The 55,328-nt window shown below is 55.4% G+C and carries 68 protein-coding genes and 3 pseudogenes (1 of these 71 running past the window's edge); 65 read left to right on the top strand and 6 right to left on the bottom strand.

Features of this window, described 5'->3' with window-relative positions; genetic code table 11:
* From chrA to K2184_RS26060, 5 genes and pseudogenes are all read left to right on the top strand, one after another.
* Positions 1-29, top strand: the 3' portion of a protein-coding gene (gene chrA, locus K2184_RS26080; RefSeq protein WP_040110297.1) for a chromate efflux transporter. Its footprint begins 1,177 nt before the window's first position; only the last 29 of its 1,206 coding nucleotides appear in the window; the start codon falls outside the window, past its left edge; it ends in the stop codon at positions 27-29.
* A gap of 10 nt (positions 30-39) precedes the next feature.
* Positions 40-345 carry a PadR family transcriptional regulator gene (locus K2184_RS26075; protein ID WP_040110298.1) on the top strand — a complete coding sequence of 102 codons (306 nt, stop codon included), beginning with the start codon at positions 40-42 and terminating at the stop codon, positions 343-345.
* Between the two features lie 541 nt (positions 346-886).
* Positions 887-1,173: pseudogene (locus K2184_RS26070) on the top strand (phage integrase family protein); the annotation flags it as partial.
* A 224-nt stretch (positions 1,174-1,397) separates the two neighbouring features.
* Positions 1,398-2,039 (top strand): ParA family protein, encoded by a 642-nt coding sequence (locus K2184_RS26065; protein WP_020804882.1) that lies wholly within the window; start codon positions 1,398-1,400, stop codon positions 2,037-2,039.
* A 95-nt stretch (positions 2,040-2,134) separates the two neighbouring features.
* Positions 2,135-2,458, top strand: coding sequence for a hypothetical protein (locus K2184_RS26060; RefSeq protein WP_032426086.1), 324 nt, complete (start codon positions 2,135-2,137; stop codon positions 2,456-2,458).
* 218 nt (positions 2,459-2,676) lie between these two features.
* Here the strand turns inward: K2184_RS26060 and K2184_RS26055 are convergent, their stop codons facing one another.
* On the bottom strand, positions 2,677-3,948 hold the full coding sequence (locus K2184_RS26055) for a Y-family DNA polymerase (RefSeq protein WP_020804877.1): 1,272 nt from the start codon (positions 3,946-3,948) through the stop codon (positions 2,677-2,679).
* Positions 3,948-4,373 (bottom strand): translesion error-prone DNA polymerase V autoproteolytic subunit, encoded by a 426-nt coding sequence (umuD, locus tag K2184_RS26050; RefSeq protein ID WP_020804879.1) that lies wholly within the window; start codon positions 4,371-4,373, stop codon positions 3,948-3,950. The genes K2184_RS26055 and umuD overlap by 1 nt, the downstream gene beginning before the upstream one ends.
* Positions 4,374-4,580: 207 nt before the next feature.
* On the opposite strand from umuD, the gene K2184_RS26045 reads away from it, so the two are divergent.
* The 16 genes from K2184_RS26045 (at position 4,581) to K2184_RS25970 (ending at position 15,189) form a co-directional block, all read left to right on the top strand.
* Complete coding sequence (locus K2184_RS26045) at positions 4,581-4,811, top strand: hypothetical protein (RefSeq protein WP_020804878.1); 231 nt, start codon at positions 4,581-4,583, stop codon at positions 4,809-4,811.
* Between the two features lie 436 nt (positions 4,812-5,247).
* Positions 5,248-5,949 carry a DNA methylase gene (locus K2184_RS26040; RefSeq protein WP_373639617.1) on the top strand — a complete coding sequence of 234 codons (702 nt, stop codon included), beginning with the start codon at positions 5,248-5,250 and terminating at the stop codon, positions 5,947-5,949.
* Positions 5,949-6,170, top strand: coding sequence for a hypothetical protein (locus tag K2184_RS26035; RefSeq protein WP_020804418.1), 222 nt, complete (start codon positions 5,949-5,951; stop codon positions 6,168-6,170). Before K2184_RS26040 ends, K2184_RS26035 begins: the two co-directional genes overlap by 1 nt.
* A 45-nt stretch (positions 6,171-6,215) precedes the next feature.
* Entirely contained in the window at positions 6,216-6,626 is a 411-nt protein-coding gene (locus K2184_RS26030; RefSeq protein WP_020804419.1) for a DUF1380 family protein, read from the top strand.
* 46 nt (positions 6,627-6,672) lie between these two features.
* Positions 6,673-7,437, top strand: a complete 765-nt coding sequence (locus K2184_RS26025) for a hypothetical protein (RefSeq protein WP_020804421.1) — start codon at positions 6,673-6,675, stop codon at positions 7,435-7,437.
* 431 nt (positions 7,438-7,868) lie between these two features.
* Positions 7,869-8,297: an antirestriction protein gene (locus tag K2184_RS26020; RefSeq protein ID WP_064181679.1), complete on the top strand. Its 429-nt coding sequence runs from the start codon at positions 7,869-7,871 to the stop codon at positions 8,295-8,297.
* A 44-nt stretch (positions 8,298-8,341) separates the two neighbouring features.
* Positions 8,342-8,848 carry an antirestriction protein ArdA gene (locus tag K2184_RS26015; protein WP_020803879.1) on the top strand — a complete coding sequence of 169 codons (507 nt, stop codon included), beginning with the start codon at positions 8,342-8,344 and terminating at the stop codon, positions 8,846-8,848.
* Between the two features lie 40 nt (positions 8,849-8,888).
* Entirely contained in the window at positions 8,889-9,080 is a 192-nt protein-coding gene (locus tag K2184_RS26010) for a hypothetical protein (RefSeq protein ID WP_020803881.1), read from the top strand.
* Positions 9,081-9,280: 200 nt separating this feature from the next.
* Positions 9,281-9,544: a DNA polymerase III subunit theta gene (locus K2184_RS26005; RefSeq protein ID WP_039698518.1), complete on the top strand. Its 264-nt coding sequence runs from the start codon at positions 9,281-9,283 to the stop codon at positions 9,542-9,544.
* A gap of 24 nt (positions 9,545-9,568) precedes the next feature.
* Entirely contained in the window at positions 9,569-9,889 is a 321-nt protein-coding gene (locus tag K2184_RS26000; RefSeq protein ID WP_064174028.1) for a hypothetical protein, read from the top strand.
* A gap of 853 nt (positions 9,890-10,742) precedes the next feature.
* Positions 10,743-11,300 carry a single-stranded DNA-binding protein gene (gene ssb, locus K2184_RS25995; protein WP_039698514.1) on the top strand — a complete coding sequence of 186 codons (558 nt, stop codon included), beginning with the start codon at positions 10,743-10,745 and terminating at the stop codon, positions 11,298-11,300.
* Positions 11,301-11,349: 49 nt separating this feature from the next.
* The gene (locus tag K2184_RS25990; RefSeq protein ID WP_020804458.1) at positions 11,350-11,598 is read left to right on the top strand and encodes a DUF905 domain-containing protein; all 249 of its coding nucleotides are present in this window, start codon (positions 11,350-11,352) and stop codon (positions 11,596-11,598) included.
* 70 nt (positions 11,599-11,668) lie between these two features.
* Positions 11,669-13,669, top strand: coding sequence for a ParB/RepB/Spo0J family partition protein (locus K2184_RS25985; RefSeq protein WP_039698513.1), 2,001 nt, complete (start codon positions 11,669-11,671; stop codon positions 13,667-13,669).
* Between the two features lie 40 nt (positions 13,670-13,709).
* Positions 13,710-14,144: a conjugation system SOS inhibitor PsiB gene (gene psiB, locus K2184_RS25980; protein WP_086619021.1), complete on the top strand. Its 435-nt coding sequence runs from the start codon at positions 13,710-13,712 to the stop codon at positions 14,142-14,144.
* Entirely contained in the window at positions 14,141-14,869 is a 729-nt protein-coding gene (locus K2184_RS25975) for a plasmid SOS inhibition protein A (RefSeq protein WP_020804460.1), read from the top strand. Before psiB ends, K2184_RS25975 begins: the two co-directional genes overlap by 4 nt.
* Positions 14,866-15,189 (top strand): hypothetical protein, encoded by a 324-nt coding sequence (locus tag K2184_RS25970; protein WP_020314937.1) that lies wholly within the window; start codon positions 14,866-14,868, stop codon positions 15,187-15,189. The genes K2184_RS25975 and K2184_RS25970 overlap by 4 nt, the downstream gene beginning before the upstream one ends.
* Positions 15,190-15,578: 389 nt before the next feature.
* On the opposite strand, the pseudogene K2184_RS25965 reads toward K2184_RS25970, so the two are convergent.
* Positions 15,579-15,746 (bottom strand): annotated as a pseudogene (locus K2184_RS25965) (hypothetical protein); the annotation flags it as partial.
* Between the two features lie 257 nt (positions 15,747-16,003).
* Between K2184_RS25965 and K2184_RS25960 the strand changes: the two are divergent.
* The 3 genes from K2184_RS25960 to K2184_RS25950 all read left to right on the top strand — a co-directional run bounded on the left by K2184_RS25960 (position 16,004) and on the right by K2184_RS25950 (position 17,478).
* The gene (locus tag K2184_RS25960; RefSeq protein WP_022644716.1) at positions 16,004-16,231 is read left to right on the top strand and encodes a hypothetical protein; all 228 of its coding nucleotides are present in this window, start codon (positions 16,004-16,006) and stop codon (positions 16,229-16,231) included.
* A gap of 92 nt (positions 16,232-16,323) precedes the next feature.
* Positions 16,324-16,554, top strand: coding sequence for a hypothetical protein (locus K2184_RS25955; RefSeq protein ID WP_020804025.1), 231 nt, complete (start codon positions 16,324-16,326; stop codon positions 16,552-16,554).
* Between the two features lie 48 nt (positions 16,555-16,602).
* Complete coding sequence (locus K2184_RS25950) at positions 16,603-17,478, top strand: DUF4942 domain-containing protein (RefSeq protein WP_020804024.1); 876 nt, start codon at positions 16,603-16,605, stop codon at positions 17,476-17,478.
* A gap of 376 nt (positions 17,479-17,854) precedes the next feature.
* On the opposite strand, the pseudogene K2184_RS25945 reads toward K2184_RS25950, so the two are convergent.
* Positions 17,855-17,973, bottom strand: a pseudogene (locus K2184_RS25945) (hypothetical protein); the annotation flags it as partial.
* Positions 17,974-18,299: 326 nt separating this feature from the next.
* Between K2184_RS25945 and K2184_RS25940 the strand changes: the two are divergent.
* The 4 genes from K2184_RS25940 to K2184_RS25925 all read left to right on the top strand — a co-directional run bounded on the left by K2184_RS25940 (position 18,300) and on the right by K2184_RS25925 (position 20,242).
* Positions 18,300-18,638, top strand: coding sequence for a hypothetical protein (locus K2184_RS25940; protein WP_020804855.1), 339 nt, complete (start codon positions 18,300-18,302; stop codon positions 18,636-18,638).
* Positions 18,639-18,693: 55 nt separating this feature from the next.
* The gene (locus tag K2184_RS25935) at positions 18,694-19,041 is read left to right on the top strand and encodes a hypothetical protein (RefSeq protein ID WP_020804856.1); all 348 of its coding nucleotides are present in this window, start codon (positions 18,694-18,696) and stop codon (positions 19,039-19,041) included.
* 90 nt (positions 19,042-19,131) lie between these two features.
* Positions 19,132-19,362 (top strand): hypothetical protein, encoded by a 231-nt coding sequence (locus K2184_RS25930; RefSeq protein WP_032744242.1) that lies wholly within the window; start codon positions 19,132-19,134, stop codon positions 19,360-19,362.
* Positions 19,363-19,408: 46 nt separating this feature from the next.
* Complete coding sequence (locus K2184_RS25925) at positions 19,409-20,242, top strand: N-6 DNA methylase (protein WP_032744240.1); 834 nt, start codon at positions 19,409-19,411, stop codon at positions 20,240-20,242.
* 169 nt (positions 20,243-20,411) lie between these two features.
* Here K2184_RS25925 and K2184_RS25920 read toward each other — a convergent pair whose 3' ends face one another.
* The gene (locus K2184_RS25920) at positions 20,412-20,873 is read right to left on the bottom strand and encodes a hypothetical protein (RefSeq protein ID WP_373639624.1); all 462 of its coding nucleotides are present in this window, start codon (positions 20,871-20,873) and stop codon (positions 20,412-20,414) included.
* Here K2184_RS25920 and K2184_RS25915 point away from each other — a divergent pair.
* A complete protein-coding gene (locus tag K2184_RS25915; RefSeq protein ID WP_020804853.1) occupies positions 20,868-21,410 on the top strand; it encodes an antirestriction protein in 543 nt (180 codons plus the stop codon). The genes K2184_RS25920 and K2184_RS25915 overlap by 6 nt on opposite strands.
* A 22-nt stretch (positions 21,411-21,432) precedes the next feature.
* Here K2184_RS25915 and K2184_RS25910 read toward each other — a convergent pair whose 3' ends face one another.
* On the bottom strand, positions 21,433-21,927 hold the full coding sequence (locus K2184_RS25910) for a transglycosylase SLT domain-containing protein (protein ID WP_020314755.1): 495 nt from the start codon (positions 21,925-21,927) through the stop codon (positions 21,433-21,435).
* Positions 21,928-22,361: 434 nt separating this feature from the next.
* On the opposite strand from K2184_RS25910, the gene traM reads away from it, so the two are divergent.
* From traM to K2184_RS25730, 36 genes are all read left to right on the top strand, one after another.
* Positions 22,362-22,754, top strand: a complete 393-nt coding sequence (gene traM / locus K2184_RS25905) for a conjugal transfer relaxosome DNA-binding protein TraM (protein ID WP_032426796.1) — start codon at positions 22,362-22,364, stop codon at positions 22,752-22,754.
* A gap of 237 nt (positions 22,755-22,991) precedes the next feature.
* On the top strand, positions 22,992-23,684 hold the full coding sequence (locus K2184_RS25900) for a hypothetical protein (protein WP_064381358.1): 693 nt from the start codon (positions 22,992-22,994) through the stop codon (positions 23,682-23,684).
* 175 nt (positions 23,685-23,859) lie between these two features.
* Positions 23,860-24,024, top strand: coding sequence for a TraY domain-containing protein (locus K2184_RS25895; protein WP_032426810.1), 165 nt, complete (start codon positions 23,860-23,862; stop codon positions 24,022-24,024).
* 63 nt (positions 24,025-24,087) lie between these two features.
* Positions 24,088-24,453, top strand: a complete 366-nt coding sequence (gene traA, locus K2184_RS25890) for a type IV conjugative transfer system pilin TraA (RefSeq protein ID WP_064381359.1) — start codon at positions 24,088-24,090, stop codon at positions 24,451-24,453.
* Between the two features lie 13 nt (positions 24,454-24,466).
* A complete protein-coding gene (gene traL / locus K2184_RS25885) occupies positions 24,467-24,772 on the top strand; it encodes a type IV conjugative transfer system protein TraL (protein ID WP_020323523.1) in 306 nt (101 codons plus the stop codon).
* 19 nt (positions 24,773-24,791) lie between these two features.
* A complete protein-coding gene (gene traE / locus K2184_RS25880; protein WP_020323527.1) occupies positions 24,792-25,358 on the top strand; it encodes a type IV conjugative transfer system protein TraE in 567 nt (188 codons plus the stop codon).
* Positions 25,345-26,085: a type-F conjugative transfer system secretin TraK gene (gene traK, locus K2184_RS25875; protein WP_064381362.1), complete on the top strand. Its 741-nt coding sequence runs from the start codon at positions 25,345-25,347 to the stop codon at positions 26,083-26,085. The genes traE and traK overlap by 14 nt, the downstream gene beginning before the upstream one ends.
* Complete coding sequence (traB, locus tag K2184_RS25870; protein ID WP_064381364.1) at positions 26,085-27,500, top strand: F-type conjugal transfer pilus assembly protein TraB; 1,416 nt, start codon at positions 26,085-26,087, stop codon at positions 27,498-27,500. Before traK ends, traB begins: the two co-directional genes overlap by 1 nt.
* A complete protein-coding gene (locus K2184_RS25865; protein WP_136404571.1) occupies positions 27,493-28,089 on the top strand; it encodes a conjugal transfer protein TraP in 597 nt (198 codons plus the stop codon). The genes traB and K2184_RS25865 overlap by 8 nt, the downstream gene beginning before the upstream one ends.
* On the top strand, positions 28,070-28,294 hold the full coding sequence (locus K2184_RS25860; RefSeq protein ID WP_064381366.1) for a hypothetical protein: 225 nt from the start codon (positions 28,070-28,072) through the stop codon (positions 28,292-28,294). The genes K2184_RS25865 and K2184_RS25860 overlap by 20 nt, the downstream gene beginning before the upstream one ends.
* Positions 28,295-28,316: 22 nt before the next feature.
* Positions 28,317-28,898, top strand: coding sequence for a type IV conjugative transfer system lipoprotein TraV (traV, locus tag K2184_RS25855; RefSeq protein WP_064381368.1), 582 nt, complete (start codon positions 28,317-28,319; stop codon positions 28,896-28,898).
* A gap of 116 nt (positions 28,899-29,014) precedes the next feature.
* A complete protein-coding gene (locus K2184_RS25850) occupies positions 29,015-29,419 on the top strand; it encodes a hypothetical protein (protein ID WP_064381370.1) in 405 nt (134 codons plus the stop codon).
* 28 nt (positions 29,420-29,447) lie between these two features.
* Complete coding sequence (locus tag K2184_RS25845; protein ID WP_049071697.1) at positions 29,448-29,741, top strand: hypothetical protein; 294 nt, start codon at positions 29,448-29,450, stop codon at positions 29,739-29,741.
* A 23-nt stretch (positions 29,742-29,764) separates the two neighbouring features.
* Positions 29,765-29,989 carry a hypothetical protein gene (locus tag K2184_RS25840; RefSeq protein ID WP_064381372.1) on the top strand — a complete coding sequence of 75 codons (225 nt, stop codon included), beginning with the start codon at positions 29,765-29,767 and terminating at the stop codon, positions 29,987-29,989.
* Positions 29,986-30,390, top strand: coding sequence for a hypothetical protein (locus K2184_RS25835; protein ID WP_064174410.1), 405 nt, complete (start codon positions 29,986-29,988; stop codon positions 30,388-30,390). Before K2184_RS25840 ends, K2184_RS25835 begins: the two co-directional genes overlap by 4 nt.
* Before the next feature lie 130 nt (positions 30,391-30,520).
* Entirely contained in the window at positions 30,521-33,160 is a 2,640-nt protein-coding gene (gene traC / locus K2184_RS25830; protein WP_064381374.1) for a type IV secretion system protein TraC, read from the top strand.
* Positions 33,161-33,192: 32 nt separating this feature from the next.
* A complete protein-coding gene (trbI, locus tag K2184_RS25825) occupies positions 33,193-33,594 on the top strand; it encodes a type-F conjugative transfer system protein TrbI (protein WP_064381408.1) in 402 nt (133 codons plus the stop codon).
* On the top strand, positions 33,591-34,217 hold the full coding sequence (traW, locus tag K2184_RS25820) for a type-F conjugative transfer system protein TraW (protein WP_439237803.1): 627 nt from the start codon (positions 33,591-33,593) through the stop codon (positions 34,215-34,217). Before trbI ends, traW begins: the two co-directional genes overlap by 4 nt.
* A gap of 19 nt (positions 34,218-34,236) precedes the next feature.
* Entirely contained in the window at positions 34,237-35,220 is a 984-nt protein-coding gene (gene traU, locus K2184_RS25815) for a conjugal transfer pilus assembly protein TraU (protein ID WP_177342975.1), read from the top strand.
* Positions 35,221-35,232: 12 nt separating this feature from the next.
* Positions 35,233-35,850 carry a type-F conjugative transfer system pilin assembly protein TrbC gene (trbC, locus tag K2184_RS25810; RefSeq protein WP_064381378.1) on the top strand — a complete coding sequence of 206 codons (618 nt, stop codon included), beginning with the start codon at positions 35,233-35,235 and terminating at the stop codon, positions 35,848-35,850.
* Positions 35,847-37,727: a type-F conjugative transfer system mating-pair stabilization protein TraN gene (gene traN / locus K2184_RS25805; RefSeq protein WP_064381379.1), complete on the top strand. Its 1,881-nt coding sequence runs from the start codon at positions 35,847-35,849 to the stop codon at positions 37,725-37,727. The genes trbC and traN overlap by 4 nt, the downstream gene beginning before the upstream one ends.
* 37 nt (positions 37,728-37,764) lie before the next feature.
* A complete protein-coding gene (locus K2184_RS25800) occupies positions 37,765-38,046 on the top strand; it encodes a hypothetical protein (protein ID WP_064381381.1) in 282 nt (93 codons plus the stop codon).
* Positions 38,036-38,290: a conjugal transfer protein TrbE gene (locus tag K2184_RS25795; protein WP_439237802.1), complete on the top strand. Its 255-nt coding sequence runs from the start codon at positions 38,036-38,038 to the stop codon at positions 38,288-38,290. The genes K2184_RS25800 and K2184_RS25795 overlap by 11 nt, the downstream gene beginning before the upstream one ends.
* Positions 38,268-38,516 (top strand): hypothetical protein, encoded by a 249-nt coding sequence (locus K2184_RS25790; RefSeq protein ID WP_004152675.1) that lies wholly within the window; start codon positions 38,268-38,270, stop codon positions 38,514-38,516. The genes K2184_RS25795 and K2184_RS25790 overlap by 23 nt, the downstream gene beginning before the upstream one ends.
* 12 nt (positions 38,517-38,528) lie before the next feature.
* Positions 38,529-38,855 carry a hypothetical protein gene (locus K2184_RS25785; RefSeq protein WP_103468650.1) on the top strand — a complete coding sequence of 109 codons (327 nt, stop codon included), beginning with the start codon at positions 38,529-38,531 and terminating at the stop codon, positions 38,853-38,855.
* A gap of 20 nt (positions 38,856-38,875) precedes the next feature.
* On the top strand, positions 38,876-39,628 hold the full coding sequence (gene traF / locus K2184_RS25780; protein WP_064174011.1) for a type-F conjugative transfer system pilin assembly protein TraF: 753 nt from the start codon (positions 38,876-38,878) through the stop codon (positions 39,626-39,628).
* Positions 39,629-39,638: 10 nt separating this feature from the next.
* Positions 39,639-39,878, top strand: a complete 240-nt coding sequence (gene traQ, locus K2184_RS25775) for a type-F conjugative transfer system pilin chaperone TraQ (protein WP_020315123.1) — start codon at positions 39,639-39,641, stop codon at positions 39,876-39,878.
* Positions 39,850-40,425, top strand: coding sequence for a type-F conjugative transfer system pilin assembly thiol-disulfide isomerase TrbB (gene trbB / locus K2184_RS25770; RefSeq protein WP_020315129.1), 576 nt, complete (start codon positions 39,850-39,852; stop codon positions 40,423-40,425). Before traQ ends, trbB begins: the two co-directional genes overlap by 29 nt.
* Complete coding sequence (traH, locus tag K2184_RS25765) at positions 40,412-41,782, top strand: conjugal transfer pilus assembly protein TraH (protein ID WP_020315127.1); 1,371 nt, start codon at positions 40,412-40,414, stop codon at positions 41,780-41,782. Before trbB ends, traH begins: the two co-directional genes overlap by 14 nt.
* Positions 41,782-44,631 carry a conjugal transfer mating-pair stabilization protein TraG gene (gene traG / locus K2184_RS25760; protein ID WP_064174012.1) on the top strand — a complete coding sequence of 950 codons (2,850 nt, stop codon included), beginning with the start codon at positions 41,782-41,784 and terminating at the stop codon, positions 44,629-44,631. The genes traH and traG overlap by 1 nt, the downstream gene beginning before the upstream one ends.
* A 5-nt stretch (positions 44,632-44,636) precedes the next feature.
* Positions 44,637-45,164: a hypothetical protein gene (locus tag K2184_RS25755; RefSeq protein WP_020315130.1), complete on the top strand. Its 528-nt coding sequence runs from the start codon at positions 44,637-44,639 to the stop codon at positions 45,162-45,164.
* A 236-nt stretch (positions 45,165-45,400) separates the two neighbouring features.
* Complete coding sequence (gene traD / locus K2184_RS25750; RefSeq protein WP_064174013.1) at positions 45,401-47,701, top strand: type IV conjugative transfer system coupling protein TraD; 2,301 nt, start codon at positions 45,401-45,403, stop codon at positions 47,699-47,701.
* The gene (gene traI / locus K2184_RS25745; RefSeq protein WP_064174014.1) at positions 47,701-52,962 is read left to right on the top strand and encodes a conjugative transfer relaxase/helicase TraI; all 5,262 of its coding nucleotides are present in this window, start codon (positions 47,701-47,703) and stop codon (positions 52,960-52,962) included. The genes traD and traI overlap by 1 nt, the downstream gene beginning before the upstream one ends.
* 55 nt (positions 52,963-53,017) lie before the next feature.
* Complete coding sequence (gene traX, locus K2184_RS25740) at positions 53,018-53,743, top strand: type-F conjugative transfer system pilin acetylase TraX (RefSeq protein WP_064174015.1); 726 nt, start codon at positions 53,018-53,020, stop codon at positions 53,741-53,743.
* 148 nt (positions 53,744-53,891) lie between these two features.
* Complete coding sequence (locus K2184_RS25735) at positions 53,892-54,485, top strand: fertility inhibition protein FinO (RefSeq protein WP_020315131.1); 594 nt, start codon at positions 53,892-53,894, stop codon at positions 54,483-54,485.
* Positions 54,486-54,504: 19 nt separating this feature from the next.
* Positions 54,505-54,852, top strand: coding sequence for a DUF6404 family protein (locus K2184_RS25730; RefSeq protein ID WP_020315124.1), 348 nt, complete (start codon positions 54,505-54,507; stop codon positions 54,850-54,852).
* Positions 54,853-55,328: the final 476 nt, after the last annotated feature.

The following is a 55,328-nucleotide window of genomic DNA, read 5'->3' as shown; positions in this document are numbered from 1 at the left end:
CGGGCTGGTTGTTGAGCGTGACCCTGTGAGGTTCCGAGCGTGACCGACAAAGACCTTTACGGTGGATTGATCCGTTTGCACATCCTGCATCACGCAGCCGAAGAACCCATCTTCGGCCTCGGCATCATCGAGGAATTGCGACACCACGGTTACGAGATCAGCGCAGGCACCTTGTATCCGATGCTGCACGGATTGGAAAAGAAGGGCTATCTCACTTCACGGCATGAGCGCACCGGTCGACGGGATCGGCGGGTGTATGAGATCACCGAGCAAGGCCGCGTGGCGCTGACCGATGCCAAAGCCAAGGTCAAGGAGCTGTTTGGCGAACTGATTGAAGGCAAATGATTTGCTTATGGTTGTAGTGCAGTTGACTTCTGATAGTCCGTGCAGTCGCCTTCTGAAAGTGACAACTTAAGTAGTCACAATAAAATTACCCGGTATCTTTTTGGGTGGTACATATAAAGTATACCCCAATGTGACATTGGCTGACGCGCCCGCCGGGCTTGTCCAACCCTTCGCCTGCTCAGATGCAAGATCTGAACCGACTCACGGTATGCGCTGTTGGGTAACAAAATAAAAGCCGAGAGCGTGGCTTTTTTCATCGAAGTGACGAGCTAACTGAGGGGCCTGGGCAAAACAGCACGGCGAGTGAATTTTGAAACGGTAAATCACTTAGCTGAAGTAATGGACGGCTTTGCACAGTGCATACTGCAGTCCTGTGCCTTTGCTGCCTCTCTTGATTCGCTTCAGGCCCCCCCCCCAGCCCCGACTGGCCGACGTCGGCCGCAGGCTCGAAGATCAGGGGCGGCTACAGGCTGAAGTCGGCGATAACTACGCCCTGGCCGTGATGGCATGCCTGGCGGGGACGGGTTCCGCGTTATGACCGTACCTGCTGGCCCCCGAAATCAGTGCCCTGCTCCACTACGTTCCGAATCTTTAACGTAAAACGATGTTTGCGAGTATTAGGAACACAGGCGCGCGTATCAATGAAGTGCTGGCCTCGCCCGCAATGATTTTTTGCTGCAGCAGCTCTACCCGTTTGTGCAGCTGGCCACGCTGAAACAGCGCTAGTAAAAGGCCGCCCGCAGCGCCGGAACGGTGCCGCATCGCCTGGTGCCGTTGTCCGAGCAATTGTATCTTTCGCAGCTACAGATGATGGTGCCCACGCTGAAGAAAGTTTAAATCCCTAGCTCTATTCAAGAGAATGCACTTATTCAAAATGGGGTGTCTATGGGATACCCTTTGGATGTTTTAAATACGTCCGATAGATACATTTTTATACTTGACTTCATCTTCTCCTTTAAGTTAAAAATACACTAATTGAACATCCTTAAGGTATCCCTAGTGTGTCTAATGGATGTTATTTGAATATCTATCGTGGATAAAAGGAATATCTAATGCCTGTGATTGCAAATGCTCATCCTAAAGGTGGAGTAGGTAAGACCACTACATCGGTTAATTTGATTGGTGAAATGGAGTCCGATGCTGTTGACCTTGATACTCATACGGGTCTTTCAATCATCCTTGGTCTGCGTCCGGACGGTAAGCCGATTTCCGTTAAGGTACCCAATACAGTTGATGAGCTAATTGAAATAATGACGCCATATAAGAATAGCGATAAGACGCTGTTTATAGATTGTGGTGGCTTTGACTCCGATCTCACTCGTACAGCCGTTGCGTTTGCCGACTGTGTTATCGTCCCTTCAAAAGACTCTCTGACCGAACGGATTGGTTTGATGCACTTTGATGGGGTTCTTGAGGAGATTAGTACCATCATGGGCACAAACATCACTGCTCATCTTTATCTTTGCAAGGTAAATCCAAACAAAAAGAACTTTCCAAAGCTGGAGGCGATCCTCCCTTCATTCAAGCATCTGAAATTGATGAATAGCCGAATTTCAGCGCGAGCCGAGTTTGAAGAAGTCATCGAGAATGGAATGGGGGTCACCGAAACACTGCATGGGCGTACCACTTCAGGAGGTAAGGAAATTATGGCCCTGGTCGATGAAATTCAGCAAATCATAGCCATGAGCGCTTAATGTCTTAGGGGTATCCCATGGGTGTCTTATGGGGATTTATTGTGTATATTATGGGCATTCGGTGAATGTCTTACGAACATCTTATGGAAATGACTATGAGCAAGAAAAATTTTAACGAGCAGGCAGAGAAACTTAAAAGTTTAGTGGGATCAGCCCGACTGCAGACGTCTTCACCGGCGCTTGTTTCGACGGCCGAGGCAACAGAGCAGAATGGAGATATGCCTTCAGAAGCTCATGCTGCTGAGGTTCGAGTTGAACCCCCTAAGACCAAGGCGAAAAACCTGAAAGCGATTCCACTGTCGTACTTTGAGGCCCATGCTGAGTTAAAATTTTCAAGCAAGACCTCTCTAGATTTCAGTTCTTATATCATTGAGGCTATCAGGGAAAAACTGGAGCGTGACGGCGCTATCGGTAAATAGTTATGGATGTATGTTAGGTATCCATCGGGTGTCTTTGGGGTGGGCATCCCTTAGGTGTCTTAAGTGTGTCACTCAGATATTTTTTCTAATGCCTGCCAGACTCAGTATTGGCCTCCCGCATGAAATTGAAGAATGCTGGGTGCGGGTATACGTAGTGTATCTAATGGATGTTTTTTGAATACCTTTAGGGTGTTTTTAGTGTGTCTCATAGGGATTACTTAGATATGAGCTACGGGGATGTCTGACCAGCGGGTTGTATAGGCTGGAGAGAGCATTTCCCTCTTCATTTGCCACTCAGGCGCAATGCCTCGCCCCGCAAACCATACTTTCCCCAGGCCGGAATGGTTGATGCCGTCGAGCACCTTCATCAGCTCATCACTGTGTGCTCTGGGCTGTACGTCATCAAAAAGATTCAGCTGAGAGATGCCGGTCGGGGAGAAATCGTTCAGCATGATGCCGGCTTTGGCATAGCGATGGCCGGAGACCCAAATCCTGTCCAGCGCTCTGACTGCAGCAGTAATAATGTCCCGGGTGTCCCGCGTGGGAGTCATCAGTTTCTCTGTTGCCAGATTGCCATAGTAGGGCTCGTTGATGGCGAACGGCGACGTTTTAATGAAGGCCGAGATATGCCTGCAGTACTGATGCTCGCCGCGCAGCTTCTCCGCTGCGCGTTCTGCATGCTGGCAGACGGCCTGACGCATCGCCTCGTAAGTCGTGACGCGTTCTCCGAAAGAACGGCTGCAGACAATCTGCTGTTTGGGCGGGGGGGCTTCCTCCAGCGAGATGCACGGCTCTCCGTTCAGTTCACGAACCGTTCTCTCCAGTACCACGTTGAAGTTTTTCCTGATGAAGGTCGGATTCGCGCGCGCCAGCTGCAGCGCAGTGGTGATACCCATTGTCCCCAGCGTCTTCGAAATTCTCCGGCCCACTCCCCAGATTTCTTCCACCGGCTGCAGTGAGAGCAGTTTCTCCGTCCGGCGGGGATTGCCCGGGGTCAGAGCCAGAACACCGCCAAATTGTGGCCATTCTTTTGAAGCCCACTGGGCTGACTTCGCCAGCGTTTTGGTGGGGCCCATACCGACACCGATGGTGAGTCCCGTACCGTTACCAACATGGACACGAAGTTGCCGACCGAAGTCTTCAAAGTCAATGCAGCTGTTGATGCCCCGGATATCAAGGAACATCTCGTCAATGGAATACTGTTCCACGCGCGGCGCCAGCTCTTCCAGATGTGTCATCACCCGGGCGGACATCGAGGCGTACAGCTCATAGTTGCTGGAGAACACGTGCAGCTTCTCGGGAAACTGTGCGTCCTTCAGCCGGAACCACGGTACGCCCATTTTGATACCAAGAAGTTTTGCTTCTTTTGAGCGGGCGATAACGCAGCCGTCGTTGTTGCTCAGCACGACAACCGGTTTACCCCGCAGGTCAGGGCGAAACACCTTCTCGCAGCTGGCATAGAATGAGTTGACGTCGGCCAGGGCAAACATCAGTCCGCTCCGCGCGTCTTATGGATAAACGCGGTCACCACACCAAAAATCTGCAGCGTCTCCGGGTCAGGGTGAAGGGCAGGGTAGGCCGGGTTCATGGGCTGCAGTACAGGACGGGGCGTCAGCAGAAGCCGTTTGACGGTAAATTCCCCCTCCATTTCGGCGATGACAATGTCCCCGTGCACCGGTTTCTCTGCCTTGTCGACGACCATCAGGTCGCCTGAATTCAGGCCAATATCGGTCATCGAGTTGCCGATAGCCCGGACAAAATAGGTGGAGGCCCGGTGCCGGATGCAGTACTCGTTCAGGTCCAGCTCCGCTTCCGTGTAATCTGCCGCCGGTGAAGGAAAACCGGCGGCGCAACGCTCGGTAAAAAGGGGGAGGGTCATGACCCCGGGTTCGGGGGAGGCAGCAATAAACTTCATCTTTAGCGTCTCATTAACTGTATTTATATACAGTAATTATTTTGCCGCCTTCATTTTTTTGCAAGCCTCTTTACGCAGCTCCGGGCTAAAACATTGCTGTGGTTACGAAAAAAAACGACTGACTGTAAAAACGTACGTCGGGGCTACACCGGTAGCGGTATCCTGTAATATACAGATAACCAATGAATTTCTATCTAGGAGGTCTTTATGTCACCCGGCTTCAGAAACGTTCTTCGCTTTGCCGGCGTCCCCGTCGACAGCAGCGAGCCGGTACGCAGGCAGTACGGCAGCCGCATGATTGGTATCGTCACGGTATGCCTGCTCCCGCTCCTGGTGTTCGACGTTCCGCTGTGGGTTTTCGTGCTCTCCCAGGTCATCTGGGGCGCGGGCGTTTATATCGGCCTCTCTGTGGCCGGAGATAAATCCCGGAATCGCTGATGCTTTGCCGCTGATTGTACGAAAAAAGCACAGGCGTGATGACGCCTGTCCTCCCGCGCTTCTCCGCTGTCTGCCTTCAGGTTATCCACAATCTTAAACCCCGCGTTTGTGGACAGGTATGCCGATACTCCTCTTTCCCCTGATGTCGCTGAAGGCCTGCCACCCGCTGCCAGTGTCTCGCGTCCGGTCGGGTACGGGACGGGCGGCTTTTCCGCTCAGGCCCGTCGTCGTTGAGAGTGTACGCCAGTCCCTCGCCCTTTTAAGGAACGCCCTTCAAGCCGCTTTCGCGGCATATTCTCGCCGCCATAAAAAACTGGCGGCTGCGATATTCCACGGTCGGCCTGACCCGTGACCGGACGCGATGAACAGGCAGCGTGCGGCAGGGAACGGTATCGCGGTGATACCTCCTGTCCCCTCTGACTACAGGAGTGCTGCCATGTCCAGATTCATTCTCGGGAACTGTATTGATGTGATGCGCGGATTCCCCGACCGTGCCGTGGACCTTATCGTGACCGACCCGCCCTATTTAGTGGGCTTTAAGGACCGTCAGGGCAGACAGATTGCCGGGGATGTGACGGACGAATGGCTGCAACCGGCCACGCTGGAGATGTACCGCGTCCTTAAAAAAGACGCACTGATGGTGAGCTTCTACAGCTGGAACCGTGTGGACCGCTTTATGGCCGCGTGGAAGGCGGCAGGATTCTATGCCGTGGGCCAGCTTGTGTTCACCAAAAACTATGCCTCCAACCGTCGTAACGCCAGGGCCCGACGCGGATTTGTGGACTACTGCCATGAAGGGGCTTATGTCCTTGCCAAAGGCCGCCCCGTGCCGCCCCTTAAACCGCTGCCGGATGTGCTGCCCTTCCCGTATACCGGTAATACCCTGCATCCGACGCAGAAACCGGTGGAGGCGCTACAGCCGCTGATTGAGTCATTCAGCGCCCCGGGCGCGATTGTTCTCGACCCGTTTGCCGGAAGCGGTTCGACCTGCGTCGCTGCATACCGTGCCGGACGCCGCTATATCGGCATCGAAATGCTGGCGCAGTACCACCGGGCCGGAACCGAACGACTGGACGCCATGCACCGGGCCGTCAACACCCCGGCGGCGAACGATGAATGGCTCCCGGAGGTGGCGTAATGAACTACAACGGACACGAAGCCCTGCGCCGCGATATGGCCGGGCTGGCCAACAACATCTGCGACCTGAAAACCACCCTGAAAGTGCTGGAAGACAAATACCACTACCAGCACGACGGACTGCCGGAACGGCTGGCTGGCGTGAGCCTGCGACGCCTCAACGTCCTGATGGACGAGGCATTCAATATCGCCCTGTTACTCGATGAATCTTTCAGAGACTGAACCCCGGGCGGCGAAGCCGCCCCACTGAATCACGGAGACAACACCATGCTGTATGGCACCCGTAAAGAACTGAACAAAAAACTTAAACGCATGTTTGGGAACGAAGAACGCTACGCCCTGCTGGTCTGGACGAAAGAAGACGTGATGGCCCTGGCCGGGAACATGACGGAGGCCGAGGCTCACACCCTGCTTGAGCTTATCGGCCGCACGGGAACGGGGGAGCACACCGAAGAAGGCGTGTCATTCCGCACCGTGCAGGCGATGTACGCCGGGATTCGCCCGGGCATTCCCCGCGTGAGCGTCCCCGTCGATACGCTGTATCGCATCACGGACATTGCCGCACAGGCGATTAACGGAGAAGACGAGCATTCGCCGTCGCTGACGGTCGATCACTACCCGAGTGTCGCTGACGCTCAGGCAGAAATCGCCTGGCTGAAACGTGAACTGGCCGCCTGACCCGTCCGCCCCGCTGAACGGCGGGGCATTCACCGAAGGAAAAAACATGAGAAACGACACACTCAACGCGCTGATACTCCGCCACGGCGACCGGATGCTAAAGGATGCGGGCTGGCCGCCTTGCGTGGATATGATGCAAATCGCGCCTGGAACCATGCCCGGCTGGTCAGTCGCCACCGGCTCGCTCGATGCCGCGCACATTCTGGCGCTGGTCACGCACCTTTGCCAGCCGCTGACCTATGGCCGGGCCGGGTTGCTGACAGCCAGCGCCCGGCGGCTGGCGGGAACCCCGGCGCGGCTGTATCTGTACCCGGCAAAGGGCTTTATGCCGCCGGAAAAACTGGCGGACGTCCAGACACTTCATCTGCCTTATGCACAGGAATGGCTGACGGCGGCAGAATGTGACGATCTGCTGGCTTTCCTGAAAGCCTCCCTCACGCAGATAGCGGAAATCGTCAGGCTGGATGCGCACCGCCTTGCCGCTGCGCTGAAACCGTCCGTCACGCCGCGACTGATGGACAGGCGGTTTGGTGACTGGCGCGTACTGGCTGACGAGTACGAGCATGAAAACTGGCTCGATGAAAACGACACTGACGTACTGGATGCCGTCCTTGACGCTGTTCTGGTGCGCGGGGCGTCGTTCTGCCCCATCCTGTTGACCGTGGTTAATGAACGACGGGAGGAAATCGAAGCCGCTGGCGTTATCACCGATATGCTGCGTTTTCCGGGCGATCCGGTTCGCCGCTGGCTTGATCGCCGCGTATTGCGGGACGTGGTGAGAGAGGCCCGCTGCGTTAACGCTCAGGTGTGACAGGCCGTTTCTGTGGGGGAGGGGAAACTCCCCCTTTTTCTGCCTGGCGGCGCAGGACGCCCCGTGCGATAAGGATGTCACCGTGCCGGCTCCGCGTTTACCCGGCCCGGCCTCCGGGCCTTTGGGATGAAAACCAGCCTCTGTTATCCCTGTATCGTGTGCGGGCGGTGCCGTGCCTCCATCTTAGCCGGGCTGTCGCGAATGCAAGGGTAAAGTGAACGCGGCGGTCACCCGGTCCTTCCTTCCCGTCAGCCGGGATTTTCCGGTCGTTCGACCGCTCAGGATTCACGGCCTCACCCTCCAACTCCCGTCTGCCGTGTGCGTCAGGCTGCGGCTTCCCTTGCGCCCCTGCATTCCCGACTGGTCGCCCGTCTGTTATGGAGGCACGGCACCGCCCGGTGTCGCAGTCCATGTGATTACGGAGGTTTACCATGCAGTATGTGACAACACGCCCCGTCCTGAATGTTGAAGAGTGTGACCGCCTGTCTTTTATGCCCTGGATGTTCGGCGCTGATTTTATGCTCGCAGAATCGCAGGTGTATGCGCTGGCGAAACAATGGATGCCTGAATACAGCAGTGAGTTCTGGCACTTTATCCGGCTGCCAGAGGGCGGCGGTTACATGATGCCGGATTGTGGCCGGGTTCATCTGGTCAACAGTGAAAACGGGTTCGACCGCATTGTGAGCGCCGACGCGGCGGGCATTATTCTGACATCGCTGGCCGTTAACCGTCGTCTGGCGGCAAATCATGACAGCGGCAACCCGGCCCTGACTCACCTTTACATGCTGCGTGATGCCCAGCTCTGGAATCACATCACCCTTCACCCGGAATGCAACGCCATTTACGCCGCGCTGGACTGATTAACGACCGGGGCGGCCATGCCGCCCCGAAGGGAGACGAAAAAATGCATTCATCCATCACCACTCCGGCGGTCTACGTGGGCACGTATCACCAGTACAACTGCGGCAGCATTTTTGGCAAATGGTTTGATTTAACCGATTTTGACGACGAAGACGCGTTTTATGACGCCTGCCGGACGCTGCACGCCGGCGAGGAAGATCCCGAACTGATGTTCCAGGACTGGGAAGGTATTCCTTCACCGTTTGCCTCTGAATCCTCTGTTAAGTGGGCGTTTATTGAGGCTTTCCGGCAGGCACAGGATGACGGGCGCGCCGCCGCCTTTGTGGCCTGGGCGGAATATACCGGCGAGTGCGACTATGACGCCTTTGATGACGCATATTACGGCGAAGCGGAAAGTGAGGAAGATTTTGCTTATGGCTTTGTGGAGGACAACGGCCTGTTAAACGAGGTGCCCGAATCATTGCGCGTCTATTTCGATTATGAGGCGTACGCGCGGGATTTATTCAGCGACGGGTATGTGTTCCATGACGGTTATGTCTTCAGAAACTGAATAATGTCCGGCGGGGAAACCCGCCGGTTAAGGGGGAAAAATGAAACTTGCACCACAAAGCCGCGATATCCTGCGCCAGTACAAAGCCCTGATTAACGCACGCCGCCGGGATGCCGGGCAGCGGGAACTGACCACCGCGCAGGTGATGGACGAAATCTGCTATTACATGACCTGTCAGTGTGCCGTCTACATTGGCGGACACTTCATCTTACAGGGCGGCAAGGGCCAGTAAGCAGTAAGCGTGATGGCAGGCGTCCGGGCCGGAGGGCGCCTGTCAGCCCGCGCGCAAAACCCTGGCAGGCTGCGCCTGCCGGAGAAAAACATCGCCGCTCCTTCGGCGCCGCTCGCTCTCTTCTCCGTTCTCAGTCGCTGAAGCCAGATAATGGGCGTATTATCCACAGTATCTTTCTGGAAAACGTTGCAGGTGCAGATTTGTCAAAATGGAATATCGCCTCATTCTCAAAAGACGAGCAGGATAAAGTCTCTGTCGATAAAGCGGCCGCCGCTGTTGCATGGCAGGAACGCATGAACAAGCCTGTTGTGCAGGAACTCGTTGAACGGGAGCAGCCTGAACATCTGCGGGAATATTTTCGTGAACGGCTCCGCGTACATCGACTGAACAGTCAGCAGCTGCCGCGCGCAAATGCGCCCGAATACCAGAAGCCGGAAGACGGTGGCAGTGAGAGTAAGCCTTAATTTTGTTCCCAGGGAGGGACTGCGGTGCGTATGTCTGCTTTATTTGCTATCACGTGTTTGTTCAGCGCGTTTAATCTTGTATTTATGCCATTCCATCCCGTCATGATGTTATGGGCTTTCGGCCTCTCTGTCGCCTTCATTATTGTCAATATAATTGCCGACAGACTGCGTCTGTGGTCCGGAATTGCATGGGGAATGGCTGCCGCCGTCATCGTCGCTTTTATGCTTAATGGTGCAGAACCCGATGAAGAAAACCGGGTACTCATCAGTACATTCGCCTGTCTCGCCTCAGCATGGTATGCCGGGGTTCAGTTCAGAAAAGAGAAGAGAGAGTCTCTGTCCTGACCGGTATTCTTTCTGTCTCTGTCTCTGTCTCTGTCTCTGTCTCTGTCTCTGTCTCTGGCTCCGGCTCCGGCTCCGGCTCCGGCTCTGCCTCTTCCGCTGCCTCTGGCTCTGAATCTGAATCTGAATCTGAATCTGCTTCCGCTTCTGGCTTTGCCTCTTGCTGCTGTTGTTGATGTTGATGCTCTTCCTCTTCCTCTTCCTCTTCCTCTTCCTCATCCTCATTTGCTTTTCACATAATCTGCCCCCGGACACCTTCGGCTCCCGACCCGCTGGCGCGGTTCAGTCGTCGAGCCACACTCCGCTAACCGCGAAAGGATGCGGTAAGCTCCGCCGAACCCGCCAGGCGGTTTCGGGCTATCGCTAGTGTCTGATGTCTGACGTCAACGGCAGGCTTGCAGCATCCTTGTCAGGATGCGCCGCCCTTTTACGCGCCGTCACCTGCGCTTTTCGCACCCCGGCAAACGGCCGCCGGGCTGTAAGGCGCAACGCCGTTTCGCGCCCGCGCGTTTCGTCGTTGCGGCGGGTTCCTGCTCATTCCTTGCCTGGTTTTTTCACCCCTTTGAGTCCTTTCGCCGGGGCTGAGACAAGCACAACCCGTCTTGCCGTCCATGCACTGCTGTCGCACGGCCATAAAAACTTTTTGCCTGAACCCGCAAAAACTTTTCACGTCCGGCATGGACGGCTTCACCGGGCCGTGCTCGTTGACGCCCTTGCGGCGAACGGCTCTCAAACGGGTGAAGGTAACAACCAGCGGTGCAGAGCAGCAGGTCCCCGCAAAAGTCAAAACCGCGGCCCCGGCAACTCAACGGGTGAGGGTTTTTAAAAGCAAAATAACAGAGTAAGGAGATTCATCATGGCAGCACGTGGCGTTAACAAAGTCATTCTGGTCGGACATCTGGGACAGGACCCGGACGTGCGTTATATGCCCAACGGCGGCGCAGTGGCAAACCTGACGCTGGCCACGTCCGAAACATGGCGTGATAAGCAGAGCGGGGAACTGCGCGAAAACACCGAATGGCACCGTGTTGTCATGTTCGGCAAGCTCGCGGAAGTGGCTGGCGAATACCTGCGTAAAGGCGCGCAGGTCTACATCGAGGGCCAGATGCGCACCCGTAGCTGGCAGGACGATACCGGCGCCACGCGCTATGTCACCGAGGTGCTGGTCGGGCAGAACGGCACCATGCAGATGCTCGGCGGTCGTCGTGGAACTGGTGAGCCTGAGAGCGCCGTGCCGCAGCAGCCCGCGCAGCCGCAGGATCCTGCTGCCCCGGCTCAACCTGCTCAGGCCCCGGCTAAATCCCCGAAAGCGAAGGGCGGTAAAAAAGGCCGTCAGAGCGCCACCCCGTCTCAGCTTCCTCCCCAGACTTTCCCGGACGATTACCCGCTGACCGATGACGATGTGCCCTTTTAAACCGTGATGAACAACGCCCCGCTCAGGCGGGGCAGAAAAGGAGAAACACATGGACCACAACGTTTTGTCCCCCCTTGAATCCCTGCCGGATGGCACCTTCACCCGTAGTCAGGCGCAGGTGGTCGCGGCGCAGTATCAGAATGTGGCGATTGAGGATGATCAGGGAACCCATTTTCGCCTTGTCGTCCGTCATCAGGATGACGGCAGCATGGTCTGGCGTGTCTGGAATTTTGAACCGGGCGGTGAGTTCCTGATGAACCGTTATATCCGGGACTACGGAGTACGTAAAACGCAATAAGCCGTAAGAGGTGCCGGGCAGGGTTGGGTCTGCCCGGCAGACATTAACTAATATCGGAGAGAAATCAATTATGTCAGTGACCGAGTCTAAAACAAAAACCCCCGCGAAAACCAGCAAAAAAGCGGTGAAACCTGCCGAATCCGCCGCCCTGAAAGCCGCGCTTGAGGCCGCACAGATTGAGATGGTGCCGCTGTCAGCACTGGTCAAATCCCCGCTGAACGTCCGTACTATCCCGTATCCGCCGGAGAGCGTGCGGGAAATGGCTGACTCCATTCTCGCGGTCGGCCTCATTCAGAATCTGGTGGTTCATACTCTGCCGGACGGACTGTCGGGCGTCGCGGCGGGCGGTCGTCGCCTTGCTGCCCTGCAGCTTTTACAGCGCGAGCAGCGCATCGATGCCGGACATCTTGTCATCGTGAAGCGCATCAGCGACGAACTGGCGGTGGTGGCCTCGATGGTCGAGAACAACAACCGGGTGGCAATGCACCCGGCAGAGCAAATCACCGGATTCCGCACGTTGTCTGAGCAGGGCAAAACTCCGGCACAAATCGGGGACCAGCTGGGCTACAGTTCGCGCCACGTCCAGCGCATGCTGAAGCTCGCCAGCCTTGCCCCGGAGCTTATCGCCCTGCTGGCAGAGAACACGCTCGATGTGGAGCAGTGTCAGGCGCTCAGTCTGGAAAGTGACCCGGCGCGTCAGATACAGGTGTATGAGCAGGTGAAGGCTTCATACAGCAACGCTCCGGCCCATCTGCTGAAACGCGCCATCACGGACACCGAAATATCGGTTCGCGACGCCCGCTTTATGTTTGTCGGGCGCGAAGCGTATGAGGCCGCAGGTGGCAAAGTGCGTGAGGACCTGTTCAGCGCGCAGGAGGGCGACGGAACGGCAGACGGGGTGCTGGTCGGGCGTCTGGTGCAGGAGAAGCTGGAGTCCGCCGCGCTGGCTGTTGAAATGCAGGAGGGCTGGTCATGGTCACTGGCACGGGAAGGGGCGGTGCGGAACTACGGTGACGACCGGGAACATTATCTGGTCCTGCCGGAGCCGGAGGGCGAACTCAGCGCTGACGAGCAGCAGCGTCTCGATGAACTGTACGCCACGCAGGAAGCCACGGCGACGTATGAGGATGAAGCCGCCATTCAGGTGCTGATTGACGAGACTGAAGAGGCGGCATCGATCCGGGCATGGACACCGGAGCAGAAAGCGGCCAGTGGCGTGGTGGTCAGCCTGTGTGATGGTGAGCTTCGTATCCAGCGCGGTGTGCAGAAGAAGGTGCAGGCGGCGGTCGCTGACGGGCAGGAAATTACGGGCGCTCAGGCCTCCCTGCATGTGGTCGCCAGCAGTACCCCGGATGTGGCAGAGGGTATCAGTGTGCCGCTTCTGAAAAAAATGTCCTCCGAGAGAACGCTGGCGGTACAGGCGGAACTGGTGCGGCAGCCACAGAAAGCCGTGGCCCTGATGGTCTGGCGGCTGTGCAGCTGCGTGTTCCACTACTGTATCACCACCCGGCACCCGTTTGTGATGAATCTCGGGGTTCACCACAGCAGCCTCACCAGCGAAGCCCCGACCGGAGAAAACGGTCAGGCATGGCAGTCTCTGATGCAGGAGAAAGCCCGTCTGGAGGCGCTGCTGCCGGAGGGCTGGAAGAACGATTTCACCACCTTTTTTGCCCTCGACGGACAGACCCTGATGTCGCTGATGGCTTTCTGTACCGCCTGTTCGGTGGACGGCGTCCAGACCCGTGAACACGGGCATACCCGCCGCAGTGACCTTGACGGTGTCGAGGCGGCACTCGGGTTCCACCTGCGCGACTGGTGGCAGCCAACGGCGGATAACTTCCTCGGGTTACTCAGCAAAAATCAGATTGTGGCGGCGCTGAACGACGCCGGACTGACCGGGGCCGCCTCGGATGCTGAAAAAATGAAGAAAGGCGATGCCGCCAGTCACGCCGAACAGTGGCTCTCCGGGACCCGATGGGTGCCGGGATGGATGCAGTCCCCGGATGCTGCAACGCCGGAAGAAGCAGCCTCCACGCCTGACACTGACGAACCCACCTCACACGCTGCCTGATAACGGAGACGCCGCCCTGCGGGGCGGCGATAAGGAGACGATGATGCGCAATATTATTACCCCCGATGTCCTGAAAACCATGATCCCACAGGAATACGAAGACTGGCGCGAAGGAGGGGAGGATTTGCGCCGCGAACTGACCCATGCCGTGATGCGTGACCTGAACTGCCCGGATAACTGGGACATGAACGGGGAGTACCGCAGCGAGTTCGGGGGCTTTTTCCCGGTACAGATCCGCTTCACGCCTTCACACGGTAACTATCATCTCGCCGTGTGCAGTCCCGGCGATATCTCTCCGGACTGGATGGTGGTGTTTGTCCCGGCCAGCGGTCGTCCGTTCTCGGTTATCAGCACCCTGTCGGACTGGTCGCCGGAAGCCATCAGCCACACGCTGAGTCTGGTTGCCCGGCTCGATGCCGATGGCTACAGTCAGGCCAGCATCATCAGCATGCTGGTCATGGAGGGCGCACAGTGAACGCATCAACAACGTCTCTGGTGACCCTGAAGCCAGCCCGGCAGGCAGCGCTGCAGGCGGTCCTGTCGGTGGAGGAATCCCGCCGTCTCGGTGCGCGTCTGCCCGCCATGCCACACGTGCGCACCTTCCTGCGTCTGCTGACCGGGAACAGCCGCATGAACACGACCGTGGCACAGCGCATTCCCGGCCTCAACTGGGACCCGAAGCATCGCCTGAGCAGCCTCAAACAGGTGGAGGAGGCGCTCGACGCACTGATTGCCAGCCACGGGGAGTGCTGCCCGCTGCCGCTGCCGGTGGACGTTCAGGCTGAACTGTTCCCGGAAGTGCTGCACACCCGTACAGAGCGTCGGTTGCAGCGCAGAAACATCGCGTTCACCCGCAGGATGCGCCGGGAAGAACGGACGCTGGCACATCACTGGCGGCTGCGGCAGAACCTGCTGGGGCAGGCCGTCACGGAGCTGAACTTTCAGTCCCCGGAAACGGTCAGCAGCTGGTACCGCCGGTGGGCCGAAGAGTTTGACGCGCGCGAGCTGGAGCCGGCTTTCTGGCACTGGCGGTCGCGGTTTGCGTCGCTGGCTTCCCTGGACTGGCTGCGTGACGCGAAGGAACCGCTGTACGGGGTCATTCATGAAATCGGCTTCATTGTGCGTGACACCCCGGCGGCTGTCCGTCAGGCGGAGCGCTGGCAGGTCCCGAACAAACTGACGGACCGGAGGCGGGGATGAAATGGCGTTACTCTCTGCGCTGGAAATTACCATCGCCCTGTCCCGGACCGCATGAACTGGCATCCGAAGTGGTGGAGGCGGGACAGCCTGCGCCTGAATCCATTATGTCGCGCTGGGTGGCGGGCGCCGGGTATGCGGTGTGCGTGGATTTTCCCGATGAGCGGCAGATTAAGCGCTGGAGTGATGAGCGCAAAGCCGCTGCGCGTCGAAGGAATCTTGAGCGTCGGGTCAACAGGATGGCGCCCCTGTTTGCTGAGGAACTGATTGAGAGGGAGCTTGAGGGGCGACCAGACTATTTCCGGGGAAAATCTCAGACCTGAATCGGGTGAGGTCCGGTTCAGGCGCGCATCGGTGTGGAGCCTGCAACGTCTGAAAGAAAAAAAGCACAACGACGGATAAAAAGAGGGGCGCTGACGCGCTCCTCTTGATCCTGTCACTGCATTGTTGATCTTAAATCCTTTGTCTCCCTGATACGGTTTTCTGACAGGGTGAGTCTCTCCTCCTGCTGCTTTCTCTCTTCTTCCGTTTCTTTCTGACTGGCCAGACCCGGGGACACCTTCGGCTCCCGACCGCTGCGCGTCCGGTCGTCGAGCCACACTCCGCTAACCGCGAAAGGACGCGGTAAGCTCCGCCGAACCCGCTCGCGGTTTCGGGCTATCGCTAGTGTCTGATGTCTGACGTCAACGGCAGGCCTGCAGCATCCCTGTCAGGATGCGCCGCCTCTTTCGCGCCGTGGCCTGCGCTCCCTGCATCCCGGCAAAAAAACGCCGGGACGTAAGGCGCAACGCCGTTTCGCTCGTCGCGCCCCGTCGTTGCCGGGGTGCCTGCCCTGGTGTTCCGTGCGCCTTTCACCGTTTAAGCCCCTTCGCCCGGGAATATCCCGCCACAAACCGCCTGGCTGTCCAGTACCGCTGATGCTCTCCGGCGACATTTTTTGCCGAAAACCCGACAAATAATGTCGCCTCCGTACCGGACATCTGCACCGGCCCGTGTCTGTTCTTTCCCGTTGCGGCGAAGGTTCTCAAACGGGTGAGGTTCACAACCCGGAAACAACCGGCAGCTACCCCACGAAACGTCAACACCGCGACGAATGAAACTCAACGGGTGATGTTCTTTAAAAATCAGGAGGAAAAAATGCAGACACAGGCGATGCGTGTTTATCAGATCACCTTTACCGGACGCGACGCAAAAGGCGTTATTCCGATGTTTACCCGCGTGAAAGCCATGACCGGAAAGGGCGCAATTAAGGCGTTTATTGAGCGTTACAAACCTGTTCAGGGCTGGTTTCTGGGCGATCCCGAAGACATTACCGACAACGTGCAAAAGGAGGCAGAAGAAGCAGAGAGCAAAACGCAGAGATGAAAAAAACCGGGTAAACCCGGCTTGTTCCACGCCGCAGAAATCGCAGCAACGATTTTTTGCGGCTTCATTAACTACCAAAGGAAGTTAACTCAATGATCCTTTCTATTGTTTCACCGTCTGACGGCGCTGTAAAGCCCCGCCGTCATTCCCGCATCCCCCGCGTCGATATTCCCGCGCCGGAAATTGACCCCACGCTCAGGGCATTCGGGCGACATATCGCAAAAAGCATACGCAAGGGGCGTGGTGTTCACATCCCCGCGATGAAAAACGCCGATTTTGGTCAGGTGCTCCGCACCCTCGAACTGACACGCGCATTTAACTAACCAGGTGAGCCGCTCCGAAAGGGGCGGCAACAGCAGAAGGAGGACATCATGAATCACACCACCACACAGGCTGTCAGCGTCGACATTACCCCCCACAGCGGCGCGGGAGAGGTCATCCCGTCTTTGCCCGTCGAGCGCATTGTGGCGCAGCGTAACAGCGGCGTGGCGGCTTTTCTGGAAGCCATAAGGCTGCTACGCGAGGCGCAGAAACTCATTTTTGAAGCATCCGGGCGCGGGTGGATCTCAGGCATGACCGACATCATTGAGCGCAGCCTGTCAGCCGACCGCAGCGCCACGCGGGAAGCTGCCTTAAAACGCAGCGTCTGCCGCTATGCAGATCGCGACATCTGGACGCGCCTGATGAATGATACGGGCATGTTTACGCTAATGAGTGAGGCGCAGCGTAAGGAATGGGACGCGCAGTTATACAGCGACAACTGCCCCGAAATTACGCTGGACAACGTGATCACCACGTTCCGGGCGCTTAACGCCAGCAAAGGCGAAACGTTTGAGCAGGGCGTGATCGATGTGTTCCGCAATCTCTCATGGGACTACAAAACGCATAATCCGTGCCTGTTGGGAAAGAAAATTATCATTGATGGTGTCCTGGACAATCATCGCGGGCTGTATTTTTCCGTGCGCACGTATGCACAGAACCGCATCGATGACCTTGCCCGCCCGTTCTGGTTACTCGACGGAAAGACCATACCCGACAACCGCGTCTCAGAGGGGGCAAACCTGAGCGCGTTTATCAGCCAGGGCGGCGCAGCGAGTGTGGGCGAGGTGTTCACGTGTGAGTATTTTACGGTACGCACATACAAAAAAGGGTCCGCGCACGTCACCTTTACCCGGCCTGACCTCGTGGAGAAGGTGAACGACATTATCGCGCGGCACTATCCGGGGGCGCTGCCGCCGGTGGTCTGATGCACTGGCGGGGGACTCGTTCCCCCGTCACTGTCTGACCGTCCGCCGAAAACCTGCCTGCGGCGCGTGGCAGGGCTGCGCTGACGCGCTGCCACGGGCACTCTGTCACAGGTCTGGTATCTCTGTTTCAGGCTGGCTCTGGCTGTTCTGCTGATATCTTCCCCTGTTCCATTCTCTCTTCTGCTGTTTCTTTCTGACAGGCCAGACCCGGGGACACCTTCGGCTCCTGACCCGCTGGCGCGGTTCAGTCGTCGAGCCACACTCCGCTAACCGCGAAAGGACGCGGTAAGCTCCGCCGAACCCGCCAGGCGGTTTCGGGCCTGCCGGCTAGTGTCTGATGTCTGAGGTCAACGGCAGGCTTGCAGCATCCTTGTCAGGATGCGCCGCCTCTGTCGCGCCGTGGCCTGCGCTTTTCGCACCCCGGCAAACTGACGCCGGGCTGTAAGGGGCAACGCCGTTTTCGCTGCCGCTTCTCCGACGTTGCGGCGGGTTCCTGCTCTTTCCTTACCTGGTGCCGTTTCACCCTTTTGAGTCCTTTCGCCGGGGCTGAGACAAGCACAACCCGTCTTGCCGTCCATGCACTGCTGGCGCACGGCCATAAAAACTTTTTGCCTGGACCCGCAAAAACTTTTCACGTCCGGCATGGACGGCTTCACCGGGCCGTGCTCGTTTACGCCCTTGCGGCGAACGGCTCTCAAACGGGTGAAGGTAACAACCAGCGGAGCAGAGCAGCAGGTCCCCGCAAAACGTCAAAACCGCGGCCCCGGCAACTCAACGGGTGAGGGTTTTAAAACCTTAAAGTCAGAAAAAGGAAAACATTCATGAATACCCGCATCGTTCATTCCATATCGTCCGTTCTGCGTACTGATGGCTTTGTGCGCAATATCCACGCCGCTAACCCGTTCGATGTTATCCGCGCCGATGTGGTGCTTGCGCGCATCGAGAAAGAGGCAGGGCGCTGCTGCGGGATGCATTACGAGCTGTATCAGGCGCGCGTGCTGGGCGATGCGCTGGATTATCTGGACGCGCTGCCGCTGAAAGACCGCCCGGCGCTCATGGGCGCGGCGGCAAAACGCGGTTACATCCTGACGCTGGCTGAAGAAGGGTACGCGCAGGAAGCCCGCGATGTGCTGATGAGTGAACTGGCGGAAAACGAATAGACAAAAAAACGGGTGGCGGCATGTTGCTGCCATCCCTTACCCGAAGGAGAAAACCATGCACTTACACCTGACTGAATCCTCAGCCCGTCCGGGAATGCAGGTCACTGCCGAAGCCGAGCGCGAGTACTGGATGAGTCGCCAGAAAGCGGCGGTGAAAGCGCCCGCTGAAATCGACGTTCACGCCTTCCACGACGCGCTGGGTCTGATGTACCCGCTCAACTGGTCAACGAGTGAGAGCGGTGGCTGGGAGACGTTCATGCTGCAGGAAATGGTCTGTGGTGACGTGACAGAGATTTATGCCCGCTACGGAGCCAGATATTTCCGGCTGCGGGATGTGTGCAACCTGAGCCATGCGCAGATTAAAACGCGCATTAAGGAGGAATTTAACCTGTTCCGGAAATGAAAAAAGCAGGGAAAACCCTGCTTTATCCACGCCGTAAAAGTCGCGGGAACGATTTTTTCGGCTTCACATACACGATATATGGAGGTCTGTATGACCCTGACTATTCTTTCACCTTCCACTGAGGCTGTAAAGCCCCGCCGTCACCAGCGCATTCTGCGCGATGACATCGCCGCGCGGGAGATTGACCCGGCGCTGAAAGCCTTCGGACGGCATATTGCCCGGAGCATTCGCAAGGGGCGCGGCGTCCATATCCCGGCGATGAACAACACCGCCTTCGGGCAGGTGCTCCGCACGCTTGAACTCAAACGCGCATGTAACTGATAAGGTGAGCCGCTCCTTCGGGAGCGGCAACAGCGGAGGTAATTGTATGTCGCAGCTGAGTTTTGCCGATGTGTTCAACATGGCCAGAGAAACCGCTGAGAATAGCCCTGTGATCCAGGTCAGGGCGCAGGTCGCGGAAGTGGTGCCTTCTGTTCAGCGTTTGATGAGTGAGCAGCACAGCCGGAGCCGGTTTATCCACGTGTTTAAAGACACGGGTCGCCATCTGGGACGCTGGGAGGTGTTCAGTGATTTTCTGTCACTGGCCGCCAGTGAACTGGATATGGCCCGGATAAGAGCGCCGGAAAGCATTGAGCACTGCCGGAAAATCTGCGCGCGTTATGAGGCGTCAGATATCGCGAAGATGCAGGAGATGTTCTGCATGATGGTGTGCGCACTGGAGGCTAAATTTCATGATTTCCTCGGCGCCATTTTCATGGTGCTTGAGCTGGGCGATAACTTTCGCGGGCAGTATTTTACCCCATATCCGGTCCAGTCCCTCATGGCCCGGATGCTGATGCCGGGCGTCAGGGACACTATCCGCCGGGAAGGGATAGCCACGGTCAGCGACCCGGCCTGTGGTGCCGCCGGGATGCTGATTGCATATGCCGAATGCCTGCTCGAAGCGGATATCAATCCTTCCATGCACATGTTCGGCAGCTGCATCGATATCGATCCGGTGGCGGCAGATATGGCTTTCATCCAGCTGTCTCTGCTGGGGATTGCCGCCGAAGTGGTCACGGGTAACACCCTGACAATGCAGTTCCGGCGGGTAAGATACACTCCCGTGTACTACCTCAATGACTTTGAAAAACGGCTGGCTGACCTGACCCGGTTCAGGGCGATGCGGGACTTTATGCGCGGGATACAGGAGGCTGCGTAAATAACCGGAAGGGCAGGGGATAACCTGCCCGACTGCGGAAAAAGGCCGCGCACCTGCGGTGCCGGATAATACCGGCTGCGCTACGCGCCGCCCGTATCAGTCCGTCGCGGGTTTCTCTCTTCATTATTATTTATTTGTCACTGTTATATTTCATCCGGCATCCTGCTGTCTATCTGTTCTGGTATTTATCCTTTGCGCTGAAAATAATAAAAACTGGTCCGGGCGTCGTCCCTGGCGGGACACGGCTGTCGTGAACAGAGCCAGCAAGCTGTCTCTGCCCTGTCGGGCTTCCATCCTGACGCAAATTCAACATCGCGCTTGCTGCATCCTTATCAGGATGCGCCGCTTTCACCGTGGCGATAAATACCCGCCACTCTGATGGCCGGAACGTGAATTCGATAAAGACCGAATTGACGTTCCGGGTTGTGTGCATGCTCTGCCCCGCGCTATATTGCCCGACATCATCTTTTCGCGGAGGGCGGCTTTTAGCATCCGCCGTGGCAAAAATAAAGGGGTGTATAAACGCTTCGCGCCCCTTTATTTCCTCCCCGTCAGCTGCAAATTGCCCTTTGCCGCTCAGTGATGAAGTCGAACGATTTAATAAACCGCAAAGGAGACATTCAGCATGCACACAATAAACGTCAACCCCAACGTCAACACCGCCACTCGTGAATCAGACGAACAATTTATAACAGACAAATATCTGCGTTATGCCGTCACCGATGGCGATGAGCGTCTGGATTTTATCCCGGCCCTCTTTTTTACGCCGTCAGCCGATAATATGGCGGCGAGCTGGTTACGCCAGCATTCGGATTACGATGGCGGATTCTGGTCTTACTGGATTATTCCGCAGGGTGTCGGCGGGAATATTACCCCGAACCGTATTCAGTTCATCACCACGCAGACCGGGTACATTGCGCCGGAAGGAAAACAGTCTTACAGGATGCGCATCCCCGGCAATTATTTTGACGGTGACGTCAGCGCCGATGCAGCAGGAATTATTGCCACGCTGACGATAATGAACTGGCTGTCATGGCAGGTGGCGGATATGGGGCCGGAATATGCCCGCGTCTGTAAACATCTGGTTTCCCGTCAGGATGCACTGAAAGATTATATCAGCATTATTCATCATCCCGAACGGCATTTAATCTGGCGGGCGATAGACTAATCAGATATCTGAAAAAAAGACCTCATTCATGAGGTCTTTCGTTTTTAACAGCCCGGGATTGTCCGGCATTTTTATTTGCCTTGATGGCCCTGTAGATAGCCTCAATCTTTCTCGCATATGCCAGTCGTCGCATGTCCTGCCTGTCCGTTCTGCGGAATCCGGCGTTGTAGGCACCGACTGCCTCCCAGCTGACGCCCCACTTCTTAAACGCCAGCGCCAGATAATACGCGCCGGTGTAAATATTCAGGCAGGCATCCGTCAGAAGATGTTCCGGTTTAATACCGAACTCCGATAACCGGGCATGGTGCTGCGAATCGATCTGCATCAGTCCGGCACCGTATCCTGTTCCCGGATTTTTACCGACAGCATCCACCACCCATTTCGATTCCTGCCATGAAATAGCCCGGAGCAGATCCGGATCAATCCGGTAATCCCGTCCCGCCATATCAAAACAATCCGTGGCCCATGCAGGCGTGGATATTAATAACAGGGCAGCAAACGCCAGTTTTTTTCTCAAAAGACTCCCTCCGGGCCGATTCCTGTAATTACGTTAACCCAGACCAGAACCAGACTCAACAAATATGCACTCCTCACCACAAAATCACCACACCCCACGCAAAATTAAAATTTTGCAGATTGCTATTTGGAAACAGTGAGTTAACGTGGCTTATATTATTTTATTTAATATAAGCTAATGTGTCAGTGAATTAAAAAAGATTCACTGACAATTCATGAATGATTCGCTAATGAATCGTTTACGATTCACCTCATTAGAATCAGATGGTTAAGATGAATTGACTTGTAATTCAATTCATGATGTGATTCGCATAGTGAATTGCTAAATAAAGGCCTGAGACACGATTCAATTCATGAATTGAATCGTGAGTCCTTCTCATGGTTTTGCATCCGGTTAATAGATTCAGTCCCGATTTTTTTTATAAGGAGAACGATATGGGCAAAGTGCAGGCCTACCCCAGTGATGAAGTGTGTGAGAAAATTAATGCAATAGTGGAAAAACGCAGAATGGAGGGGGCGAAGGAGAAGGATGTCAGTTTCTCCAGTATATCGACAATGTTACTTGAGTTGGGCCTTCGGGTTTATGAAGCTCAAATGGAACGTAAAGAATCCGGATTTAATCAGATGGCGTTCAACAGAGCCTTACTTGAAAGTGTTGTGAAAACACAATTTTCAGTGAATAAAGTTTTGGGCATTGAGTGCCTGAGTCCTCATGTCAAAGATGATCCCCGGTGGCAATGGAAGGGTATGGTTCAAAATATCCAGGAGGATGTTCAGGAAGTCATGCGTACATTCTTTCCTGATGAGCAGGAGGAAGCGGATGAATAGCATAAGAATTTTCGTATAGTGTGTCTTGCTGAATTTATTTTGAATTTTCATTATTCAAAATGAACGATTATTCTTTTCTGCTTTAATTATTCAGGATAAAGATCTGGTTTTATTGGATGACTTTTCTAGATGTGGGTCTTATAATTCAGGGGTAGTTTAAAAATTTAAGATGCATTAGCGCCAGAAGTATCGGCTTCTGACGCTAACTATCCATAGATACCTTATAAGGAGGCGCCTATGTGTGCGAAGGATCGTAGTCAAATTACTGTACTTAGTCAAACGGAAACCATTCATTCTTTTAGCGAGATGCTCAACTTTTCATCTTGCCCTTCCTTCATTAGAAACACCCAAGGTGAATTCCTTCATACTAGCCCTCTTTTTGACAAAATCTTCTTAACTTCCGTAACATCTGTTGCCTGGTTTTCGGCGCTCCCCTTAAAAACTAAAATAGAACTTATCCAGTCGGAAATTAAATCTTTTACGGAAGATTCTTCTGTTTTGGTAAGAGGTATTGGTTTTGGGGATATATCATGGACAGTTTTTATTGAGAGCTTTCACCTTGATGATGAGAAATATAGCCGATGGGTTTTTATTAGAGAGGGTGAGGCTATATGCGATCATGCAAAAGAATATGCTGATTTTTCATCAAAGATGGAAAAATATATAGACCGCATTTCAAAAACGGCCAGTTCTGATTGGGCTATATTTAATCTTTATTCGGTTGGGTTTTCTCATGCCACTATATCTAAAATTACAGGTGTTAAAGAACAGACATCCAGAAATGCAGTTCGTCATATAAAAAACGATCTCAATTTCCCCGATCGTGACTATATTATATTGTCTTCTATTTATGCTCTTAGTTATGGGAGAGTTGTGGGGGATGTTATTAAAATACTAAAGGGTAATGTTAATTCTTTGTTAATTCAATAGTACAATACGTACTATTGAATTGTGAAAATAATTTACTCAAAATCCCTCCTTAATTTGTTTACTTTTAATCCCGCAAATGTAAACTTTTTTAAGAGTTGGTAATCTTATTTTTGGAGGTCGATTGGAAAGAGCGATTAGGAGTAACGCACGACCTGCGCCAGGAAAAAATGTGCTTTTGAAACTGGATGAAGAGACTAATCGTCGACTTATCAAAGCAAAAGACAGAAGCAGAAGAAGTAAAACATCCGAGGCCTATTTGAGACTGAAAGATCATCTTGAAAGGTTTCCGGACTTTTATAACTCAGAACTTACCGTACCAGGAGGTGAACAGGAGGAGTGATTTAGCAATATAGTCATAAATCTGTTTTATATATCGATCATTCTTATTTAAAAGGAAATAAACATGAATGCTGTATTAAGTGTTCAGGGCACCGCTGTCTCTGAAGAAACTAAGCCGTCTTTTCTGTCCAGCGTTTTCAACAAAAAGAAAGCCCTGAAAGTCGCTAAAGTTGCGCTGCCGGTTGCTGCTGTGGCGGCGTTTTTCCCGGAAGTTGCGATGGCCACCACCACGACTGACCTGATGAAGTCCGGTGATACCACGGTCAAGGGTACCTTCGGTAAGTCTTCCAGCGTGGTCAAGTGGGTGGTACTGGCTGAAGTTATCGCAGGTGGCATCATGTACATGATGACCAAGAACGTGAAATTCCTGTTCGGCTTCGCCATTATTTCCACCTTTATCACCATCGGTATGTCGGTCGCCGGTTACTGACAGGGAATAAGTGATGACGGGAGACGAATTAAAGAAATACCGTTTCCCGGAAACACTGACTAACCAGTCCCGCTGGTTTGGTTTATATCTCGATGAACTTATCCCGGCCGTGATTTGTCTCGGCTGGGGTTTCTGGACCAGCAAGTTCATATTTGGTATGGCTGCAGCGGCACTGGTTTTCTGGGGTATCAAGAAACTGAAAAAAGGGCGGGGCAGTTCCTGGCTACGCGACCTGATTTACTGGTATCTGCCAACCTCCCTTCTTAAAGGTTTCTTTCATGATGTTCCGGACTCCTGTTTCCGGCAGTGGATTAAATAAATCAACGGGGAAATAACATATGGAACATGGTGCCAGGCAAGATACCACGCGTGTTATCGCCGTGGGATTTATCTGTCTGGGGACGCTTTTTACCCTCAGTCTTGCGACAAATATCATTCAGGGCATTAATAACTACCGCCTTCAGACAGAACAGAAAGTGGCGGTGACACCGATGTTATTCAGTGCCCCGTTTGCGGTTTCACAGAATCAGGCCGACGCCTCTTATATTGAACAACTGGGGCTGAGTTTTATTGCGCTTCGTCTTAACGTCACACCGGAAACGGTTGATGCCCAGCATCAGCAGCTGCTCCGGTATGTATTACCGGCCTCGCAGAACAGTCTTAAGGTCCAGCTGGCTGAAGATGCGAAACGAATAAAAGAAAATAATGTTAACGCCACCTTTTATATGACGTCTGTCCGCGCCTGGCCTGCGGAGAACCGCGTTGATATCAGGGGGGAGCTGAAAACATGGATTGGTGATTCGAAACCCTACAGCGAAATTAAAAGTTATGTCATTCAGTTCAGTCGTGTCGACGGCGTCAGCTGGCTGGCGCGTTTCGGAGAAATAAATAATGAAAAAAATTAATCCGTTATTTATTTCAGGTTGCCTGTTATTTACGGTGCCTGCGATGTCCGCCACCCTCAGTGGGACGCTGGCCCCGACCGTGGTCCCTCTGACAAACGGCGGGCAGGCTAATATCGCGGTGAGTAACACCGACCCGAACCTTTTTACTGTACCCGGGGACCGTATCACCGCGATTAACAGCCTGGATGGCGGACTGACCAACCAGGAGCAGACCGACAGCGGTGGCGCCATTCTGGCCACCGTCAGTAAAAAGCCGTTCACCTTTATCGTGGAAACTGAGCGCGGCCTGAACTTCTCCATCCGTGCCGTGCCGCGCGCAGGCGTCGGGAGAACCATTCAGCTGGTCAGTGAACTGTCGGGCACGCCGGGCCCGGCAAAAGCCTGGGAAGAGTCAAACCCGTATGAGTCTGTGCTGGTCTCTCTGAACCGCGCCGTGCGCCAGGGCAGCGTTCCCGGTGACTATCAGGCTGTCCCGGTCACGTCAGAAACGCTGGCGGTGCCAGCCGGTTTGCGTGCCACGGCAGAGAAGGTCTGGACAGGGCATCACCTGAAGGTCGTCCGTTACAGTCTGGATAATGTCTCGCTGTCGCCTCGTATGGTGCGTGAGAGCGATTTCTGGCAGCCCGGCACGCGCGCCGTCATGCTCAGTACGCCTGCAGGTTTGCTGACCGCCGGTGGCCGGATGCAGGTCTGGGTCACGACGTCGGATGCGGGAGGGCGCTACTGATGGCGAACTTCAACACGCTGATTAAGCGTAAACAGTACGTCTGGCTGGGTCTCATTCTTGTCGGCGGTGCAGCTGCCGTTGGTGGCGGTCTTTATCTGTCAGAGCTGAACCTGAGCTCTGATGAAGAGGCCCCTGCTCAGGGCGAACCCGCACCGGACATGACCGGGGTGGTCGACAGCAGCTTCAACAGCAAAGTGGAGCAGCATGCCACCACCGAGATGCAGGCCACGGCGGCAGACCTGAACAAGCGATTTGCCTCCCTGCAGGGGGAAGTGGACCTGCTCAGTAAAGCGCGGAATGCAGACCAGGTCCGTATCGACAAACTCAGCAATGAGAATGCGGCCATGCAGGAACAGCTGAAGGCGCTGGGCGTTAAGCCGGCTGTCTCTGGCGGCGAACCTGCGCCAACACCGCCGTCTCCGCCTCCTGGCCCGGAAGGCGAGCCGCAGCCTGCCAGCTATCCGCCGCAGTCCGGCGGCGCGGTACCGCCTCCGACGGCATTTTATCCGGGCAACGGCACCACACCACCGCCACAGGTCAGCTACCAGTCTGTACCGGTCCCGAACCAGATACAGCGCAAGACCTTCAGCTACGACAGGGGTAAAAAAGGCCGGGAGCTGCCTTACATTCCATCCGGCAGCTTTGCGAAGAGCATCCTGATTGAAGGGGCTGATGCGAATGCTTCTGTCACGGGTAACGAATCCACGGTGCCGATGCAGCTGCGTGTGGTGGGGCGTGTCGAGATGCCGAACAGCAAAACGTATGACCTGACCGGCTGCTTTGTCGGTCTCGAAGCCTGGGGGGATGTCTCCAGTGAGCGCGCCATCGTCCGTACCCGGAACATCAGCTGTATCAAAGGCGATAAAACCATCGACCAGCCGATAGCCGGGCACGTCTCTTTCATGGGCAAGAACGGGGTGAAAGGGGAAGTCGTGATGCGTAACGGCAAAATCCTCGGCTGGGCCTGGGGTGCTGGCTTTGTTGACGGAATTGGTCAGGGGATGGAACGGGCGTCACAGCCGTCCGTGGGTCTCGGGGCTACGGCGACGGTCGGTGCCGGCGACGTTCTGAAAATGGGGATTGGCGGCGGTGCGTCGAAAGCGGCGCAGACGCTGAGCGAGTACTACATCAAACGTGCCGAGCAGTACCACCCCGTCATTCCGATTGGGGCCGGCAATGAGGTGACGGTGGTCTTTCAGGATGGGTTCCAGCTGAAAACCATTGAGGAGCTGGAGGCGGAAAAGAACGGACAACAACAGGCGCAGAATCAGGAGCCGGTCTCGCAGCCTGAAGCGCAACAGTCAGGCAGCAACCTGAACGGGTTTAACACTGACGAGATGCTGAAGAAGCTGGGCAAACTTGACCCTCGCCAGTTCTCACCAGGCGGAGAAGCGCAGGGAGAAAATCATGGTTAAGTCCCGCACCGCTCTCGTTCTGTCCGCGCTGCGCTGGCTTCGCTGGTTCTTTCAGTACGCAGTGGTGTACCCGATGGCCACCATGATGCTGCTGATTGTAACAGCGTTGTGGTGTGGTCATATCACGCCCGGTCAGATGCTGGTGAATACCATCGAATCGGTGCAGCGGGAAGGATATGTCATTCACGACTGCACGGGACCCGCTTCGCGCGAAGCACTCAATGGTGATGCGGTGAAGCCATTACTGCCTCCTGTTTTACAGGAGGATTGCTCTTCTTTCAGTACGGATGCAGCAGGGTATGCAGCACATATCGACCAGGGCTACACGAAAAACATCTTCTGGCTCTGGTTTCTGATGGCGGTTGTGTTTACGGGTGTCGCGGTGGTTTTCGGCCGTACCCCTGCCAGCAGAACAGGTATCACGTGGGTGAGGGATGCGCGGGGGGATGTTTTCCCCGGATGCAGACCCGGCAAAGGCGCGATATCACCGTTACTGGCCGGATATCAGAAACGCGGTGAGACCATCGTGATTTATGACCCTTCCGCCAGATTTAACGAGGAAGATAAAAATGAAAACAAAGAGAAATAATCCATACCCCGATGAAACCGGTAATACGGTCCCAGTCGGGGAGCCTGGTGCAGGAAAAACAGCGTTTTCATCAGAACTGATTTTTGCCCGATCGGATGTCACTCAGCTTAAGCGTGTTTACGGTGCGATGAGTCCGGGTGAGCGGGAAAAATTTGTCCGGACGATTAAGGCAAACACTCTGTTCAGGATGAACCTGAAAAAATAACTGATAAATAGCGAGAAATATCATGAAGGAATTAATGCTGTTAATTCCTCTGGGCAGCGCTTTGCTCTTAACCGGGTGCGCGGGCACAGAGACGGAATTCGAATGTAATGCCACGACATCGGATACCTGTATGACGATGGAGCAGGCGAATGAGAAAGCGAAGGCCCGGGAGGAGAGTGCCGCAAAGCCGGCTGCGGCCGGGTTGCCACGACTGGCTGACGGCAACTTCAGAACGCCGTCGCAGGTATCTTACCCGCTGCCGCCGCAACCCGACCTGACCCTGGCCAGAGTGGCTGAGGATAAATCGCGAGCACGTGCAGTGGCCCTTACTGACCCAACTGCAAACAATTTAGCCGCATATTTTGAAACCGAGAAAAGGATGCAGTCGTTGCCGGTAGTGAAAATGTCTTTACCGGTCAGTCAGGCGACATTCCGCTCTCCGGCGACGCTGCCGGGCAATTATCCCCGGCCACTCAGAAAGGGGGAACAGACGGCCTCCCTGTGGATAGCGCCGTATATCGATGCTGAAGACGTCTATCACCAGCCCACCACGGTGTTATTTGTGGTAACGCCATCGGCATGGGGCCAGCCCCGGATTAACTGATACCCCGCACACCAGCGCTATTAACGGCGCGGTACGCGCTTTCTTATCACTGGCTTTATAACGAGTACCCTGCGCGTTGAAAGGGAAGGGCGGTAGCGTGTCCGGAGGATAGGGTAATGACTGAAGTTGTTAAATTTATCTGGCTTCTTCTGAAAGAAGAGCCGGTATACATAGCACTGATTTTAATGATTACGGGTGCTGGGGTTATTTTTGCTTATTTTTTAAAGAATATATTCAGAACCCAAAAGAGCAGGATAATCTGGATGATAGCTGCATTCTTAATGTCTGTAATGGTAAGTGTTATTGCAGTTGAACCAGAGGTTACATATGTAAAAATCCAGGAAAAAAAGAACGAAATCACTTTTATTCTTGAGAACTGCAAGGTCTCCGCATTTGAAGCACAACAGGCAGGGTTATTCGGGGCAACAAAAGATGCCTGGTCCTGCCCTGATGGGATAACCCGCTACCTTCCTGTTAAGTACAGGCCAGAGGGAAGTTCATCTGTAAATAAAGAGCATTAATGTTATTAACTGAAAGGAAAGACAGGTTATGAGTGAGCCATTCAAGTGGGGTCTCGCGCTGGTATTTACGTTTACAGTATATGCCCTGGTGTTTTATCCCGGCCATGACACGGTACCGGAAACACTCACCCGTCACTGGATAAATGACTGCCGGTTGCTGGAATCGAATATTAACAGAGGTTTTTTATCTCCCGCACAAAACCGGCTTCAGTGTGGTGATGTTATTGAAAATGTCAGCAAGGCTGATTATGACAGCGCGGTAAATGGCGGTAAGAAAATAACAACTATCAAAGCATTACTCGAAGAACTGTTCGGTCGTTAATTTATAGACGGAGACAATAAGGTATGCATACCTTCATTTTTCTGGTGCTGATGACACCGGCCAGTGCCGGTGGTATCTGGAGTATTACACCTATGCCCAATACGGATGTGTGCCTCAAAATGCTGCGTGCAGTCGAAGCGCGTGGAGGCAACAGAAGGTTCGGAAGTAATACAGGTGAGTGCATTGAGGTTAAAACCCGTGAGCCCCTGAACAATGCGATGGAAACACTGAACGGAGGCAGTCAATGAGAGCTTATTACCTTGAGGGGGATAATATTGAGTGGCTTATTGGCGTATGCCTGATTCTTTTTGTTATCGGTGTTGTCGGTGCGCTGGCCATGTTTGTTATCCCTGAAAAGATTAATCTGAGAGTCTGCAGGGCTAATGTATTTTTCTTTAGTGCGCTTATGGCAGTGGTGGCGTTTGTCATACTTATCGTCTTTACCAGTCAGTCATTCACGATGGATGAACTGGAGGCCGGGAAACACTGGAAGAACGACTGTAAACTCCTGGAGGTCAACATTCCGACGGGCATATTTACCGAACCTGTTAATAAACTGGATTGTGCCGGCGTCATCATTAACATACCGAAGGTTCAGTATGATGAGTATATCCGCCAGTGGGAGTTATATAAGCGTGCAGGTAAATAGTTATTTCTTTGCCTGAGCGACTATCGGTGCTTATTTGCGTCTGCGATTTAAAAATGGCTTTGCGTGATATATCCACGACCCGCAGCCTGATATTTCTCTGATTTTCTAAAATGTATTAAGGAATGCTCGCATGAGTAATAACATCATGGATACCGTCGCGCAGGCCGTGAACTCGCTGGTCTCTGCGCTGAAGCTGCCCGACGAATCTGCCAAAGCCAATGACACGCTGGGCAGCATGAACTTCCCCCAGTTCAGCCGTATCCTGCCTTACAGGGATTACGACTCTGCGACCGGGCTGTTTATTAATAACAAAACCGTCGGCTATATGTTTGAAGCGCGCCCGCTTCCCGGTGCGGATAAAGATATCGTCTCCACGCTGGAGCATTTACTGCGCAGTAAACTTCCCCGGGGGGTGCCGGTCAGTTTTCATCTGGTATCCAGTAAGCTGGTCGGGAATGATATCGACTACGGCCTGCGTGAATTCCGCTGGAGCGGTACACAGGCTAAAAAGTTTAATGCCATCACCCGCGCCTACTACCTCCGGGCAGCCGAAACACAGTTTCCTCTGCCGGACAATCTGGATTTGCCCCTGACGCTGCGTAACTACCGCGTCTACATCTCCTGCTGCGTGCCCCGCAAGAAGAACTCCACCACGCAAATTGTGGAGCTGGAGAACCAGATTAAAGTGTTACGGGCATCGCTCGGCGGGGCTTACATCCCGACGCGTATCCTCGATGCAGCCGGGCTGGTCGAGCTGATGCGGGAGCTGATTAACCCGGACCCGCATGAGATGTACCGGGTGCCGTACAAGCTGGACCCGTATCAGGACCTGAACTACCAGTGCGTGGATGACAGCTTTGACATGCAGGTCACGGCCGGTCACCTGAAAATCGGCCGCCTGGGGCGCGACGGGAAAGAGTGCGTGACCCGGGTGACGAACTACCACCTGGAGTGTGACCCGGAAATCGCCTTTCTCTGGACCGCGGCGGATAACTACGCCAACCTGCTGAACCCGGAGCTCTCCATCTCCTGCCCCTTTGTCATCACGCTGACGCTGATGGTCGAGGACCAGGTGAAGACCCAGAACGAAGCCAACCTGAAATTCATGGACGTGGAGAAGAAAAGCAAAACCTCCTACGCGAAGTATTTTCCGAACGTGATAAAGGAGGTGCAGGAGTGGGGCGATATCCGCCAGCGTCTGGCGACCAACCAGACCTCTCTGGTGTCCTACTTCTTTAACATCACCACGTATACCGCCGACAACGCAGAGGCCTCTCTCGCTACCGAACAGCAGGTGCTCAACAGCTACCGTAAGGGCGGCTTCCAGCTTATCCCGGCCCGCTACCATCACCTGCGTAATTTTCTGGCCATGATGCCGTTCAAATGCGGCGAAGGCCTGTTTAAAGAGCTGCAGGCGGCAGGTGTGGTGAAGCGGGCTGAGACGTTCCAGGTGGCCAACCTTCTGCCGGTTGTCGCTGACAGCCCGCTGGCGCCGGCAGGACTCCTGGCCCCCACCTACCGTAACCAGCTGGCGTTCATCGATCTGTTCTACGAGGGAATGAACAATACCAATTTCAACATGGCGGTCTGCGGTACCTCCGGGGCGGGGAAAACCGGTCTGATCCAGCCCCTCATTCGCAGCGTGCTCGACTCCGGCGGTTTTGCCTGGGTGTTCGACATGGGCGACGGCTACAAGTCCCTGTGTGAAAACATGGGTGGCGTGTATCTCGACGGCGACTCGCTGAAGTTTAATCCGTTCGCCAATATTCTCGACGACGCTAACTTTGACCTGTCCGCCGAGCGTATCCGCGACCAGATGTCGGTGATGGCCAGTCCCAACGGCAACCTGGATGAAGTACACGAAGGTCTTCTCCTGCAGGCGGTCCGGGCGGCCTGGCTGAGTAAGCGCAACAAGGCGCGTATCGATGATGTGGTGGCCTTTCTCCAGAGCGAGAAAGACAGTGATGAATACGCCGACTCACCGGGGGTGCGCAGCCGTCTCGATGACATGATTATCCTGCTCGACCAGTACACGGTGAACGGGCTGTACGGGGAGTATTTCAACTCTGATGAGCCGTCCCTGCACGACGATGCCCGGATGGTGGTTCTTGAACTGGGCGGGCTGGAGTCGCGCCAGTCCCTGCTGGTCGCGGTGATGTTCTCGCTCATCATCTATATCGAGAACCGGATGTACCAGTCCCCGCGCAGCCTGAAAAAACTCAACGTTATCGATGAAGGCTGGCGACTGCTGGACTTCAAAAACGAGAAGGTCGGGACCTTCATTGAGAAGGGCTACCGGACGGCGCGCCGGCACACCGGGGCCTATATCACCATCACCCAGAACATCGTCGACTTCGACTCGCCGACCGCATCGAGCGCTGCACGGGCAGCCTGGGGGAACTCGTCGTACAAGGCCATTCTGAAACAGTCGGCCAAGGAATTTGCAAAATATAACCAGCTGTATCCGGATCAGTTCAGCAAGCTGGAGAAAGACATGATTAATGGTTTTGGCTCGGCAAAAGAGCAGTGGTTTTCTTCCTTCATGCTTCAGGTGGAGGCGAACTGCTCCTGGCACCGCCTGTTCGTCGACCCGCTCAGCCGGGCGATGTACTCCTCCAAAGGTCCGGATTTTGAGTACATGAAAGCGCGCCGGGCAGAAGGTGTCGATATTCACGATGCGGTGTACGGTCTGGCCTGCCGGAACTTTGACAGGGAGATGGCTGAGCTTGAATCCCGGATATCTGAAAACGACACAGAGGAAAACCGCTGATGGAAGAGAATGCAGAGCAACAACCGGAGCAGATGCAACAGCAGCAGAGGCCGGAGCAGCAGCAAAACAAAGCGACATCGCGCACTTTCCGGCGGGTGCTGCTCATCACCGCCCTCGTCGTTTTTACCCTGGCCTGCAACGTCATGCTCACGCGGGTAATGCTGGCGTACACCACGCCACGGGTGGTGGCCTTCGATATGAAAAAGACGCTCGACAGCTTTATGGACAGCGTCAGCCAGAAGCCACTGACAGAGGCGCAGTCAAAAGCGCTCTCGGACCGGTTTAACGACGCGCTGGAGAAGAGCCTGGCGGATTATCAGCAGCAACATCATGTGCTCATTCTGGTCTCGCCCGCCGTGGTTCAGGGCGCATCCGATGTGACCCGCACCATTCAGCACGACATTGCCCGCCGGATGAAGGGGGATCGTGAATGACAACACTTCGCGCTTTTCTGCTCGCCGGCTGTCTGCTGTCACCGCTGACGCAGGCTGCTGATCTCGGGACCTGGGGGGATTTATGGCCCGTCCGGGAGCAGGACATGCTGCAGCTCATCACGCAGCGTCTGCAGTCACTGCAATCCTCTGGCCAGTGGGACCAGACGATGGATGCGTTTAAGCAGCGGGTTATCGAGAACAGTCAGCGCCCGGCACCGGTGGAGGGCATTAAGCGTGCGGAGAAATACGAGCAGCGCTGGTTTGATCCCAGCATCCGCCTGACCGAAGACCTGAAGGACAATGAGGGGCGGGTGTTTGCCCGCAAGGGCGATGTGGTGAACCCCCTGAAAACCGTGCCGTTTATGCAGACCCTGTACTTTATCAACGGGGATGATGCCGACCAGATAGCGTGGATGAAGCGCCAGGTCCCGGAAACCCTGATGAGCAAGATTATCCTGGTGCGCGGCAGCGTGCCGGACACGTCCGCCGCGCTGGACAGCCGGATTTATTTCGACCAGAACGGCGTCCTGAGTAAGCGTTTCGGGCTGACCACGGTGCCGGCGCGTATCACCCCGGCGCCTTCCGGTGAACGGCTGAATATTGAGACCTTCCCTGTTAAATAAGGATGTTTCTGTGAAAACCCTGACTCTCCTTCTGAGTGCCCTGGCGTTATGGGGGTACAGCCTCAGTGCGGCTGCTGACCCTTCCTGTGAGGGGCGATTTGTTAACCCGATCACCGATGTGTGCTGGCGCTGTATCTTCCCCCTGTCGCTCGGCAGCGTGCAGGTCGGCAAAGGTGACCTGCCGGATACCAGCAATCCCGGCAGCCCCCTGCAGCTCTGCCCGGCTCCGCCACCGCTGTTTGTTCGCCCCGGGCTTGCCATCGGGTACTGGGAGCCCATGGCGATGACGGACGTCAGCCGTTCGCCGGGCTGCATGGTCAATCTCGGTGGATTCAGCATCAACCTCGGCAAGACCGGCATGGGGACCGCGAAAAAAGACGACAAGCAGGTGAACGGGGCTTTCTATCACGTTCACTGGTACAAATACCCGCTGACCTACTGGCTGAACATCATCACGTCAGCAGGCTGCCTGGAAGGGGGGGATATGGATATCGCGTATCTCTCCGAAATTGACCCGACCTGGGTGGACAGCAGCCTGACCACCATTCTGAATCCGGAAGCCATTCTGTTTGCCAACCCGATTGCGCAGGGCGCCTGTGCTGCTGATGCGATGGCCAGCGCGTTTCATATGCCGCTGGATGTTCTGTTCTGGTGCGCCGGCTCTCAGGGATCGATGTACCCCTTCAGCGGCTGGGTCAGCAACGAGTCCAGTCCGCTGCAGTCCTCGTTACTGGTCAGCGAGCGCATGGCCTACAAGCTTCACCGGCAGGGCCAGATTATGGAGAGCATCGGCAAGGACAAGGCGGTCTGCTATGAGTATCCGTCCCCGATTATCCCCAAAGAGCGCTGGCGCTATCAGATGGTGAACATGTACCCCGACAGCGGTCAGTGCCATCCCGTGGGTCGCAGCGTGATGCGCTGGGAAGCGGGGCGAAATCCCCCCAACTCACGAAAGAACTACGGCTATCTGATGTGGCGTAAACGTAACTGCGTCTTCCTCTGACAGGAGTCTCCGATGAAATTTATCAAAGCGATGATAGTGATGGCCTTACTGACCATGAAGGTGTGTGGGGCCATTGGTCCGACAACTGAAGACAGAGCCTGGCTGAAACAACAGGAGAATTTAAGCGAGCAGCTGCGCCAGCATCCGGACAGACAGCTGCAGCAGGAGCTGGAAGCGCAGATTAAGCGCAATCCACTCAACCGCTCAGACAGCCAGTTTATCGATAATCTTCTGAGCCAGCAGAAAGCAGTGAATCAGGAAAAGCCGACAGAAGGAGCACTGTATTTTGTCTCCTTCTCGATACCGGAAGAGGGACTGAAGCGCATGCTGCATGAAACCCGCCAGTACGGTATTCCGGCGACACTGCGGGGATTAATCAACAACGACATGAAGACCACTACTGACGCGGTGCTGCAGCTGGTAAAGGACGGCGTCACCGACGGTGTTCAAATCGACCCGACATTGTACGCGCAGTACAACATCCGGAGTGTACCGGCCCTGGTGGTCCGGTGTCAGACGGGGTTCGACGTGGTGCGCGGCAATATTCGCCTGAAACAGGCGCTGGAGAAAGTGGCAGAAACAGGTGACTGCGCACAGACGGCCAGAACAATGCTGGGAGGTGTCCGGTGAAAGGTATCCCGCTCATTCTGACACTACACGCCTCTGTCCTCAGTGCTTTCATCTGGCTGGCATCACCGGCCTGTGCTGACAGCGGTACCGATTATAAAGCCGGGTCAGATTTTGCGAAGCAGGTGCAGGGCAGCGGGATTGACTCGCTGAAAAACTTCAGCGGCGAGCAAAACCTGCCGGGATATACCGACAGCCCGGACCAGACAAAATACTACGGTGGCGTCACCGCCAGCGGTGACAGCGCCCTGAAAGGCGACTCGGCCTCTGAGTTCAGCCAGGGCGAGACCGGTAAGACCATTACGGAATCGTTCACAAACCGGCCGCCGGACCTGATTTCACCGGATGCACCGTTTATTCAGTCGGCAAAAGACATCGAATCCCGGGCAGATACGATTGTCGGGGATACCGGACAGGCCTGTACGGCACAGGTCGTGAACCGAAGCGAATTCACGAACCACACCTGTGAGCGCGACCTTCAGGTTGAGCAGTACTGCACGCGGACGGCGACCATTACCGGTCACTATAACGATACGACGACGACAGAGGTGTACAGTGTGGCGCTGAAGGATGCCTGGCAGGAGGGCGACCAGGTGAAAGTCCGCTTCACCTTCGGTGTGACAGGGACGCTTATTCATGCAGAGGCGCAGTATTTCATTACCAGCCTGCCGAATTATGCGCCTCCGGGGCAGGCAAGGACGCTCTATGCCCTTGGCGGTTCGGTTCGTGTGGAAGGGGGGCAGGAGTGGAAAACCCTTTCCGGTGGCGGTTATCAGGTTGTGGAGGGCCGGGATGAAATTATGACCATTAAGCTGCATGACAGCTATTCGGTCAGCTACTTCGCCGGCATACTGGCCCGGAATCTCCGCTCCGGTTACATCACGCTGAACATCCGCGCCACAATGCAGGTCGCCTCAAAAGAGTGGGCGCCTGACGTCACCTGGGTTGAGAACTGCGCCTTTAACAAAGATGAAGGAAACAAAACATCGTCAGAATGTACTGAGCCGGGAGGTACGAAAGAGGTCTGGCAGGACGGGAAAGCGTACCCGGTTTATCAGGCCTGCTGGGCTTACAGGGACACGTACATTACTCAGCCTGCAGATTTTGGTGCCTGTCAGTCTCTGATGGATAACAAAGCCTGCACCCTGTCATCCCGCCAGTGCGCCTTTTACAGTGAGGACGGAAGCGGGACCTGTCTTCATGAGTACGCCACGTTCTCCTGTGAGACGCGGACCAGCGGGAAGCAGATGATTTGCGGCGGGGACGTGTTCTGCCTTGATGGCGAATGCGATAAGGCGGCCTCCGGGAAGAACAATGATTTTGGTCAGGCGGTCTCCGAACTGGCCGCCCTGGCCGCAGCCGGTAAGGACGTGGCTGAGATGGACGGCGTGAATGTCAGGGCCTTCACCGGCAATGCGAAATACTGCAAAAAGTTCGCCGCCGGATTCAGTAACTGCTGCAAGGACAGCGGCTGGGGCCAGGATGTGGGGCTGGCGCGCTGCAGCGGCGAAGATAAGGCACTCGCGAAAGCCAAAGCCAACAAGCTGACCATCAGCATCGGGGAGTTTTGTTCGAAAAAAGTCCTGGGTGTCTGTCTGGAGAAAAAGCGCAGCTACTGTCAGTTTGATTCAAAACTGGCGCAGATTGTTCAGCAGCAGGGACGTAACGGCCAGCTGCATATCGGATTTGGCGGTGCGAAAAGCCCGGACTGTCGGGGTATCAGTGTGGACGAACTGCAACGTATTAACTTTGACCAGCTGGATTTCACGAACTTCATGGAGGATTTAATGAAGAACCAGTCTATTCCTGAGAACTCAGCGCTGACAGAAAAAACGAAAGAACGCATTAAAGAGCTTCTCACACAGTCTTCTGCAAAGTAACCCCTCTTTAATAACATACATATCTAAAGGTGATTAAATGGCCGCGTCATTCATGGTGGTTGTTCTGCTTGTGGTCTTTCTTTTTATTCCGACTGGTATTGCTTTATGCATGTCAGGCCGCAGTCTGCTCCTGATATTCCTGGGTGCCCTGACGTGCCAGGCCGCTGTTGCCGTTGCGTTTGCAGGACTGTCTGCCCGGGGCGGGTCTGAGTCGATGGGAATGGGGGCGGCATCACTCATTTTCTACGTTATCGGGCTGCATAAGGCTGACGGTGTAAAACAGAATACTCGTAACGGGAGAGAAAAGAATGAAAGTTAATTTTCACAAACAGCCTGCCATTGATTTTGTCCTGAGATTAACGCTAACAATAATCATTATTTCTCCGGTGATTTATTTCTCCTGGGATGCCGTCAAAGGGACGTCGGGAAGTGATTATGTCGAAAGTGTGGTCTTTATTCTTATGGCTGGGTTTGCCATGTCTGTGTGTTATTTGTTTTTCTCAGTCCTGGAGAAAGTTATAAATGCAAGGAAAAGCAAAGATGAATCGATATATCACGATTGAGAAATTTATAGACATTCTGAATGAAGAGAATTTACCCCAGGAGCATCATGTTATGGTGCTGGCTGTTCTTGCGGATATCTCTCTGCATACAGACAGGTTCCTGATTAACTCGTCCGAACTGGTTCAGATGGCCGCTCAGTACTCACCTGCTTTCCAGAAACTGCCAGCGGACCGGCAGGCTTTTATATCTTCAGTACTGAGCATGCCGCTATTCCTTATTATGTGACCAGGAGAGTCAATGGAAGAGAAAAAAGCATACGGGCTGGTCATGGTGTTTGTCGGGGTGTTTGTCTTTCTCCTGGTCAGCATTATGTCGTACAGCCTGTGGCGGGACAGGCAGGTTAACGCATTTATGACAACCAACCGGGCCTGGGGGATCCAGTGCGACACTGTTTCTCAGGCCGCGTGGGTGATCAGGGACGGGGAGCGGGTGGACCTTCAGATAAATCATCTGCCTCTGTACTGCAGCGGTTATCGCTTTGAAGCCCGTGATGATGCAGGAAAGGTACAGCGCCAGCTCGATAAATACAGTGTCTATCAGCATCTGTCACGCCAGTCGCAATAATTCATAAAAGGGTATTTGCCATGCGAACAATACACACCGCCCTTCTGGCGGGGTGCCTTTGCTGCACCCTGTTGCCGGCTTTCGCCAAAGATGCAGGCTGGCAGTGGTACAACGAGAAGCTGAAGTCCCGGGAAGCTGAAAAGCCGCCAGTACCGGCGGCCCCGCCACCGCAGATGGATATTCTCCAGAAGCAGGCTCTCCTGCAGCAGGCGACGAAGAAAGCGCTGGCGGAAGCCATTATGTACCCCTCAGTACCGGCCTTTGTGAAGTACTTCCGTCTGCAGAACTACTGGACGCAGCAGGCCGGCCTGTTCTCGATGAGCGCGAAGAAAGCCATGCTGGCGCACCCGGAACTCGATTACAACCTGCAGTACAGCCACTACAACGGCACGGTAAAAAACCAGCTGGCCGCCGATTATGCCGAACAGCGCCGGGCTATCTCCACCCTCGCGCAGCATTTTGGCGTGATGTTCTTTTACCGGGGCCGCGAAGCCATTGACGGCCAGCTGGTCCAGGTGATTCAGAACTTCCGAGAAACCTACGGCCTGAGCGTGATACCTGTGTCGGTCGACGGCGTTATTAACCCCATGCTGCCCGACAGCCGGACTGACCAGGGACAGGCCGCACAACTCGGCGTGAAGTACTTCCCCGCGATGATGCTGGTCGACCCGAAAAGCGGCCAGGTGAAGCCGCTCAGTTATGGATTCATCAGCCAGGACGACCTGGCGAAACAGTTCCTCTATGTCTCCAGCGACTTTAAACCCAATTTTTAAGGAACGAGTGATGCGAAAGATTCGTTTTCCCGATTTAGACATTACCGGGATGTGGGTGCTGGCCGTGGGCGTATTTTTCCACCTCATCGCCCGGCTCGTCAGAAAGCAGCCTGAGCTGGCCATCCAGGCTGGAGAAATCTTCGGGCTGGGCATGGTGGTGTTCGGCGGATACCGCATTCTCAACGCCCTCATTGCTGAAGCCGAAAAGGAGGAGAAGGCCCGTGAAAAACAGCCTGAAGAACACAACTAAAACAGCCGCAACGGTGACCCTGCTCCTGGCCCTTTCCGGCATGGCGCAGGCGGGCACACTCGATGAGGTGAGGTCGCTCTGGGACCCGCAGGGTATCTCCGGCGCTTTATCTGCCTCCCGGCAGGATGGCGCTCCGCGCGCGGTGACGCCGGTTTCTCAGCCCCGCTGGTTCCGGCTCAGCAACGGCAGGCAGGTGGACCTGCGGGACTGGAAAGTGGTGTTGTTCATGCAGGGGAAGTGCCCGTACTGCCATAAGTTTGACCCGGTCCTGAAGCAGCTGGCCACGCAGTACGGCTTCTCTGTCTTCCCCTATACCATTGACGGACAGGGCGATGAGGCCTTTCCGGAGGCGCTGCCGGTACCGCCTGAGGTGATGCAGACCTTTTTCCCGAACATCCCGGTGGCCACGCCGACCACGTTTCTGGTCAACGTGAATACGCTGGCGGCTTACCCGGTTCTGCAGGGCGCCACAGATGCGCAGGGCTTTATGGCACGAGTCGATACGGTATTTCAGATGATGGGGGAGGCAGGGAATGGGCGACATTAAAAGGGCCGCGCTGGCGGGCGGTTTTTTGCTGGGGTTGTCTCTCCCGGCCGCCGCCGATGTGAACGGCGATATGAATAACTTCTTCAACAAGCTGGGGTTCGCGTCCAATACCAGTCAGCCACAGGTCTGGCAGGGACAGGCAGCGGGCTATGCCTCCGGCGGTTCGCTGTATGCCAGAACGCAGGTGAAAACCATCCAGCTGGTCAGCATGACCCTGCCGGATATCAACGCCGGCTGCGGCGGCATCGATGCGTACCTGGGCTCATTCAGCTTCATTAACAGCGAGCAGCTGCAGCGCTTCGGCAAACAAATCATGTCCAACGCGGCAGGCTACTTCTTTGACCTTGCCCTGCAGACCACGGTACCCGAAATCAAAACGGCCAAAGACTTCCTCCAGAAGATGGCCAGCGACATCAACAGTATGAACCTCAGTTCCTGTCAGGCCGCACAGGGTATTGTGGGCGGACTCTTTCCCCGTACTCAGGTGGCGCAGCAGAAGGTCTGCCAGGACATTGCCGGTGAAAGCAATATCTTTGCCGACTGGGCCGCATCGCGTCAGGGCTGTTCGGTAGGCGGGCAGATGGGCAAGGTGCAGGATAAAGCCAGCGATAAGGACAAGGAGCGGGTGATGAAGAACATCAACATCATGTGGAACGCCCTGTCCAAAAACCGGCTTTTTGACGGCAATAAAGAACTGAAAGAGTTTGTTATGACGCTGACCGGGACGCTGATTTTCGGTGAGAACAGTGAAATCACCCCGCTGCCGGCGCGTACCACAGACCAGGACCTGATTAAAGCCATGATGGAAGGGGGGACGGCTAAAATCTACCACTGCAATGATTCAGAGAAGTGCCTGAAGGTGGTGGCAGATGCGACGGTCACCATTGCCGCCGACAAGGCGCTTAAGAGCCAGATTTCGACACTTCTGAGCAGCATTCAGAGCAAGGCGGTAATGGACCAGGCCCTGACGGAGCAGGAGAAGGGCTTTATCTCCAGCACCACCATCCCGGTGTTCAAATACATTGTCGACCCGCAGATGCTGGGTATTTCAAACACGCTGATTTATCAGCTCACGGACTATATCGGCTACGACATTCTCCTGCAGTACATCCAGGAGTTGATACAGCAGGCCCGGGCCATGATTGCCACAGGCAACTATCCGCAGTCGACAATGGATTTAATTCTGGAAAACCTGAATCAGGCAAGCGTACAGATTGCCGCCTTCCAGGCGCGTGTTCAGGTCCAGCAGGATGCGATGCTGGTTGTTGACCGGCAGATGAGCTATATGCGCCAGCAGGTGTCCGCCCGCATGATGACCCGCTACCAGAACAACTACCATTTCGGAGGGAGCCTCTGATGACGCCACTTGAAATCTACACCATCGCCGGGGGCGACTGGCTGCGGGGCAACCTGAATGCCATCGCGGCGTTCATGGGGACCGCCACCTGGTCGTCCATTGAGAAAATGTGCATCGCGTTTTCGGTGCTGATTGTGGCCGTCAGCTGGATAAAAAAACACAGCGTGATGGACCTTATCGGCTGGGTGTTCTCCCTGACCCTCGTCTCGATGCTGGTTGTCGTCCGTACACCTGTACAGATAATCGACTACAGCAACGTGGCGCAGGTCTACAAAGTGGATAACGTCCCGGTTGGCCTGGCCATTCCGGCGTCGCTGACCACGCGTGTGGGTAATGCCCTGGTACAGAGCTACGAGATGATTTTCTCCCTGCCCGACAGTGTCACCTACAGTAAGACCGGGATGCTATTTGGCGGAAACCTGGTGGCGAAAAGCACCGATTTTGTTTCGCAGAACCCCGAAATCACCACCCTGTTCTCCGACTATGTCCAGAACTGCGTGATGGGCGATATCTTTCTCAACGGTAAATACACCCTTGAAGAACTGATGAACTCGCCCGACCCGTACACACTGGTGTTTTCTAATCCCAGCCCGCTGAGAGGGGTATTCGATAAAAACAACAAGTTCCAGACCTGTCTGGAGGCTTCACGTGATTTGAAGTCAGCGTTAGCACTCGACTCTCAGACCGGCGGGAAAACATGGAGTTATTATGTACGCCAGCTGTTTGGCGGCAAACCGAATCCGGACCTGCTGTTCAGCCAGATGATAGGCGACAGTTACAGCTACTTCTACAGCTCAGGCCAGAATGCCGGGCAGATTATCCGGCAGAATGTCACCATGAATGCGCTGCGCAACGGCATCCAGAGTTACGCGTCCCGCAGCGGCGACACAGCAAGCCTGGTGAACATCGCCAACACCACGTCGCTGGAAAAACAACGACTGGCCCAGGCCACGATGGGACATCAGGCACTGCGCTCACTGCCGATGATGCAGACGGTCATCATGGGCATCATGATTGGGATGTTCCCGATTATGATTATGGCAGCAATGTTCAATATGATGACGCTGCAGGTCCTGAAAGGATACATGTTTGCTCTGATATGGCTGCAGTCCTGGCCACTGCTGTATGCCATCCTGAACAGCGCAATGGCGTATTACGCCAGACAAAACGGTGTGCCGGTGGTGCTGTCTGAACTCTCTCAGGTGCAGCTGAAAAACTCAGATATTGCGACCACCGCCGGGTATATCTCGATGATGATACCGCCGCTCAGCTGGGCGATGATAAAAAGTATGGGGGCAGGGTTCTCCAGTGCTTACAGCCACTTTGCCTCCTCGGGACTCAGTTCGACGTCCCAGGCCTCATCCAGCGTCGTGGACGGCAATTACTCTTTTGCCAATATGCAAATGGAGAACGTCAGCGGCTACAGCTGGGGTACCAACAGTTCGACCAGCTTCGGTCAGATGTCGCGGCAGCTGGGGAACGGTGGCACGGAGACGCAGACCGGGGACGGGACGACTATCTGGGATGCGCGCAGTTCTAAGCTACCGGTTGATATCAATGTCAGCCGGCAACTGGCCAGCGCGAACCAACAGATGGCACGTGAGTCAGATGTGCAGGCACAGAGTGCCCTGCATGGCTACAACAGCAGCGTGACGAGCGCCTGGAACAGCCTGAAACAGTTTGGCACAAATATGGGTACCAGTGCATCGACGACGAGTGGGGCCGATAATACTGAGTCTTCACAGGATTCAATGGCCAGAAGTAAAATGTGGAATGCGGTTGTTTCTAATGCGAAGGCCAATAACATCAGCAATGAAGAGTCATTCAATCAGTTGATGGAAGATTCTTCCAAAAGAGCTCAGTCATTCGATGCGCACGTATCAGGTAAACTCAGTTCGGGAGATCAGCTATTCGGTAAGCTGGGTAAATGGGGTACTGGACTATCAGCTGAAGTCGGTGCTAAAGGCAGTGCAGGTTGGACTCATAACTCAGGAGATACGGATAGTATCGGATCTTCAGGTAGGCAGTCACATGACAGCCGTCATGATACCAGCAGTCAGGCGGCAAAAGACTTCAAGGAAGCATCGGATTACTTTACCAGCCGTAAAACTAGTACATCGGGTAATAGGACAGATAACAATGCCAGCTCACGCGTTGACCAGTTTGCGGCATCGCTGTCGAGCGCGAAAAACAGCTATGACCAGTACACAAGCAGCCGGACTCGTAGCCATGAATATAGTGAGATGGCATCCCGTACAGAGAGCATGAGCGGCCAGATGAACGAGAACCTGACTCAGCAGTTTGCTCACTTTGTCCAACAGCGTTCTCCGCAGAATGCAGAAGTCATTCTGACCAACACAAGTTCACCAGAAGTCGCTGCGCAACGTGAGGCACTGGCGCGTGAATTCGTCAAAGCGCAGGTTGAACCAAAAGTTGATGGTGCTTATCAACAGGGCCGCGAAAGCATCGGTCAGAACATGTCCGGTGTATCAGGTGGTAGTGACCGTGGTTCGGTAATGGCCGACTACGGACATAATGCCGGCAATATCGAAGCTATGACACGAGATGCGGGGATTAAGGATAATGTGGGTCAGAAAGTGGATGGGATGATAGCGCAGAATAATCAACAGCATCAAGAAACCCAGCAGGGGATAGAGCGTGATGGCAATGAGATTAGAAAACAGAATTCTGATCTCGAAAAACATCATAATACAGAGGGAAATAAGTTCGAAAATGAATATAATGAAAGAGCCAGCGTAGTGAAATCCTTACCCGGAGCTGACTCACCACGTGAGCTAGAGGCAAAGGCAGCCAAAATTCAAAAGGATTACATTGATGGGAAAAGGTGAAAATGATGATGAATAATAAAACGCTTATTAAAGAAGTGGATGAGTTAAAAGATGTGCTTTCAAAGGGCGATGCCGAAATACCGTCTTTTTGGGTATGCATGTGGCCCGGTCTTTGTCTGGTAATATGGAATATTTTTTGCGCATTAATTAGTGTGCGATCAGAGTATTATGATGTCAAATACATATTCTGGGTTTTGATATTTCCTGGTGCTGTTGGTCTGATTCTTCTGCTCGGGGTGGCGAACGCTCGTTCTCTATTTTTATCAGTTCCAAAGTCCTTCAGGGAAAAGTCAGTAATATATCGTTTTTTTTCAAAAAAACTTCTTGCTTATGCTTTTGCATACATGATGATAATCATGGCACTGGCTATTTATAATAGATTTTTTTATGACTCCCCATTTCCTTATGCATTCATGGTTCTTTTGACAACGATTTTTTTTGGTTTTGTTATGAATTTAGATTTTGGAAGGTATCAATTGTCACTGCTGACATCAGTATTAAGCGCTCTCAAAGGTAATGTGGTGGAAAATTGATTTTATATGGTGATTTTTATTAGTTGCGGGGCGGAGAGTGCAACTTGCTGCCTTCATCGTTCTATATACCCTTAAATAGTTTATACAAAAACGTTGAACATGTGCGCAATTTACTTGTGCGCCTGTGAGGCGTTGCCGCCAGCGGCGGAATGTTTTAATGATGTAATCACCTTCTTCCGGATATTTTTCTGATATCCGGCATTCCTTCCTCAATGGTCTACTGACGGATTATTGCCATGAGCTTCAATGCCAAAGATATGACGCAGGGCGGTCAGATTGCCAATATGCGCTTTCGCATGTTTGGCCAGATTGCCAATATTATATTTTACGTGCTGTTTATTTTATTCTGGGTGCTGTGCGGGTTGATGCTGATGTACCGGCTCAGCTGGCAGACCTTTGTGAACGGCTGCGTGTACTGGTGGTGTACGACGCTTGGTCCCATGCGCGATATTATTCGCTCCCAGCCCGTATACACCATTCAATATTACGGCCAGTCGCTGGAATATACCTCAGAACAAATCCTGGCCGATAAATACACTATCTGGTGCGGTGAGCAGCTATGGACCAGTTTTGTGTTTGCGGCCGTCGTTTCCCTCGTTATCTGTATCGTGACGTTCTTTGTTGCCAGCTGGGTGCTGGGCCGTCAGGGGAAACAGCAGAGTGAGGATGAGAATACCGGCGGGCGCCAGCTTTCCGACAAGCCCAAAGAAGTGGCCCGCCAGATGAAGCGTGATGGTATGGCCTCGGACATTAAAATTGGCGACCTGCCGATACTGCTGAACTCTGAAATCCAGAACTTCTGCCTGCACGGTACCGTGGGCTCCGGTAAATCTGAAGTGATACGCCGCCTGCTGAACTACGTGCGCGCCCGGGGCGATATGGCCATCATCTACGACCGCTCCTGTGAGTTTGTCAAAAGCTACTACGACCCGTCGCTCGATAAAATCCTTAACCCGCTGGATTCGCGCTGTGCGGCCTGGGATTTGTGGAAAGAGTGCCTGACGCTGCCGGACTTCGACAACGTCTCCAATACCCTTATCCCGATGGGGACCAAAGAGGACCCGTTCTGGCAGGGCTCAGGGCGCACCATTTTTGCCGAGGGCGCGTATCTGATGCGTGAAGACAAGGACCGCAGCTACGAGAAGCTGGTCGACACCATGCTCTCCATCAAAATTGACAAGCTGCGTGCCTATCTGCAGAACACCCCGGCAGCGAACCTGGTGGAAGAAAAAATTGAGAAAACCGCCATCAGTATCCGTGCGGTGCTGACCAACTACGTCAAGGCCATCCGCTACCTGCAGGGCATTGAGAAGAATGGCGAGCCGTTCACTATCCGGGACTGGATGCGCGGTGTGCGTGAGGACAGGCCCAATGGCTGGCTGTTCATCTCCTCCAATGCAGACACGCATGCTTCCCTGAAGCCCGTTATCTCGATGTGGCTGTCGATTGCCATCCGGGGTCTGCTGGCTATGGGGGAGAACCGCAACCGGCGCGTGTGGATTTTTGCTGATGAGCTTCCCACGCTGCACAAGCTGCCGGACCTGGTCGAAATCCTGCCGGAAGCGCGTAAGTTCGGCGGCTGCTATGTGTTTGGTATTCAGTCCTACGCCCAGCTGGAAGACATCTATGGCGTGAAACCCGCCGCCACGCTCTTTGACGTGATGAACACCCGGGCCTTCTTCCGTTCTCCCAGCAGGGAAATAGCGGAGTTTGCCGCCGGTGAGATTGGTGAGAAGGAAATCCTCAAGGCCAGCGAACAGTACTCCTACGGTGCAGACCCGGTGCGTGACGGGGTATCGACCGGGAAAGAAAAAGAGCGTGAAACGCTGGTCAGCTACTCCGATATTCAGACGCTGCCGGACCTGTCCTGCTATGTCACGCTGCCCGGGCCGTATCCGGCTGTGAAGCTCGCTCTCAAATACAAACCGCGCCCGAAAATTGCTGAGGGATTTATTCAGCGCACTCTCGATACGCGGGTGGATGCACGGCTTAGTGCTCTGCTGGAAGCGCGGGAGGCCGAAGGCAGTCTGGCGCGGGCGCTTTTCACGCCGGATGCGCCGGAGCCTGAACAGAGTGATGCAGACAGCAGGACATCGCCCGGACAGCCAGAGCCGGAAAGCGCCCCGGTCTCACCTGCACCCGTGAAGTCCGCGTCGACAGCTGAAACGCTGGCCGCACAGCCATCCGTTAAGGCGTCAGAAGCGCCACAGGCTAAAGTCACGACCGTACCGTTAACCCGTCCTGTACCGGCAGCCACCACTACTGCTGCTGCCAGCGCGACAGGGTCTTCTGCTGCGGCGACGGCCACGACCGGCGGCACCGAACAGGAGTTGGCTCAGCAGCCTGCAGAGCAGGGACAGGAGATGATGCCGGCTGGCATGAATGAGGACGGTGAAATCGAAGACATGCAGGCGTATGACGCCTGGCTGGCTGATGAGCAGACGCAGCGCGAGATGCAGCGGCGTGAAGAGGTCAACATTAACCACAGCCACCGCCGCGATGAGCAGGATGATATTGAGATTGGAGGGAATTTCTGATGATGTCGATTGGCTCCGTCAAGTCGGCCGGGAGTGCCAGTAATTACTATACAGACAAAGACAATTACTACGTCATCGGCAGCATGGAGGAACGCTGGCAGGGCAAAGGGGCGGAAGCGCTGGGTCTGGACGGAAAAGCGGTCGACAAGGCCGTGTTCACCGAACTACTGAAAGGGAAACTGCCGGATGGCAGCGACCTGACCCGGATGCAGGACGGCGCCAATAAGCACCGGCCGGGTTATGACCTGACCTTTTCGGCGCCCAAAAGCGTGTCGGTGATGGCGATGCTGGGCGGTGATAAACGTCTTATCGATGCCCACAACCAGGCGGTGACGGTAGCCGTGAAACAGCTGGAGACTCTGGCGGCAACCCGTGTCATGACGGACGGAAAAAGCGAAACGGTACTGACCGGCAATCTGATTGTGGCGAAATTCAACCACGATACGAACCGTAATCAGGAGCCGCAGCTGCACACCCATGCCGTCGTTATCAATGCCACGCAGAACGGGGACAAGTGGCAGTCTCTCGGCACCGATACGGTTGGTAAAACGGGTTTTATCGAGAATGTGTACGCTAACCAGACAGCCTTCGGGAAACTCTACCGGGAGGCGCTGAAACCCCTGGTGGAAAAGCTCGGGTATGAGACAAAGGTGGTGGGCAAGCACGGCATGTGGGAGATGAAGGACGTGCCGGTAGAGGCGTTTTCCACGCGCAGCCAGGAGCTCAGGGAGGCGGCAGGACCCGATGCGTCCCTGAAGTCCCGGGATGTGGCCGCGCTCGATACCCGCAAGTCGAAGGAAGCCATCGATCCGGCAGAGAAGATGGTGGAGTGGATGAACACGCTGAAGGAGACCGGCTTCGACATCCGTGGCTACCGTGAAGCTGCTGACGCGCATGCAGCAGAGCTGGCCCGCGCACCCGTAGCGCCGGAGAAGACCGACGGGCCGGATATCACGGATGTGGTGACCCGGGCCATTGCCGGTCTCAGCGACCGCAAGGTGCAGTTTACGTATGCCGATGTGCTGGCGCGCACGGTTGGCCAGCTGGAGGCAAAGCCGGGGGTGTTTGAACTGGCGCGGACGGGCATCGATGCGGCGATTGAACGGGAGCAGCTTATCCCGCTCGACCGGGAGAAAGGCCTGTTCACCTCAAACATTCACGTCCTTGATGAGCTCTCTGTGAAAGCGCTCAGCCAGGAAATCCAGCGGCAGAACCACGTCTCCGTCACGCCGGATGCCGGTGTTGTGCGCGAAAAACCCTTCAGCGATGCGGTCAGCGTCCTGGCGCAGGACCGTCCGGCGATGGGGATTGTCGCCGGTCAGGGCGGCGCGGCAGGCCAGCGGGAGCGGGTGGCCGAGCTGACGCTGATGGCCCGGGAGCAGGGGCGCGACGTGCATATCCTCGCCGCCGATAATCGCTCCCGGGAATTTCTTGCCGGGGATGCGCGACTGGCCGGAGAAACCGTCACAGGCAAATCTGCCCTGCAGGACGGGACGGCGTTTATCCCGGGCGGGACCTTAATTGTCGACCAGGCAGAGAAGCTGAGCCTGAAGGAGACGATTTCCCTGCTCGATGGCGCCATGCGCCATAACGTGCAGGTCCTGCTCTCCGACAGCGGCAAGCGCAGTGGAACCGGGAGCGCGCTGACAGTCCTGAAAGACAGCGGCGTGAACACCTACCGGTGGCAGGGCGGAAAACAGGCGACGGCAGACATCATCAGTGAGCCGGACAAGAGTGCGCGCTACAGCCGGCTGGCACAGGAGTTTGCCGCCAGCGTGCGCGAAGGGCAGGAGAGCGTGGCGCAAATCAGCGGCACGCGTGAGCAGAATGTCCTGAACAACGTTATCCGCGACACCCTCAAAAATGAGGGGGCGCTCGGCAACCGGGACATGGCGGTGACCGCGCTGACGCCGGTGTGGCTGGACAGTAAGAGCCGGGGAGTGCGGGACTTTTACCGTGAGGGCATGGTCATGGAGCGGTGGGACCCTGAGGCCCGAAAGCATGACCGCTTTGTCATTGACCGTGTGACGGCCAGCAGCAACATGCTGACCCTGAAAGACCGCGAGGGGGAGCGTCTGGACCTGAAAGTCTCCGCCGTCGACAGCCAGTGGACGCTGTTTCGCACGGATAAGCTGCCGGTGGCAGAGGGCGAACGTCTGGCGGTACTCGGGAAAATCCCCGACACGCGCCTGAAGGGCGGGGAAAGTGTCACGGTGCTGAAAGCGGAAGCCGGGCAGCTGACGGTTCAGCGGCCCGGGCAGAAAACCACGCAGACGCTTCCTGTCGGCAGCAGCCCGTTTGACGGTATCAAGGTCGGCCACGGCTGGGTGGAGAGTCCCGGCCGGTCGGTCAGCGAGACGGCGACCGTCTTTGCCTCGGTCACGCAGCGCGAACTCGACAATGCCACGCTCAACCAGCTGGCGCAGAGCGGGAACCATATCCGGCTGTACTCGGCGCAGGACGCGGCCCGCACCACAGAGAAACTGGCGCGCCACACCGCGTTCAGTGTGGTCTCAGAGCAGCTGAAGGCCCGCTCGGGAGAAGCAGACCTGGAGGCGGCCATCGCACAGCAGAAAGCCGGACTGCATACCCCGGCAGAGCAGGCTGTTCACCTTTCCATCCCGCTGCTGGAGAGCAACAGCCTGACCTTTACCCGGCCGCAGTTGCTGGCCACGGCGCTGGAAACAGGCGGCGGCAAAGTCCCGATGAAGGACATAGAGGCAACCATTCAGGCGCAGATTAAGGCAGGCAGTCTGCTGAATGTGCCGGTGGCCTCCGGCCACGGCAATGACCTGCTGATTTCCCGCCAGACCTGGGATGCGGAGAAAAGCGTCCTGACGCGGGTGCTGGAAGGTAAGGATGCGGTGGCACCGCTGATGGGCCGGGTGCCGGGCAGCCTCATGACAGACCTGACCGCCGGACAGCGTGCGGCAACCCGGATGATACTCGAGACCCCGGACCGGTTCACTGTGGTTCAGGGCTATGCCGGGGTGGGGAAAACCACGCAGTTCAAAGCTGTGATGAGCGCCATCAGCCTGCTGCCGGAAGAGACGCGCCCGCGCGTCATTGGTCTGGGGCCGACACACCGCGCCGTGGGCGAGATGCAGAGCGCCGGCGTCGACGCGCAGACGACCGCCTCATTCCTTCACGACACGCAGCTGCAGCAGCGCAACGGCCAGACGCCGGATTTCAGCAACACGCTGTTCCTGCTCGATGAGAGCTCGATGGTCGGGCTGGCAGACACCGCGAAAGCGCTCTCCCTGATTGCGGCCGGGGGAGGCCGTGCCGTACTCAGCGGCGATACCGACCAGCTGCAGTCCATCGCGCCGGGCCAGCCGTTCCGTCTGATGCAACAGCGCAGCGCGGCTGATGTGGCCATCATGAAAGAAATCGTGCGCCAGGTGCCTGAGCTGAGACCTGCGGTCTACAGCCTGATTGACCGGGATATCAGCCGTGCGCTGTCCACTATTGAGCAGGTCACGCCTGAGCAGGTGCCCAGAAAGGACGGCGCCTGGGTACCTGAAAACTCGGTCACAGAATTCACGCCGGCACAGGAGAAAGCGATACAGGATGCGTTGAAGGAGGGTAAGGAAATACCGCCTGGCACGCCAGTGTCCCTTCATGATGCGATTGTGAAGGACTACACCGGGCGCACCCCGGCGGCGCAGGCGAGTACGCTCATCATCACGCATCTGAACGCAGACCGCCGGGCGCTCAACGGGCTCATCCATGATGCGCGTGTACAGAATGGCGAGGTCAGTAAAGAGGAGGTGACCCTGCCGGTACTGGTCACGAGCAATATCCGTGACGGTGAGCTGCGTAAGCTGTCCACCTGGTCAGAGCATCAGGGGGCAGTGGCTCTTCTGGATAACACCTACCAGCGGATTGAGAGCGTCGATAAGGAGAACCAGCTCATCACCCTTAAGGACAATGAGGGTAACATTCGTCTTCTCTCTCCCCGGGAGGCCTCAGCGGAGGGCGTCACGCTCTATCGCCCGGAGCACATCACCGTCTCACAGGGTGACCGGATGCGCTTCAGCAAAAGCGACCTGGAGCGGGGTTACGTCGCCAACAGCGTGTGGGAGGTGAAAACGGTCTCGGGTGACAGTGTCACGCTGTCTGACGGTAAAACCACCCGCACACTGAACCCGAAGGCCGATGAAGCGCAGCGCCACATCGACCTTGCCTACGCCATCACCGCCCACGGCGCGCAGGGGGCCAGCGAACCTTTCGCCATCGCACTCGAAGGCGTGGAAGGGCGCCGGAAAGCGCTGGTCAGCTTTGAGTCGGCCTACGTGGCGCTGTCGCGCATGAAACAGCACGCGCAGGTCTACACCGACAACCGGGAGGGCTGGACCACAGCGGTCAGCCGTTCTCAGGAGAAGGCCAGTGCGCATGACGTGCTCGAACCGCAGAACGCCCGGGCGGTGAAGAATGCCGGTCAGCTCTATGGTCGTGCACAGCCGCTGGATGAAACCGCCGCAGGCCGAGCTGCCCTGCAACAGTCAGGTCTGGCCAGAGGCCGCTCTCCGGGTAAATTCATCTCACCCGGTAAAAAATACCCGCAGCCACATGTGGCCCTGCCGGCATTCGATAAAAACGGCAAAGAGGCCGGTATCTGGCTCAGTCCGCTGACCGACAGGGACGGGCGGCTGGAGGCCATCGGGGGCGAGGGGCGGATTATGGGGGATGAAACGGCCCGGTTTGTCGCCCTGCAGAGCAGCCGCAACGGCGAAAGTCTGCTGGCCGGAAATATGGGCGAAGGCGTCAGGATTGCACGTGATAACCCCGACAGCGGGGTGGTTGTCCGGCTGGCCGGAGATGACCGCCCCTGGAACCCGGAGGCCATCACCGGCGGTCGCATCTGGGCTGATCCCCTGCCGAATCCTCCGCTCCCTGATACCGGTACTGACATCCCGCTCCCGCCGGAAGTGCTGGCACAGCGTGCTGCAGAAGAGGCACAGCGCCGGGAGATGGAAAAGCAGGCGGAACAGGCCACCCGGGAAGTAGCCGGGGAGGAGAAGAAAGCGGGCGAGCCAGGCGAGCGGATAAAAGAGGTTATCGGGGACGTGATTCGCGGTCTGGAACGTGACCGCCCGGGCGAAGAGAAAACACGGCTGCCGGATGACCCACAGACGCGACGCCAGGAGGCCGCGATACAGCAGGTCGCCTCAGAGAGTCTGCAGCGCGAGCGTCTGCAGCAGATGGAGCGGGACATGGTGCGCGACCTGAACCGGGAGAAAACCCTCGGCGGCGACTGACGCGCCTGCAGTTTTTGTCAGGCACAGCAATATCAGGGATAAAAAGGGAATAACGATGACAACACATGTAATACGCGTCAGCGCCGCAGACCGCTGGCTTAAGGCTCTGCTGGCCTGGACGCCCGGGCAGACAGATATCATCAAAACGGTGGCGCTGGTTCTGATGGTTATTGACCACACGGGACTCCTGCTGACCCATAACAACGAGCTCATGCGCCTGCTGGGGCGGGGCTGCTTTCCGCTGTTCGGTCTGGTCTGGGGGATGAATCTGGCCCGGCACGGAGAAATACGCCAGTCACAACTGAACAGCCTCTGGGGCTGGGCGCTCGTTGCGCAGGTATCGTTCATGCTTATCGGGTACCCGTGGTACACGGGTAATATCCTGTTTGTCTTTGCCGTCACCGGTCAGGCGCTGCGGTGGTTCAGCCTGCCATCCTGGTATTGCACCCTCCCGGCAGTCGGACTTCTGATAACCTGGATGCCGCTGTCTGCCGGCAGTTACGGCATGGCGGGTGTGGGGATGCTCATCGCCAGCTGGCTGCTCTGCCGCGCACAGCATGCGACGGAACGGCTGAGTTATGGTGCGCTGTGGGCCATCATGGTGTTACTGATGAATATCAATGATGTCAGTGAGTCGGTGGCCGGGCTGGCCATCGCGCTGCTCGTATTAATGGTGTGCTCATCGGTCGGAGGGGAGATTAAACGGTTCTGGCCACGGCATTTCTTTGTGATGTTCTATGCCGTGCATCTGGCGGTGCTGGGTATTGTCGTCTCAATGTAAAAAAAACCCGGAGGTCATCCGGGAAAGGACATAGTGTCCAAACGCGTTACAAACGGAACCACCGCCCTTATTTCTCAGGAACAGGAAAGGGCGATGCCGTTCAGGTATAGTACTCTTTATTATCTGAACTGAACTATAGGCAATTGTTATGGCAGAAGAAAAACGCCCTGTACTGAGCCTCAAACGAAAGCCTGCGGCGGAAAGCACGGGAACGGATGTCACAAGCGCACCGGGCGTCGTTCGCCGCAAAAAAGTCGTGGTGGTCTCGACGCCGCCCGCCTGGAAGGTCAAGAAAGAGAAGCTGGAGCAGGCGAAAAAGGCTGCCGAAGCCGCTGCACGCCAGGCAGCAGAAGAAGCGGTGAAAGCAGCAAAGACTCCGCCTCCTGTACGTTATCTTCAGCTGCTGCCGCCGGAGCAGGCTATCATGACCCTGAAGGCGTTCTGGCCGCAGCTGTTTGAGGGTAACGCCCCGCGCCTGCTGGCAACCGGGATGCGTGAACAGCTGTTTGCGGACATTACAGAGCGTGACCTGCCGTTATCGCATAAGCAGGTGATTAAGTGCCTGAAAAGCCTGACCCGTTCTGCAGGTTATCTGTCCCGGATGCGGGAAGGCGCTTCCCGCTATGACCTGCAGGGGAATGCGGTGGCCACCGTCACTACTGAAGAAGCGAGGTATGCCGGTGAGCGCATGATGAAGGAGCTTCTGCGTACTGAGCGCATGCGAAGCCAGTCGTCTGGCTGAGCAGAGACAGAGGAAAGGAATGGATTTTGAAGTACGTAAACAAAAGGCTCTGGCGATAATGGTCAGGCATAATATGTTTAAATGTAATTACGCACCGCCTCTGATACGTTTTCTGTGGTGGCTGGGTGTAAAAATTCCCCCGCTGCCGTTTGCTTCGTTCTGGCAGGTTTTCGGGTTGATGGCAGGCAGTTTCTCCGTAATGTACGGGCTGTTGATGTATCTTATGGTCTGGCGTCCACAGGGGATGAGTCCTCTGTTCGCTTGTGCGGTCAGTCTTATCACGAGCGTGTTATTTGGCTTGACGATGGCTTTTTTTTACCTGTGGCTACGAAGAGTGCATAAATTACCTGACTGGAAAGACCTGTAACGGAATGAAAATATACTGTCAGGGGCGATTGCGCCTGTGTTAACAGGTTTTATATTCTTTCGGTAAGTGAGTTATTAATGTTTACTGCGCGGTCATTATATATTACTGCACAGTGATGGTTATTATTCCTTTCTGAAAGATATGTTCTGTGTCTTGTTATTCTTTTCCCTCCGGGAAATCATATTTTAAAAGAGAAGGTTAAGTAATGGTTAAAGATGAAATGACAGATGAGTCTGCTTTACCTGAGTCTGAACAGGCACGGAGAATGATAAGGCGTGCGGTACTGCGGATGGTGGGTTCGGGCCAGCTTCACTCCAGGGACGATGTGATTCGCTACCTGATAAAGGAAGGGGTCGGTTCCGGCTGAGGGCGAAATGACACCCTAAGCTTTCGGTTCCTTGGGCCAAAGATATTCGCCAGTCAGTAGAATGTGCGCCCAGCCCAATGGGGATATGTGGGGAAGAAATTCAGGGGGA

This window comes from Klebsiella sp. K5-306 (assembly GCF_051835185.1).
Classification (GTDB): Bacteria; Pseudomonadota; Gammaproteobacteria; order Enterobacterales; family Enterobacteriaceae; genus Klebsiella; species Klebsiella oxytoca.
Note: the sequence above shows the minus strand (reverse complement) of the source record. Positions and strands in the feature narration are given on the sequence as shown.

Bases quoted from the DNA above. Each gene is read 5' to 3' on its own strand.
- K2184_RS26065 (WP_020804882.1), top strand. From the start codon at position 1,398: ATGCCTGTGATTGCAAATGCTCATCCTAAAGGTGGAGTAGGTAAGACC.
- K2184_RS26060 (WP_032426086.1), top strand. From the start codon at position 2,135: ATGAGCAAGAAAAATTTTAACGAGCAGGCAGAGAAACTTAAAAGTTTA.
- K2184_RS26055 (WP_020804877.1), bottom strand. From the start codon at position 3,948: ATGTTTGCCCTGGCCGACGTCAACTCATTCTATGCCAGCTGCGAGAAG.
- umuD (WP_020804879.1), bottom strand. From the start codon at position 4,373: ATGAAGTTTATTGCTGCCTCCCCCGAACCCGGGGTCATGACCCTCCCC.
- K2184_RS26045 (WP_020804878.1), top strand. From the start codon at position 4,581: ATGTCACCCGGCTTCAGAAACGTTCTTCGCTTTGCCGGCGTCCCCGTC.
- K2184_RS26040 (WP_373639617.1), top strand. From the start codon at position 5,248: ATGTCCAGATTCATTCTCGGGAACTGTATTGATGTGATGCGCGGATTC.
- K2184_RS26035 (WP_020804418.1), top strand. From the start codon at position 5,949: ATGAACTACAACGGACACGAAGCCCTGCGCCGCGATATGGCCGGGCTG.
- K2184_RS26030 (WP_020804419.1), top strand. From the start codon at position 6,216: ATGCTGTATGGCACCCGTAAAGAACTGAACAAAAAACTTAAACGCATG.
- K2184_RS26025 (WP_020804421.1), top strand. From the start codon at position 6,673: ATGAGAAACGACACACTCAACGCGCTGATACTCCGCCACGGCGACCGG.
- K2184_RS26020 (WP_064181679.1), top strand. From the start codon at position 7,869: ATGCAGTATGTGACAACACGCCCCGTCCTGAATGTTGAAGAGTGTGAC.
- K2184_RS26015 (WP_020803879.1), top strand. From the start codon at position 8,342: ATGCATTCATCCATCACCACTCCGGCGGTCTACGTGGGCACGTATCAC.
- K2184_RS26010 (WP_020803881.1), top strand. From the start codon at position 8,889: ATGAAACTTGCACCACAAAGCCGCGATATCCTGCGCCAGTACAAAGCC.
- ssb (WP_039698514.1), top strand. From the start codon at position 10,743: ATGGCAGCACGTGGCGTTAACAAAGTCATTCTGGTCGGACATCTGGGA.
- K2184_RS25990 (WP_020804458.1), top strand. From the start codon at position 11,350: ATGGACCACAACGTTTTGTCCCCCCTTGAATCCCTGCCGGATGGCACC.
- K2184_RS25985 (WP_039698513.1), top strand. From the start codon at position 11,669: ATGTCAGTGACCGAGTCTAAAACAAAAACCCCCGCGAAAACCAGCAAA.
- psiB (WP_086619021.1), top strand. From the start codon at position 13,710: ATGATGCGCAATATTATTACCCCCGATGTCCTGAAAACCATGATCCCA.
- K2184_RS25970 (WP_020314937.1), top strand. From the start codon at position 14,866: ATGAAATGGCGTTACTCTCTGCGCTGGAAATTACCATCGCCCTGTCCC.
- K2184_RS25960 (WP_022644716.1), top strand. From the start codon at position 16,004: ATGCAGACACAGGCGATGCGTGTTTATCAGATCACCTTTACCGGACGC.
- K2184_RS25955 (WP_020804025.1), top strand. From the start codon at position 16,324: ATGATCCTTTCTATTGTTTCACCGTCTGACGGCGCTGTAAAGCCCCGC.
- K2184_RS25950 (WP_020804024.1), top strand. From the start codon at position 16,603: ATGAATCACACCACCACACAGGCTGTCAGCGTCGACATTACCCCCCAC.
- K2184_RS25940 (WP_020804855.1), top strand. From the start codon at position 18,300: ATGAATACCCGCATCGTTCATTCCATATCGTCCGTTCTGCGTACTGAT.
- K2184_RS25935 (WP_020804856.1), top strand. From the start codon at position 18,694: ATGCACTTACACCTGACTGAATCCTCAGCCCGTCCGGGAATGCAGGTC.
- K2184_RS25930 (WP_032744242.1), top strand. From the start codon at position 19,132: ATGACCCTGACTATTCTTTCACCTTCCACTGAGGCTGTAAAGCCCCGC.
- K2184_RS25925 (WP_032744240.1), top strand. From the start codon at position 19,409: ATGTCGCAGCTGAGTTTTGCCGATGTGTTCAACATGGCCAGAGAAACC.
- K2184_RS25915 (WP_020804853.1), top strand. From the start codon at position 20,868: ATGCACACAATAAACGTCAACCCCAACGTCAACACCGCCACTCGTGAA.
- traM (WP_032426796.1), top strand. From the start codon at position 22,362: ATGGGCAAAGTGCAGGCCTACCCCAGTGATGAAGTGTGTGAGAAAATT.
- K2184_RS25900 (WP_064381358.1), top strand. From the start codon at position 22,992: ATGTGTGCGAAGGATCGTAGTCAAATTACTGTACTTAGTCAAACGGAA.
- traA (WP_064381359.1), top strand. From the start codon at position 24,088: ATGAATGCTGTATTAAGTGTTCAGGGCACCGCTGTCTCTGAAGAAACT.
- traL (WP_020323523.1), top strand. From the start codon at position 24,467: ATGACGGGAGACGAATTAAAGAAATACCGTTTCCCGGAAACACTGACT.
- traE (WP_020323527.1), top strand. From the start codon at position 24,792: ATGGAACATGGTGCCAGGCAAGATACCACGCGTGTTATCGCCGTGGGA.
- traK (WP_064381362.1), top strand. From the start codon at position 25,345: ATGAAAAAAATTAATCCGTTATTTATTTCAGGTTGCCTGTTATTTACG.
- traB (WP_064381364.1), top strand. From the start codon at position 26,085: ATGGCGAACTTCAACACGCTGATTAAGCGTAAACAGTACGTCTGGCTG.
- K2184_RS25865 (WP_136404571.1), top strand. From the start codon at position 27,493: ATGGTTAAGTCCCGCACCGCTCTCGTTCTGTCCGCGCTGCGCTGGCTT.
- K2184_RS25860 (WP_064381366.1), top strand. From the start codon at position 28,070: ATGAAAACAAAGAGAAATAATCCATACCCCGATGAAACCGGTAATACG.
- traV (WP_064381368.1), top strand. From the start codon at position 28,317: ATGAAGGAATTAATGCTGTTAATTCCTCTGGGCAGCGCTTTGCTCTTA.
- K2184_RS25850 (WP_064381370.1), top strand. From the start codon at position 29,015: ATGACTGAAGTTGTTAAATTTATCTGGCTTCTTCTGAAAGAAGAGCCG.
- K2184_RS25845 (WP_049071697.1), top strand. From the start codon at position 29,448: ATGAGTGAGCCATTCAAGTGGGGTCTCGCGCTGGTATTTACGTTTACA.
- K2184_RS25840 (WP_064381372.1), top strand. From the start codon at position 29,765: ATGCATACCTTCATTTTTCTGGTGCTGATGACACCGGCCAGTGCCGGT.
- K2184_RS25835 (WP_064174410.1), top strand. From the start codon at position 29,986: ATGAGAGCTTATTACCTTGAGGGGGATAATATTGAGTGGCTTATTGGC.
- traC (WP_064381374.1), top strand. From the start codon at position 30,521: ATGAGTAATAACATCATGGATACCGTCGCGCAGGCCGTGAACTCGCTG.
- trbI (WP_064381408.1), top strand. From the start codon at position 33,193: ATGCAACAGCAGCAGAGGCCGGAGCAGCAGCAAAACAAAGCGACATCG.
- traW (WP_439237803.1), top strand. From the start codon at position 33,591: ATGACAACACTTCGCGCTTTTCTGCTCGCCGGCTGTCTGCTGTCACCG.
- trbC (WP_064381378.1), top strand. From the start codon at position 35,233: ATGAAATTTATCAAAGCGATGATAGTGATGGCCTTACTGACCATGAAG.
- K2184_RS25800 (WP_064381381.1), top strand. From the start codon at position 37,765: ATGGCCGCGTCATTCATGGTGGTTGTTCTGCTTGTGGTCTTTCTTTTT.
- K2184_RS25795 (WP_439237802.1), top strand. From the start codon at position 38,036: ATGAAAGTTAATTTTCACAAACAGCCTGCCATTGATTTTGTCCTGAGA.
- K2184_RS25790 (WP_004152675.1), top strand. From the start codon at position 38,268: ATGAATCGATATATCACGATTGAGAAATTTATAGACATTCTGAATGAA.
- K2184_RS25785 (WP_103468650.1), top strand. From the start codon at position 38,529: ATGGAAGAGAAAAAAGCATACGGGCTGGTCATGGTGTTTGTCGGGGTG.
- traF (WP_064174011.1), top strand. From the start codon at position 38,876: ATGCGAACAATACACACCGCCCTTCTGGCGGGGTGCCTTTGCTGCACC.
- traQ (WP_020315123.1), top strand. From the start codon at position 39,639: ATGCGAAAGATTCGTTTTCCCGATTTAGACATTACCGGGATGTGGGTG.
- traH (WP_020315127.1), top strand. From the start codon at position 40,412: ATGGGCGACATTAAAAGGGCCGCGCTGGCGGGCGGTTTTTTGCTGGGG.
- traG (WP_064174012.1), top strand. From the start codon at position 41,782: ATGACGCCACTTGAAATCTACACCATCGCCGGGGGCGACTGGCTGCGG.
- K2184_RS25755 (WP_020315130.1), top strand. From the start codon at position 44,637: ATGATGAATAATAAAACGCTTATTAAAGAAGTGGATGAGTTAAAAGAT.
- traD (WP_064174013.1), top strand. From the start codon at position 45,401: ATGAGCTTCAATGCCAAAGATATGACGCAGGGCGGTCAGATTGCCAAT.
- traI (WP_064174014.1), top strand. From the start codon at position 47,701: ATGATGTCGATTGGCTCCGTCAAGTCGGCCGGGAGTGCCAGTAATTAC.
- traX (WP_064174015.1), top strand. From the start codon at position 53,018: ATGACAACACATGTAATACGCGTCAGCGCCGCAGACCGCTGGCTTAAG.
- K2184_RS25735 (WP_020315131.1), top strand. From the start codon at position 53,892: ATGGCAGAAGAAAAACGCCCTGTACTGAGCCTCAAACGAAAGCCTGCG.
- K2184_RS25730 (WP_020315124.1), top strand. From the start codon at position 54,505: ATGGATTTTGAAGTACGTAAACAAAAGGCTCTGGCGATAATGGTCAGG.